The organism is Stenotrophomonas sp. YJH_SMC_8 (assembly GCF_059371315.1).
On the sequence record NZ_JCAFUL010000004.1, the window covers coordinates 1 to 57,671 of the forward strand.

The following is a 57,671-nucleotide window of genomic DNA, read 5'->3' on the forward strand; positions in this document are numbered from 1 at the left end:
CGGTTCAGGGAGAATCCGGCGTGGGGACCCAAGCTACTTCTCGGTCGCAAGACCTGGATCCACACGGTCGCCCACGCCGGGCTCTCGGCACCCAAGGTGCCAGATCGGCAAGAGATAAGATCCACGCCATGCGTGGATGCGATCCACCACGATTCACTCGCGCAGCATGTCCACGAACGCGCGCAGCGCACCGGGCATCTGCCGCTGCTTCGGGTAATACAGCGCGAAGCCGGCGAACGGTTCGCTCCAGTCTTCCAGCACCGCCACCATCTGCCCCGATTCGATGTAGGGCCGTGCGGTGTCTTCCAGCACATAGGCCAGGCCGATGCCATCGAGCACTGCGCCGACCACGGTGCCCTGCTCGCCCAGTGTCAGCCGCCCCGGCACGTCGATTTCCAGCGCCTGCCCAGCGCGCTCGAACTGCCACTTGTACAGATGGCCACTGGCGAAGCGGAAACGGATGCACTCGTGTGCAGCCAGGTCACGCGGATGCTGCGGTGCCGGGTGCCGGCGCAGGTAGTCCGGCGCACCGACAATCAGCCCGCGCAGCGGCGGCCCCATCGGCACCGCCACCATGTCCTCGGGCACGAACTCATGCAGGCGCACGCCGGCGTCGTAACCCTCGGCGACGATGTCGACCAGGCCATCGTTCTCGGTCAGCTCCACCCGCACGTCCGGATGGGCGTGCAGGAAGCGCGCCAACCGCGGCCCCAGCTGGGTCGCCACCGCCGCGCGGGTAGCGTTGATGCGCAACAGGCCGACCGGCGCGGCGCGGAACTGGTTCATCTCCTCCAGCGCGTCATGCACCTGCCCCAGGGCCGGCTGCAGGCGTTCCAGCAGGCGCTGCCCTGCCTCGGTCAGGGCCACGCTGCGGGTCGTGCGATGGAACAGGCCTACGCCCAACCGCTCTTCCAGCGCCCGGATCGCGTAGCTCACTGCCGAGGTCGACAGGGCCAGCTCGGCCCCGGCACGGCGGAAACTGCGATGGCGGGCCACCGCCGCGAAGGCGGCCAGGTGCGTCAGGTTGTCAGTGGCCATGATTGTGCAGTTCCACTTGATGAATCATGCCGATATCCGCGCTTCTTGCCGCTGGGAACGGGGCGTATTGTAAAACGCCTTTCGACAAACCCTGCCAAGGATTCCCCATGTCCCTCGCCCGTGGTTACGCCGCCCATTCACATACCGACCCGCTGATTCCGTACGAGTTCGAACGCCGCGCGGTCGGCCCGGACGACGTGCGCATCGAGATCCTCTACAGCGGTATCTGCCACTCCGATCTGCACCAGGCCCGCGACGACTGGGGTGGCTCGATCTACCCGATGGTGCCGGGCCACGAGATCATCGGCCGCGTGACCGAGGTCGGCAGCAACGTCACCCGCTTCAAGGTCGGCGACCACGCCGGCGTCGGGTGCATGGTCGATTCCTGCCGTCACTGCGATGCCTGCGAGCACGACCTGGAGCAGTACTGCGCCGAAGGCGCGACCTGGACCTACAACGGCCGTGAACGCGAAAGCGGCGCACCGACCTACGGTGGCTATTCGGACCACGTGGTGGTCGAGCAGCGCTTCGTGGTGAAGGTGTCCGACACCCTCGACCTGAAGGCGGCCGCGCCGCTGCTGTGCGCCGGCATCACCACCTGGTCGCCGCTGCGCCACTGGAAGGTCGGCCCGGGCCAGAAGGTCGGCGTGATCGGCCTCGGTGGCCTCGGCCACATGGGCGTGAAGTTCGCCAAGGCGCTCGGCGCGCACGTGGTGATGATCACCACTACCCCGGAAAAGGGCGCCGATGCCAAGCGCCTGGGCGCCGACGAAGTGCTGGTGTCGCGCGACGCCGCGCAGATGAAGGCGCATGCCGGCAGCTTCGACTTCCTGCTCAACACCATCCCGGTCGGCCATGACACCAACCCCTACATGGGCCTGCTCAAGCGCGAGGCCACCATGTGCCTGGTCGGCGTGCTGACCGAGCTGGACCCGCCGCTGACCGGTGGCAGCGTGATCTTCGGCCGCAAGCACCTGACCGGCTCAGCGATCGGCGGCATGGCCGAAACCCAGGAAATGATGGACTTCTGTGCCGAGCACGGCATCGTCAGCGATGTGGAGATGATCGACATCAAGAACGTCAACGAAGCCTGGGAACGCATGGCGAAGAACGATGTGCGCTACCGCTTCGTGATCGACATGGCAACGATGAAGAACGCAGCCTGATCCAAGGCAGGTGTGAAAATGAAAAACCCCGGCAATGCCGGGGTTTTTTTCATCGCGTGCCGACCAAGGTCGGCACCCACCCAACATCATCAATACGCGAACTCGCGGAACACCGGATCGACATCGCCGTGCCAGCGGCCATGGAACAGCGCCAGCTTGCGCTCGGCCGGGGTCAGCCCGGATTCGACGATCTCCTGAAGCACGTCCAGGAACTTGCTCTCGTCCTGGCCATCGGCATTGCGCGCAGCACGGCGCTTGAGGCCTTCCACCGAAATCTTCACCGCCTCGCGGGCCAGGTCGCGCACCGTGCCGTTGCGGAACGGCAGATTCATCGCATGCTTCGGTACACCATCGCGCAGCGCATGGCGCTCGGCCAGGGTGAAGTCGCGCACCAGGTCCCAGGCGGCATCCAGTGCGGTGTCGTCGTACAGCAGGCCCACCCAGAACGCCGGCAGCGCACACAGGCGGCTCCACGGGCCACCGTCGGCACCACGCATTTCCAGGTACTTCTTCAGGCGCACTTCCGGGAACGCAGTGGTCATGTGGTCCGACCAGTCGCGCAGCGTCGGCAGCGCGCCCGGCAGCACCGGCAGCCTGGCCTGCATGAAATCACGGAAGCTCTGCCCGCTGGCATCGTGGTAGATGCCATCGCGGTAGGAGAAATACATCGGCACGTCGAGCAGGTAATCGACATAGCGCTCGTAACCGAAGCCGTCCTCGAACACGAAGTCGAGCATGCCGGTGCGATCGGCGTCGGTGTCGGTCCAGATGTGCGAGCGATAGCTCAGGTAGCCGTTCGGCTTGCCTTCGGTGAACGGCGAATCGGCAAACAGCGCAGTGGCAATCGGCTGCAGCGCCAGCGACACGCGGAACTTCTTCACCATGTCCGCTTCGGTCGCGTAGTCCAGGTTCACCTGCACCGTGCAGGTGCGGGTCATCATGTCCAGGCCCAGCGAACCGACCTTGGGCATGTACGAACGCATGATCTTGTAGCGGCCCTTGGGCATCCACGGCATCTCGTCGCGCTTCCACTTGGGCTGGAAGCCCATGCCGAGGAAGCCCAGCTGCAATTCGCCAGCCACCTGCGCGACTTCGTTGAGGTGGGTGCCGGTCTCCACGCAGGTCTGGTGGATGGTCTCCAGCGCCGCGCCGGACAGTTCCAGCTGACCGGCCGGCTCCAGCGTCACCGAGGCCCCATCGCGCAGCAGGGCGATGGTGTTGCCGTTCTCCTGCACCGGCTCCCAGCCGAAGCGGACCAGGCCGTTGAGCAGCGCTTCGATGCCACGCTCGCCCTCGAAGGTCGGTGGCCGCAGGTCATCCAGGCGGAATCCGAACTTCTCGTGCTCGGTACCAATGCGCCACTGCGCGCGGGGTTTCTCGCCGGAGGCGATCACCTCCACCAGCTGCGAGCGGTCGGTAATGGGGGTATCGGCGACGTGGCTGGGGCTCGACAAGGGGAAGGCTCGCTGGACAGTGGCAGGGGATGTGGGGCCCGGGGCCTTCCATCGCAAGGGCGCACTATAGCGTGGCACCCCGTTGCGTCATGCGACGGTGACGGGTTTCAGCATCCTACCGACGCCCTCTTGACCCTCGTACACTCAAGGTCATGAGCCGCCATTCACGACACCCCGAACTGCACCGCTCCGAGCGCGTCGGCTGGCTGCGTGCCGCCGTGCTGGGGGCCAACGATGGCATTGTCTCGGTGGCTGGCCTGGTGGTTGGCGTGGCCGCCAGCGGCGCTTCGGCCAGCACCATCCTGGCCACCGGTGTGGCCGGCACCGTGGCCGGCGCGATGTCGATGGCCGCCGGCGAGTATGTCTCGGTGCAGACCCAGGCCGACACCGAAGACGCCGACCTGGCGATGGAAAAGCGCGAGCTGCGCGAAGACCCGCACAGCGAGCTGGAAGAGCTGGCCGCGATCTACCGCCACCGCGGCCTAGACCCGGCGCTGGCACGGCAGGTGGCTGAGCAGCTCACCGCACACGATGCACTGGGGGCCCACGCCCGCGACGAACTGGGCATCACCGATACCCTGCGCGCGCGCCCGTTGCAGGCGGCGTTGGCTTCGGCTGGAGCCTTCACCTGCGGCGCCGCGCTGCCGGTGCTGACCTCCCTGCTCGCCCCGGTGGACAAGGTTGCGATGATCACCACCGGCAGCACCTTGCTGGGCCTGTGCCTGACCGGTGCGATGGCGGCCCGCGCCGGCGGCGCACCACCTGTCCGCGGGGCGATCCGGGTGATGTTCTGGGGTGCACTGGCAATGGCCGCCGCTGCAGGCGTCGGACGCCTGTTCGGCGCCCACGTGGCATGACCGGCATGCTGCCGCCAGTTACCGCGCTGCTGGCCGAGATGGCCAGCCTGGCCGGCTGCGAACGCGCCGAAGGCTATGCCTGCATCACCGCACGTCGCGAGCACGGCGCCAGTTCGGTGGAGATTCCGCAACCCCAGTTCGCGATCCTGCTGGAAGGCCGCAAGCAGGTACGCACCGCGCACCAGTCACTGGAGTTCCTGCCTGGCGACATCCTGCTGCTGACCCAGCGTTGCCGCATCGATGTGGTCAACACCCCCGACCCGCGCAGCGGCCGCTACCTCAGTGCCATCGTGCCGCTGTGTGCTGAAGTGCTGGCGGCGGCGCGCACGCTGTGGAGCGAAGCACTGCCCAGCGCTGGCACGGCGATGGCGCGCCTGCCGCTGATCGAACATGGCGTGGTGCTGCGGCAGTGGCGGCAATCGCTGCAGGACGGCCGTTACAGCGAAGCACGGCTGGCGCTGGCGTCCTTGGTACTGACGCTGTGCCGGCAGGGGCATGGCAACCTGCTGCTGCCACAGGCCCCGAGCCTGGGCGAACAGATCCGCGACCGCATCGCCGCCGAACCGGCGCGCGACTGGCAGTCGCGCGATGTGGAAGAACAGTTCGCACTGAGCGGTGCAACCCTGCGCCGCCGTCTTGCCGCCGAGGACACCAGCCTGCGCCAGCTGCTCACCGAGGCGCGGCTGGCGCATGGCATGCAGCTGCTCTACACCACCGACCTGCCGCTGAAGACCGTTGCAGCGCGCGCGGGCTACCGGTCCGCGGCGAGTTTCAGCAGGCGCTTCGCCGAGCAGTACGGGCTGGCTCCGACAGACATTTGAGGGTGTTCGGCAGGGCTGCGCCCTGCACCCGCCGAAGCGAGTGCAAGAGCCGAAGCAACAGCAACAGCGGGTTTCTGGGGGATGGCGGGGCGGTGTGGGTTGTCAGGACACGCCGTAAACCCGTCCTTGGGGGCTCGATGGCGCCATCCATGGCGCCAACGGTCCTGCCCACCCACACCGCCCCGCCTTCGACAGATTCCGGCGGCTGTTGGTAGGTGTCGACCTTGGTCGACACATCTGTCAGATATCGAATGAAATTCCGGGGTCAGATCCGTTTTCCTACGGAAAACGGATCTGACCCCAAGAGTATTTCCGACAGATCGCGGCCACCTGTCGAAGGCGGGGTGGGTCCGGTTGCGGGGGCGTGAGCCGCATGGATGCGGCGACCGAGCTTACATGGACGTACTTGCAGCGTCCCCCGCAACCGGACCCACCCCGCCATCCCACAGGAAACCAGCTTTTGACGTTGCTTTGGCTGCGGCCGTTGCCTCTGCGGGTGCAGGGCGCAGCCCTGCAGACAACACCCCCTCTCTGATCATTCCACGCAGTGGTTTGAGCGCCGTGCGCACGCCGGCCACGGCACGCTAGGCCAACGGAACCACCCGTCATCCACCGAGAACCGCCATGACCCTGCGCCACCTGCCGCTGCGCACCGCCCTGCTGCTGGCACTGTCCTCCCTGCCGCTGACCGCGCTGGCCGAAGCCACGTCGCCCGCCCCCACCCAGCAGGTGCCCGGCGTCTACCACCAGCGCGTCGGCGCGCTGCAGGTCACCGCCCTGTTCGATGGCGTGGTCGCGTTGGGCCGGCAGGAAGTGGTGGACGTGCCGCCCACCCTGGTCAGCCGCCTGCTGGAAGGCCGCTACGTACCGGAAGACAAGAAGGGCCTGCAGACCGCGATCAACGCCTTCCTGGTGCGCCAGGGCAACCATCTGACCCTGGTCGATACCGGCACCGCGCAGTGCTTCGGCCCCGGCCTGGGCCAGGTGCTGGACAACCTGCGTGCCTCTGGCGTCGATCCGGCCGAGGTGGACGACGTGCTGCTCACCCATGCCCATCCGGACCACCTGTGCGGCGTGCTCGACGGGCAAGGCAGGCCGGCCTACCCGAATGCCACGGTATGGCTGTCCAAGGCCGATGCCGATTACTGGCTCGACCCGGCCAGCGAGGCCAGCGCGCCGAAGGGCGTGCGCTTCGCCTTCCCGCTGGCACGCAACGCGGTGGCGCCGTACCAGGCCAGTGGCCATCTGCGCACCTTCAAACCCGGCGATGCCCTGCCCGGTGGCGCGGTGGCGATGGATACCCACGGCCACACCCCGGGCCACGTCTCCTACCGGTTCGACAGCCAGGGCCAGTCACTACTCGTCTGGGGTGATGTGCTGCACTTCCACGCGGTGCAGTTCGCTCATCCGGAAGCGGCGTTCGAGGCGGATTCGGACCGCACGGCTGCCGTCGCCAGCCGTCGCGGCCTGCTGCAGCAGGCCACTGCCAACGGTTGGTGGGTGGCCGGCGCGCACCTGCCGTTCCCCGGCCTGGGCCACGTGCGCAGCGAAGGCCAGGCCTATGCCTGGGTGCCGGCGGAGTATTCGCCGTTGTGAGGGTGTGCCGACCAAGGTCGGCACCCACCCGATCGGACCGGGTAGCGCCGGGCCATGCCCGGCGAGCGCGGCAGAGCGCCTTACGCCAGCCCCAGCCAGCCGCCGATCACGCCGCGGGCTTCGTCCACGCCGGTGCGGTCCTCGCCGGAGAACACCTGCACGCTGACGCTGTCGCCGTAGGCCGAGTGCAGTTCCTTGCGCACCTTCTGCAGGGTCTGCATCTGCTGGCTGCGGCTGAGCTTGTCGGCCTTGGTCAGCAGGGCGTGCGCCGGCATGCCGCGCTGTACGGCATAGGACAGCATCTGCCGGTCGTAGTCCTTCAGCGGGTGGCGGATGTCCATCACCACCACCAGCCCCTTCAGGGCCTCGCGGGTGCGGAAATACCGGTCGATGAAGGCCTGCCAGTGCGCCTGCAGGTCCAGCGGCACCTTGGCGTAGCCGTAACCGGGCAGGTCGACCAGATGGGCTTCCGGGGTGATCTGGAAGAACACCAGCTGCTGGGTACGGCCGGGCGTCTTGGAGACACGGGCCAGCGCGTTCTGGCGGGTCAGCGCGTTGAGCGCACTGGACTTGCCGGCGTTGGAGCGGCCGGCAAAGGCCACTTCGGCCCCTTCATCGGGCGGCAGCTGCCGCACGTTGTGGGCCGAAAGGTGGTAACGGGCGCGTTCGATGAGCAATGACATGTGCCTAGGATCGCATGTTGCGGCGCCGCGCGCCCGTGCCGGCGGCCGTTGCGGGCATTTTGCTGCACTGCTGCGTTGACCGTGCGCGGAAACGCCGTTGATAATCCGGGCGATGCCGGCGGCCACCGCCCGGCCCGGTCCATACGGAGCTTTAGCATGCGCCACGCTCGCGTTCTTGCCGTATCCGCCCTTGCCACTGCCGTAGTCGTTGCCGCTGCTGCGTTCGCGCAGACCACGTTGACCCCGCTGCCCGACAACGGGCCGATCAACACCGCCTCGCTGGAGGTGGACTTCAGCAAGACCCATTGGGGCGATGCCAAGGCTGGCCAGACCAAGGCTTCCGCCTGTGCGGCCTGCCATGGCGCCGACGGCAATTCCACGGTCGAGATGTATCCGTCCATCGCCGGCCAGAGCGAACGCTACGTCGCCCAGCAGATGGCCCTGATCGCCAACGGCCAGCGCAGTTCCGGCGCGGCGGTGGCGATGGTGCCGTTCGTGCAGAACCTCACGCCGCAGGACATGCGAGATATCGGCGCGTTCTTCGCCACGCAGAAGGCCACCGCCGGTATCGCCGATGACACGGCGGTCACTGACGGCCCGTACAAGGGCATGAAGTTCTACGAGATCGGCCAGCAGCTGTACCGCGGCGGCGACGCCAAGCGTGGCCTGCCGGCCTGCATGGCCTGCCACGGCCCCAGCGGCGCCGGCAATCCGGGACCGGCCTATCCGCACATCGGTGGCCAGCACGCGAGCTATGTCGCGCGCCGCCTGCAGGAATACCAGGCCGGCCAGACCAACGAGACCGACAAGGCCCACTTCCAGATCATGGCGACGGTCGCGCAGAAGCTGAGCGAGCAGGAGGTGCAGGCGCTGTCGAGCTACCTGCAGGGCCTGCACAACAAGGCCGACGATGTGCCCACTGCCACCCCGTCGGCGCAACCGGCTGCCGCCCCCTGACCGCCACTGGTCGGCCCGGGCCGCCACCACGGCCCGCGCCTGCGGTATGTTTCCTTCACGCCGGCGACCGCGCCGGCGTTGCTTTTTTCAACGGAGATGCGTGTCGATGAGGTTGATTTCCCGCCTGCTGTTGTCCGTGCTGGTGCTGCTGCCGCTGGCAGCCTGCGCCGCTACCCCCGCCAATGCCCCGCTGGTCGAGGGCAAAGACTACGAGCGCATCGCCCAACCGGGCCCGTTCCAGCCGCTGGCCGGCAAGATCGAGGTGGTCGAGGTCTTCGGCTACACCTGCCCGCACTGCGCCCACTTCGAGCCACAGCTGGCAGCGTGGGCGGCCAAGCTGCCGGCCGACGTGCGCTTCACCCCGGTCCCGGCCGCCTTCGGTGGTGCATGGGATGCCTGGGCACTGGCGTACTACGCCGCCGACGAGGTCGGCGTGGCCAAGCGCAGCCACGCGGCGGTCTTCAAGGCACTGCACCAGGATGGTTCGCTGCCCATGCAGAACGTCTCGGCCGATGAGCTCGCCACGTTCTACAAAGCCTACGGCGTGACCCCGGACCGTTACCTGCAGGCCCTGCGCGGCGATGCCGTGCAGAAGAAGGTCGACGCCGCCCGCGCCTTCGCCCAGCGCACCAAGGTGCCGGGTACCCCGGCCATCATCATCAATGGCCAGTACCTGGTGCGCGGCAACAGCTTCGACGACCAGCTGCGCATCGCCTCGGCGCTGATCGCCCAGGCCCGCGCAGCGCGCGGCCGCTGAACCAACACCCACCACCGACACGGCGCTGTCGCCGCCGCGTGTCATCATTTCCCCTTGGCCGGCGCCTGACGCCGGCCCCACCTTTCCAGATGCTGGAGACGTTTCCATGAAGATCCGTTACGCCCTCGCCCTCGCAGCGCTGCTGCCGATCCTGGCGGCCTGCAAGGCCGACGACGGCAGCACCAACACCACCGCGGCCCCGGCTGAACCGGCTGCAGCTCCGGCGACCACCGAGCCGGCCGCTCCGGCCGCGGGTACCGAAGGCACCGCTCCGGCGGCTGCCGAAGGCGAAAAGGCCCCGGCCGACGCTGCACCGGCTGCCGCCGCACCGGCTCCGACCACCGCCGCGCTGACCGGCCCGGCCCCGGTGGAAGGTGCCGACTACCAGGTGATTCCCAACGGCCAGCCGTTCCAGCCGGCCGCCGGCAAGATCGAAGTGACCGAGATCTTCGGCTACGTCTGCCCGGCCTGCGCCGCGTTCCAGCCGCTGGTTGGCCCGTGGAAGGCCGGCCTGCCGAGCGATGTGAACTTCGTCTACGTGCCGGCCATGTTCGGCGGCACCTGGGATGACTACGCCCGTGCCTTCTACGCCGCACAGACGCTCGGCGTGCAGGAGAAGACCCACGAAGCGCTGTACGCCGCCATCCACTCGCAGAAGACCCTGAAGGGCGAGCGTGGCCGTGACTCGGTGGACGACATCGCCAAGTTCTACGGTGCCTACGGCGTGGATCCGAAGCAGTTCGCCGCCACCATGGGCAGCTTCGCGGTGAATGCCAAGACCAACTCGGCCAAGCAGTTCGCGCAGCGCAGCCAGATCAGCGGCACCCCGTCGATCATCGTCAACGGCAAGTACCTGGTGAAGGGCAAGAGCTTCCCGGACATGCTGCGCATCGCCGACCACCTGATCGCCCGCGAACGCGGTGCGGCCCAGGCTCACTGATCCAAGAGAAGCGTTTCCCGGCCGTGAATTCCCCCCGTACACGGACCCTGCGCTTGCTGACGGCCAACATCCAGGCCGGCTCAAGTACCCGCCGCTACAGCGACTATGTGACCCGCAGCTGGTCACATGCGCTGCCGGCGGGTCGCAAGCGCAGCAGCCTTGACGCGATCGCCACCCTGGCGCGCGAACACGACATCGTCGGCCTGCAGGAGGCCGATCCGGGCAGCCTGCGTTCGGGCTTCACCAACCAGACCCACTACCTGGCCCAGCGCGCCGGCTTCAATTACTGGAGCCACCAGCCGAACCGGCGCATGGGCGGGGTCGCCTCCAGCGCCAACGGCCTGTTGAGCAAGCTGGAACCGGTTGAAGTGCAGGATCACGCCCTGCCCGGCCGCATCGGCGGGCGCGGCGTGCTGCTGGCCAAGTTCGGCGACGGCGCCGACGGCCTGGCAGTCGCAGTGGCGCATCTGTCGCTCGGCGCGGGCTCGCGGATGTCGCAGCTGGGCTTCATCGCCGAGCTGTTGTCCGACCACCCGAACGCGGTGCTGATGGGCGACTTCAACTGCTTGGCCGAGCGCCCGGAAATGCAGGTGCTGTACCAGAAGACCCGGCTGCAGCCGCCCGGTTGCATCGTGCCGACCTTCCCCAGCTGGCGCCCGGACCGCGCCATCGACCACATCCTGGTCAGCAGCGGGCTGCAGACCCGCACCGTGGAAGCCGTACCGGCCGCGTTCTCCGATCACCTCGCGCTGGCGATGGCGATCGACGTCCCGGCCGACGCACTGCGCTGACCGCACCTGGTAGGTGCCAACCTTGGTTGGCATGTTGCCCAAGGGCTGCGGACAGCTGCTCTTGTGGGTGCGGGCCGTTGGTCCGCACGCTCTCCGCCGGGCATGGCCCGGCGCTACCCGGCCTGCGCGATCGGCCCCTTCAACCGCCTTGCCGTCATCGTGCTGCCCACCGAGGCAAGCACCGTGCAGCCGATCGCCAGCCACTGCAGCCCGTGCAGGTGCTCGTGCAGCAGCAGCATCGCCCACAGCGCGGCCACCGCCGGCTCCATGCTGATCAGGATGCCGAAAGTCTCCTTCGGCAGGCGCTTGAGCGCCATCATCTCCAGCGACATCGGGATCGCACTGGACACCAGTGCCACCAGCAGGCCCGCCACGAGGATCTTCGGATCGAGCAGCGCGGCACCGGCATGCACCACGCCCACCGGCACCACCACCAGCGATGCGGCCAGCAGGCCCAGCGACACCGAATGCCCCGCGTGCAGGTGGCCGGCGCGTTTGCCGAACACGATGTACAGGCCCCAGCACGCCGCTGCGCCCATCGCGTACAGCACACCGGCCGGGTCCAGCGCCGGGCCACCACCGATCGGCAGCAGCAACAGCAGCCCCACCGCCGCGCAGCCCACCCAGAGGAAATCGATCGGACGTCGTGATGACAGCATCGCCACCGCCAGCGGCCCGGTGAACTCGATGGCCACCGCGATGCCGAAGGGAATGGTGCGCAGGGCCATGTAGAACAGCAGGTTCATCAGTCCCAGGGTGAGCCCGTAGCGCAGGATGGTGATGGCATCCGGGCGGCTGGTCTTCCAGCGCCATGGCCGCCAGAACAGCAGCAGCAACAGCGCTGAAAAGCCCACGCGCAGCGCGCTCGTGCCCTGCGCACCGATCAGCGGGAACAGGTGTTTTGCGTAGGAGGTGCCGATGGCCAGCGAGGTGACCGAGCCGAGCACCGCCAGCGCCGGCAACATCGGCGCGAGTCGTGAGGTCTGCATGCGCAAAGTCTATTGCGCCGGCGCCGAGCACTTGGCTCAATTGACAGCCTGTTCGTGCAACTTCTGCTCGCCATGGCCATCGCTCCCGTGCTCGACAGCTTCGACCGCGCCATCCTCGACCTCCTGCAGCGGAACAACACCCTGCCGCAGCGCGAAATCGCCGAGGCCGCGCACCTGTCCACCCCGGCCGTGCAACGCCGCATCAAGCGCCTGCAGGACAGTGGCGTGATCGCCGCCAACGTGGCGGTGGTCGCCGCGGCCAAGGTCGGGCGGCCACTGACCATCATCGTCGAGGTGCGCGTGGTCAGCGAGCAACGTGAACGCGTGGCGCCGTTCAAGCGCCGTGTGCAGGACGACCCGGCGGTGCAGCAGTGCTATTCGATCACCGGCGACGGCGATTTCCTGCTGCTGCTTTCGGCCGCCTCGATGGAAGAGTACGAGGCGATCACCGAGCGGTTGTTCGGCGGCGATGACAACATCGAGCGCTTCCGCACATCCGTGGCACTGGGCACACTGAAGCGGAGTTTCGAGGTACCGCTGCTGCCGGTGCCGTAGCGTCGGGCCATGCTCGACGGCTTTGGGACCGCAGGGCAACAGCAGTCGAGCATGGCTCGACGCTACAATCGAAAGCCATGAGCACAACGCTGTCCCCCGCCCGTCGCCCGCGCCGCTGGTTGCTGCGCGGCCTGTGGCCGGCCATTGCCCTCGTTGCCGCGTTGATGCTGTGGAACAGCCCATGGGCGGCCGCGCCGAAGATGCTGTGGGCACTCTCGCGGATGCCGCCGGCCACCGAGCTGCCGGTGCCGGTGGAAGGCATCAGACCCAGGCAGATCGCCGATACCTTCGGCGCACCACGCGGCCGTGACCGCTCGCACGCCGGCATCGACATCTTCGCCAGGCGTGGCACACCGGTGCGCAGCGCCACGGCCGGTGTCGTCGCGGATGTCAGCGAACGCGGGCTCGGCGGGCGCCAGGTCTGGGTGATCGGGCCGGCGCGCGAACGCTACTACTACGCCCACCTGGACGACTGGGCCGAAGGCCTGGCACGCGGCCAGGTGGTGCAGCCCGGCGATCTGCTCGGGCATGTCGGCGACAGCGGCAACGCCAAGGGCACTCCGCCGCACCTGCACTGGGGCATCTACGGCACCGACGGCGCGCGCGATCCACTCCCGCTGCTGCGCTGACCCAGCCCGCCCCCGGATCACCGGATCGATTCGTTCATGATTTGTAAATAGGAATAGTTCGTATTACCATTTCTTTCGTTTCCGGTAGCGCCAGGACGGCCTGCCCGCCCTCTCCCTACCCGTAGCGCCTCGCCTCCTGGATGCCGGCCGATCGCGCGTGCTCGCCCAGGACCCCCATGACCCGTTCCGCCTTCCGTACCCCGCAGCCGCAACGGCTGTCCGTTGCCGTGCTCGCCGTTCTCTGCGCCGTGGCCCCGGCCGCCTTCGCCGAAACCGCCGCCGATCCGACCACCCTCGACAAGGTGGTGGTGAAGGGTGAACGCGCCGAAGGCTATTCGGTGCGCCGCACCTCGGCCGGTACCCGCTTCGACCTGGCCCCGCGCGAGATCCCGCAGTCGATCAGCATCATCAGCCACCAGCGCATCGAAGATCAGAACCTGGACGACATCATCGACGTGCTGGCCAATACCACCGGCGTGACCAGCACCCAGTCCGACAGCGAGCGCACCGAGTTCTACGCGCGCGGTTTCTACATCGATGCCTACCAGTTCGATGGCCTGCCCACGCAGATGGTGCAGAACTGGAGCTACGGTGATTCCGGCCTGGACCTGGCGCTGTACGACCGCGTTGAAGTGGTGCGTGGTGCCACCGGCCTGCTCAGTGGTGCCGGCAATCCGTCCGCATCGGTGAACCTGATCCGCAAGCACGCCGACAGTGCCGAACTGGCTGGCAGCGTGTCGGTGAACGTCGGCAGCTGGGGCCGTACCCGCACCACCGTTGACGTGGGCAGCGCGCTGAACGCCAGCGGCACCGTGCGCGGCCGCGTGATCGGCAGCTATCTGGACACCGACGGCCAGATGGACCGCTACAACCAGCGCAAGACGCTGGGCTATGCGGTCATCGACGCCGACCTGACCCCCGACACGCAGCTGAGCGTGGGCTACGACTACCAGCAGAAGCGCGCCAATGGCGCCACCTGGGGTGGCTTCCCGATGCTGTACTCCGATGGCTCGCGCACCGGCTACGACGAATCGTTCAATGCCAGCCCGAACTGGACCTACTGGGACACCACCAGCAAACGCGCCTTCGCCACCCTGCAGCACGCCTTCAGCAATGGCTGGAAGTTCAAGGTCGGTGCCACGCACGATGAGACCAAGGCTGACGACAAGCTGTTCTACCCGGCCTACAACGACTGGACCACGGGCGCATCGAACTTCGACAAGACCACCGGCGCGGGCATCTCGCCGTCCGCGGGCTTCTACAACACCGAGCGCAAGGTCACCGGCGTCGATGGCTACGTTGATGGTCCGTTCCAGCTGTTCGGCCGCGAGCACCAGTTCATGGCAGGCCTGAGCTACAACAAGCGCGAGTACGCCAACTACGGCGACTACCAGGTCGGCGGTGCCGGCCAGACCTGGGATCCGTTCGCAAGCTATCTGAACTGGACCGGCAACATCAGCGAGCCGAACTGGAACCCGCTGGCACTGGCCAGCGAGGGCACCATCACCCAGAAGGCCGGCTACGCGGCCGCGCGCCTGTCGCTGGCCGATCCGCTGAAGCTGATCATCGGCGCCCGCTACACCGACTGGAAGAGCGAGGGCGAAGGCGCCGACCGCGCGCACAAGGTCACCACGCCGTACGCCGGGCTGGTGTTCGACATCAACGGCACGTACTCGACCTACGCCAGCTACACCGAAATCTTCCAGCCGCAGACGCTGAAGGACCGCAACGGCAGCTACCTCGATCCGGTCGATGGCAAGAGCTACGAAGTGGGCGTCAAGGGCGCATGGTTCGACAACCGCCTGAACGCCTCGCTGGCGGTGTTCCGCATCGAACAGGACAACGTCGGCCAGGCCACCGGCGAGCCGGTGCAGGGCAGCCAGAACGAGTTCGCCTATCGCGCCGCGCGTGGCACAGTCAGCCGTGGCTTCGAGTTCGAGGTGAACGGCGAACTGGCACCGGGATGGAATGCCACCTTCGGCGCATCGCGCTACGTGGCCAAGGACATCAACGGCGCCGACATCAATACCAACCTGCCTCAGACCGCACTGAAGCTGTTCACCAGCTACACCCCGCAGTCGCTGCAGGAGCTGACCATCGGTGGCGGTGCCAACTGGCAGAACCGCATCTACTACCCCGTGCCGGCCTACGGCCGCATCGAGCAGAGTGGCTATGCACTGGTCAGTGCCTTCGTGCGCTACCGCATCTCGCCGGAGTTCAGCGTGCAGGCCAACCTCAACAACCTGCTGGACAAGAAGTACCTGTCGCAGATCAACGGCTACGGCGCGTTCGGTGATGGCCGCAACGGCTCGCTGACGTTCACCTGGTCGTTCTGATGCAAACAGCGCCGGGTTGATCCCGGCGCTCACAGCACGTGGAAAGCTAGGCCCGGACCAATGCCTCAGTCAAATATCATTTCACTGAAGAATAGGTCACCGTAATCAAGGCGCGAATGATTGCCTTCAGTGACGATGGAAATTGCCTGCTCACCTGGAGCCACTTGTTCCAGCACACTTCGGACATCCCTTTTGTCCTGAGAAAACTCAAGAACTGCAGGAGCGCTGATACCTCTGCGTATTGTTAGGCGACGGGCAATTTCCCCTGAGTCCAACTTAATCGCAGGGATCTCAACCTGCACGGTCTTCACTGAGAACGCCCCCTGATCTTCCTGCCTGAGCCCCTCCAACTCCAGATCCAATTCTGCCTGAACCGCCCGCCAACGATCATCTGGATCAGACATGGCACTACGCCGCTCCATTGGCGTAAGTAATTTCATCTCAGTGTCACCCATACCTTGCGAATCCGGCCAAGCTACTTCGAACGCAAGACGCGAGAATCCGGACAAATTAATCGCCTTAGCAAAGCTAAGTCGCTTCATGACCTCCTGAGCCCTGCCCTTATTTCTTGCGTTAACAACAGTGAGTGCCGGCGGCTCTGGATCAACCACAACTATCCTCGAGGAGGATCGACTTCTTTCATCACTGAGCAGTACACCGATGACAAGGCTTTCCCCACGCAGCCCTCCCTCAATGCGGATCCCCTTCTTCTGCTCCTTACCCGTAGCCATAGCCCGATCAAGATAGGCTCTTCCGCTCTGCGTACCTTTGCACTCGAGTACATGCATGAGCCCGTTCTTATCTTCAATGACAAAATCCGGACACTTCCCAGGACCAACCTTAGGGATTTTCTTCTTACTCTTCCTCACCCCCATGTTGCCTATGAACTGACGGCCATCAACAATATTCTTCGCCCCACCGAGTTGTTCGACCAGCCAATTTACAGACAGGGCAACTCCAAAGTCATCGCTGAGAATCCCTCGCTGGTGCGGATCCAAATTTGTGAACGGAAGACTTATTCGAAGATCGTCGGTAGCAGCGCACGCAGAAAAATATCTGACGCATGCCCAGTACCTCTCTGGCGACCCTGCAGACAGCCCATTTGGCGAAGTTAGCGCACCAAGGAGAAGCAGGGACTGACCAATGTCGACTATTTGCTTTGGCTGCGCCTTCACCCCCCATGGCGGCACAGGCTTCTTCTTCCAACTCTTCTCGTTGACCTCGACCAAGATCTCTTTGGAGAACATGTCGTTCCTTGACTGGAAGGTTCGACGACAATTTAGCGCTATCGAGATGACCCTGCCAACTTCATGATTCTCATCATCGTCAAAAAAATACCGGCACCGGAATTACCCCGGCACCGGCACTTCATACTAGAACCGCAGATCCGCGCGCAGGTACCAGTAACGACCACGCGGGATGTCGTAGGTCGAGGCGTCATAGCCGTTCAGCGAGCACGACAGGCAGATCGGCGGATCCTTGTCGAACACGTTGTTCAGGCCGGCGGTCAGCTGCAGCCCCTTCATCCAGTCGATCTTGTAGCCCACCTGCATGTCATGGAAGGTGGTGGCCGACAGCGTGTTGGTGCCCGCAGCCTGGTTGCTGCACACCGGGAAGGCCGCGGCATCGCCGCAGTTCTCGGTCAGCTCGGAGATGTGCCGCACCGTCCAGTTGGCGCTCCAGCGGTCCATCGTCCAGCCGATGCTGGCGTTGCTGGTCCACTCCGGAATCGAGCTGTCGGCCACTTCCACGCCCGGCTTCTGCGGCTGCTTCTGCCCGGCCGCACCGGTGGCCTCGTAACGGCCGACGAAGGTGTTCTTCCACGCCAGCTTGAACTGGCCGATGGAGGTCTGCGGCAGTGTCCAGAACAGATCCACGTCCCAGCCGTCGGTCTTGATCGACCCCAGGTTGGTCAGGCGGTTGTTGAAGCTGCTGACCGCACCGGTGCTGGCACGGGTGATGCCGTTGCAGTAGACCGGGTCCAGCGTATCCACGCACAGGTCCAGCTGGGTCTGCGCGTTGATCGCCTGGATCGCACCGTCGATGGCGTGGCGATAGAACGTCACTTCAACGTCGAAGCGTTCCGACCACGAAGCATTGTTGCCGAACCACGGGCTCCACACGAAGCCGGCGCTGAAGCTGCGCGAGCGTTCCGGGTCCAGCTCGCGGTTGCCGCCGGTGGTCACCGAGATCTGCGAGTTGGCCTGCTGGAAGCCGGCCGGCACGCCCAGCGCGGCACAGTTGGCCGCGCTGCCACGCGGCGGCGTACCGCCCAAGCCCACCGAGCACGGATCGAACAGCTGCAGGTCGGCACGTGCAGCCGAACCGTACAGTTCACCGATCGACGGTGCACGGAAGCCCTCGGCGTAGGTGGTGCGCAGCACGAAGTCATCGGTCACCTGCCAGCGCAGGCCGTACTTGGGCGTGAACTCGCCACCGAAGGTGGAGTAATCCGAATAACGACCGGCCAGGCTCAGGTCCATTTTCTTGCCGAACGAGGAGTCGGCGAAGATCGGCACGCTCAACTCCAGGTAGGCCTCGTTGACGTCGTAGGAACCGGAGGTCGGCTGTGACGGCACGCCGTTGTAGTGGCCGATCACCGTCAACGGATCGGGCTGGTAGGAGCCCTTGTACTTGCGGTACTCGAAGCCGGTGGCGAAGGACACCGGACCGGCCGGCAGCGAGAACAGCTCGCTGGACAGGTTGGCGGTGAACAGGCTCAGCTCGTTCTGGCTGCGGTCGCGCACCACCGGCTGGATCCACTTCAGCATGTCCGGGGTGATCGAACCGACGCCACCGAAGATGTTCAACGGTACGCAGCCGGCAGTGGCGGCGCACACCGCCGGATCGCCCAGCGCCATGTTCACCTTGTAGATGTCATAGCTGCCGTAGTTGGTCTGTTCGGCCTTGTTCTTGCTGTACATGCCGTTGACGTCCCAGTACCAGCTGCGGTCGGCGGCATGGAAGTCACCGACCAGGCCGGTGGCGAAGTAGGTGGTGTCCACCTTCTGCTTGAACACGCGCGCACCGCCTTCCACCGGGCGACGACCGATCAGGCTCATGTTGTCGCCGGAAACCAGATCGAAGCCGAACGGGTTGTACGGGTTGAGTGCGGAGACGGTGATGTTGTCGGCCAGCGGATTGCCGGTGGCGCCATCGGGGCCGAAGAACAGCGGCTCGGGACCGGCCTGGTTGGTCGACTCGCGGCGGTTGCCCAGCGCCTTGATGTACCACTGCACATTGTCGGTGATGTCGAAGCGGAACTGGCCGAACAGGCCTTTGCGCTCCGACGGCGTCAGCACCATGTTGTATTCGGCGAAGTTGAAGCGGTCGGCAGTGGTGAAGCAATGGTAGTCGTCGCTGCGGTTACAGCCGGCACTGCCGTCGTACCGCGGGTTGCTCACGCCGGTGTTGGGCACGATGTTCTGCGACGCGCCGGTATTCGGATCGACGAAGGCAAAGCGGCCCTGCGGGATGCCACCGCTGCCGAACGCCAGGCCGGTACCGGGAATCGGGAAGCGCGACTGCTCGCGGTCCTTGGCGAACACCGGGTCCTGCTTGGTCCAGCTGGCGCCCAGGAACAGGCTGAAGCGATCGCCACTCTTGCCCCAGGCCAGGTCCACGCCCTTCTGCGTGCCGTCGCCCTTGCTGTACTCGCCGTAGTTCAGCGTCACCTGGCCGCCATCGAAATCGCGGCGGGTGATGATGTTGACCACGCCGGCGATGGCATCGGAGCCGTACAGCGACGACGCACCGTCCTCCAGTACCTCGATGCGCTCGACGATCGCCAGCGGAATGGTGTTGAGGTCGGTGGCCGAGCCCACACCGGACGCCGACGATTCATTGACCCAGCGGATGCCATCGACCAGCACCAGCACGCGCTTGGCACCCAGGTGGCGCAGATCGACCTGCGCTGAGCCGGCACCCACGCCGCTGCCATCGGGCGGGAAACCAAAGTTGCCGGACGAGTTGAACTTGGCGTTGAGCGCGGAGCCGGAACCGGTGAGCTGCTGCAGCACCTCGCCGATCGAAGTCAGGCCGGTGCGTTCGATGTCGCCACGGGTCAGTGTCTGGATCGGCACCTGGCCTTCGACTTCAGCGCGCTTGATGCGGGTACCGGTGACCTCCACCGCATCGAGGTTGGTGGTGGATTGCGCAGCGGCACCCAACGGTGCCAGGGCCGTCACGCACAGCGCGACGGCAACCGCCAACGGGCGGTGATGCAGGTGAATCATTCGCTCTCTCTCCAAAGGAATGTCGGGACATGGACTGCCGCGCTCCCCCCTGCATGGCGGCAGCGTCTCCTTTGTAAACAAACAGTAAAAACCACGGCGTGATGATCGACACTCTTTCACGCGGATTTGACGCAGTTGAAGGCTGATTGCGTCAAATGACGGAATATCCAGACCGGACGGTACTGTTCGTCACAGCGCGCACCACGGTGGCTACGACAGCGCGAGCCGAATGCCAGGGGGTCCTGTTACCGCGACGGGTCGTTCAGCGCGACCACACGCAGGCCGTGCTGATTGACAACCCGCAGCACCCGGATCAGGTCGCCGTAATCGGTGCCATCGGCGGTAACCAGGCGCACCGACGGTTGCCGCGCCTCGGGCAGCTGCCGGGCCTGGGCAAGCACCCGCAGCAGCGCTGCATCATCCAGTGGCCGATCGTTCCAGAACAGGCCACCGACGGCGTCGATACGCAGATCAATCGGGACGGGCGTCGACTGTCCCAGGCCGGGTGGGCAGGCGGTACGTTGCTGGAACGGCTGGATGACAGCCGTGCTGGCCATCGGCAGCGTGGTGATCACCAGCGCCAGCAGCACCAGCAGTACATCCACCAACGGTGCCAGGTTGATGTTGGCGATCAGCACATTCGCCGGACTGGCTTCGTATCGCATACCGCGCTCCATCGCAGGAAGAGCGGCCCGTCAGTGGCAGACCGCGCGTTGCGGGGATCATCGCACGAACGCCGTGCGGGCCCGGTATCGCCACCCCGCCCGGACCGCGACGATCAGGCACGCCAACGCCCCCCGGAGCGTGCACACAATGCGAAACTGAATTCAGCCAGCCCCCGCTATGCTGATCGCCATGACCCGACGCACTCCCACTGCCCTGTCCTTGCTGCCCTTGGCCACCACGCTGCTGATCGGCTGCGCCAACGCCCAGTCCCTCGACGCCCAGAACGCGCAGCTGAAAGCCGCGATCGCTGCTGCCGAACGCGGCCAGTTCGATCCCGGCCAGGCCGGTGCGCTCAGTCGCCACCCGGCCTATGGCTGGCTGGAGTACGCCAACCTGCGCCGCAACATCGACACGGTCGATACCGCGCAGGCCCAGGCCTTCCTCAAGCGCTACGACGGCCAGGCCGTGGCCACCACCTTCCGCAGCGTGTGGCTGCCTTCGGTTGCGCGCCGCCAGGACTGGCCGACCCTGCTGGCCAACTGGGCACCCACCGACAATGTCGGGCTGCGCTGTGCGCAGCTGACCGCACGCCAGGTCACCGGCAAGGTCGACCCGCAGTGGATCAGCGAAGCACAGGACCTGTGGCGCAGGAACGGCAAGTCGCTGCCGGACGGCTGCGACGCGGTATTCGCCGTGCTGCAGGCACAGGGCGGCCTGAGCGACGCCCTGCGCTGGGAGCGCATCGATGCCGCCGCCGACGCACAGCAGCCGGCAGTGATGCGCAGCGCCGCACGCGGCCTGCCCGCGGCGGACCTGGCGCAGGCCAACAGCTACGCCGCCTTCGTCGACAAGCCCAACGCCAGCGCATTGAACTGGCCGCGCAACGAGCGCAGCCGGCGCATCGCCACCGATGGCCTGGAAAAGCTGGCCAAGGCCGACCCGGGTGCCACCGAACAACAGCTGCCGCAGTACGCACAGGCCCTCGGCCTGAGCGCCGCCCAGCAGGGCCAGGTGCTGTACCAGATTGCCCTGTGGACCGTGGCCTCCTACCTGCCGGATTCGGCGCGCCGTCTCAATGCGGTGCCCGAATCGGCCTATGACGAACGCCTGCACGAATGGCGTGTTCGCGAAGCAATGTCGCGCGGTGACTGGCCGGCGGCACTGGCCGCGATCCGCAAGATGGGCAGCAAGCAGCGCAGCGATTCGCGCTGGGCCTATTTCGAAGGCCGCATGCTGGAGAAGACCGGCCAGGCATCGCAGGCACAGCCGTTGTTCCGCGACGCCGCGCGTGCACCCACCTTCCACGGCTTCCTGGCTGCCGACAAACTACAGCAGGGCTACACGCTGTGTCCGTGGAAGCCGAACGACAGTGCGCAGGCACAGGCGGTGATCGCGCGTGACCCGGCCATCCAGCGCGCGATGGCGCTTTACCAGATCGACCGCACCGGCTGGGCCGTGGCTGAGTGGAACAGCGCGCTGTCGCGCTTCGATGACACCCAGCGCCGCCTCGCCGTGCGCGTGGCGCAGGACAACGGCTGGTTTGATCGCGCCGTGTTCGCACTGGGCAAGCAACCGCAGGAGCAGCGCCTGTACGACCTGCGCTTCCCGCTGCACCACGACGCCACCATCCGCCGTGAATCAGCACGCAATGCGATCGACCCGGCCTGGGTGGCCGCGGAGATCCGCGCTGAAAGTACCTTTACCCCGCGCGCGCGCTCGCCCGCCAATGCCATGGGCCTGATGCAGGTGCTGCCGGCCACCGGCGCCGGCGTGGCCAAGTCGATCGGCCTGACCGGCTACGGCGGCGCCGACAGCCTGTACGACCCGGACACCAACATCGCCATCGGCACCGCCTACCTGCGCCAGCTGATGAACAAGTACGACGGCCTGCCGTACGTGACCATCGCCGCCTACAACGCCGGCCCGACCCCGACCGCGCGTTGGCAGGGCCAGCGCCCGGGCTTTGATCCGGACCTGTGGATCGAAACCATCAGCTACAAGGAAACCCGCGAGTACGTGGCCCGCGTGCTGGCCTTCAGCGTGATCTACGACTGGCGCCTCAATGGTGATGCCCTGCCGCTGAGCGACCGCCTGATGGGCCGCCTGGTGGACAAGCGCAAGAGCTTCAGCTGCGCCGCCAACGCCGACCAGGGCGGGGATTGATCGCCCGATGACGGTAGCGCCGGGCCATGCCCGGCGGACGCCACTATGTATCCCGCCGGGCATGGCCCGGCGCTACCGTGCCATCATCCCCCCATGAAGATCTATCTTGTCGGCGGCGCCGTGCGCGACCGCCTGCTGCAGCGCCCCGCCGGTGACCGCGACTGGGTCGTGGTCGGCGCCACGCCCGCGCAGATGGAAGCGCTGGGCTACACCGCCGTGGGTCGTGATTTCCCGGTGTTCCTGCACCCGGAAACCGGTGAGGAATACGCGCTGGCGCGCACCGAGCGCAAGTCCGGCCGTGGCTATCGCGGCTTCGTGGTCGATGCCGATCCGGCAGTAACGCTGGAAGACGACCTGCAGCGCCGCGACTTCACCATCAACGCCATTGCCTGCGACGAAGACACCGGCCATCTGGTGGACCCCTACGGCGGCGTGCGTGATCTTGAACAGCGTGTGCTGCGCCACGTCGGCCCCGCCTTCGTCGAAGACCCGCTGCGCGTGCTGCGCGCGGCCCGCTTCATGGCGCGCTTTGCGCCGCTGGGCTTCACCGTCGCGCCGGAAACCATGCACCTGATGCGCGAGATCGCCGCCAGTGGCGAACTGGATGCACTGGTGCCGGAGCGGGTGTGGCAGGAACTGCGCAAGGTGCTGGTCAGTGCGCAGCCTTCGGCGTTCCTGCGCACACTGCATGATGCACAGGCACTGGGCGCGATCCTGCCCGAGCTGGAAGCGCTGTACGGCGTGCCGCAGCGTGCCGAATTCCACCCGGAAGTCGACACCGGCATCCACCAGGAAATGGTCAGCGACATGGCTGCTAGGCTGGCGCCGGGCGATGACCTGGTCGGCTTCGCTGCCCTCACCCACGACCTCGGCAAGGGCCTGACACCGCCGGAAGAATGGCCGCGCCACATCATGCACGAGCAGCGTGGCATCAAGCCCTTGAAGGCATTGTGCGCGCGGTTGAAGATTCCCACCGAGCACCAGCAGCTGGCCGAAGCGGTCTGCCGCGAGCACTTGAACGTGCACCGCATCGACGAACTGCGCGATGCCACGGTGCTGGAACTGCTTGGCCGCTGCGATGCGTTGCGCCGCCCCGAACGCGTGGCGCGTATCGCGCTGTGCTGCGAGGCCGACAAGCGTGGCCGCCTCGGTTTCGAGAACGCCGACTACCCGCAGGGCGAGACGCTCAAGCGACTGCACCAGGCGGCACTGTCAGTACAGGCGCGGGATCTGGATACCACCCATCTGAAGGGCCCGGCCATCGGTGAAGCGCTGGCCAAGGCACGGGTGAAGGCGATTGCCGCCGCACGCTGATTCTCAACGGCCGTACCGGCCGTGCGTGGAGCGATACAGGTAGTGCCGGCCGCTGGCCGGCAACCACCGGCATCCACCCAGGTTGCCGCCACAGGAGTCAGTTCCCACCCAGCTCCTGGACTTCAATTGCCACGACATTGCATCCACCCAGCAGCACGGTCCCTCGGGATCGCAGGTCCCCGATCAGTTTCCCCCTGATGGTCGCGTAGGCACCAGAGCGTCGTTCAACCTGGTCAATCATGCGCTTGGGGATCAAAAGCGACACACAGCTTGCTTCACTGTTGTACCGGCGGTACTCCGCTTTGCTGTCCCAGATGCCACGATCCTCGAACTGTGCCACCAGGTAGCCGCGAAGCTCCACCTGGGACCCATCCAGCTCCGCGCTTCCCTTGATGGCCTTGCTTGGCAGCAGCGCCGCCGGGTTGGAGGACGGTGCTTGCCCGGAAGTGGCACACCCGGCCACGGTTGCGGACAACAGGAAAACGCCAGGCAGGAACCACTTCATCGCCCACTTCCTGGCAGGTAGAACAGCTCCTGCTGCTTGGTGATGTTCTGCTGGATGAGCCGCTGCTCGGTCGGCGTCATGCGGCCCTGAATCATCCGGAATTGCACCTTGCCGTCGACCAGCTCACGCACGCCGACCCGCGAACCCGTGCTGTCCACCGTGATGTTGGGAACCCCCGGGCTCACGAGGGGACCGGAATCACCTGGCGTCAGCCGATCCACCAGGCCACTCTCCTCGAGATGGCCGTGCATCACAGCCACGGTATCGGCGGTCGGCGTCAGTTCCGCATAGAACCCGGAAGCGTCCGACGAGGTCGCCATTGATGGATCCACCCGGATCGACTCGGTTCCGTTACTGCTTGCCTCGATGGTGACGGCCTTCTCCCGGTTGCCACTACCGACTCTCACCGAGTCGGTGTTGGCCAGAGCGGTCTTCTCCGTCTGCGCGGAAAGCTGGATGTCCAGGCCACTTGATCGGCTCTGGTCGAAACGCCTGGCATCGATGCACGTGGACCGGCCGGCCCCTTCCGGGCATCGCCCATCCGGATCCGTGAACCGGTAGGGATTTCCGTTGGCGTAGCGGTAGCGGTTGAACTGCCCGGCCGGCTGTCCATATGCCGTCACCGGGTCCACCGACAGGAATACTCCCAGCTGTGGGTCCATGTACCGCTGCTGCATGTAGCTCAACCCTGTGGCCGCGTCGCTTACATGCCCTGTATAGCCGGGGCCATCGGCCACCCTTTCACCGATCGCGGCTCCGTAGGGCTCGTAGTCATAACGCGTGATGATGACGCCCGCCCCGTTGGTTTCAGCGACAACCGACCCGAGGGCGTCGGTATGGACGTAGGTGACGACCTGTGCGCCGGCAGTGGCGCTGTACATCAATGAAGTCGATGCGAACAACGCCAGCCGCAGCTTCGAAGCCACCATTCCGTTCTCCAGCAAGTCCATCCTGAACTGCCTCCCCCATGAGCGGGGGATGCCCCCCTGGGTCCGCACGTGCCCACTTTCCCTGTCGCTCGCCTGCCCCGCCCGTTTCGTGCAGAGCATCGCAGTGGCATGCACCCCTTGCCGAACGTGGTTCCTGGCTCAGTGCGCCATGCCGCGGGTGATCGCCGCCGCACGCTGCTTCAGCTGGGCCACGGCATCGGGAATCATCTCCATGCCCACGTCCAGGCCCGGGTTCAGCACCAGGCCGACGCCGTCGCCGATCCCGGCCAGCAGCGCGTGCACCGCGATCGGCATGGCGTGGGCGAACTGCGGCAGCTGCTCATGCCACAGGCCGGCGCGCTCGGGCGCGGTGAACACCGCGAACATCGGCTCTCCGCTTTCGCTGGTCAGCACCAGCGGCGAGATGCTCTCGTCCCAGGCACCGTCTTCGCCGATGGCCTTGTCCAGCAATACGAACGCCGTCGAGGTCAGCAGGCCGTCGAGGAACTGCGACGCGGTCAGCGTACCGTCCTGTGCCTGCAGCAGGCGCACCTCGAGGTCGTTGAGGGGGTCGAACGGGGTGTCGTGGTCCATGGTCGGTTCCGGTACGTGATTGCAGGGCAGACTTTAACAGGCCCAGTCCTCAACCGATGTATCCGTGCCGCCACATCCACCCGGCGGACGCCAGCCCGGCCATCCCCACCAGCATCAGCGGCAGGCCGAAGCGGTGCCGCCATGGAATCGGCACCCCACCCAGCTGCTGGTCCATGGACTCGGTGTCCAGCACCCAGCCGTGTTCGCAGCGGGTGCAGGCCAGCTCGTAGCGGCGCTGGTATGTGAAGCCGAACAGCAGGTCGATGCGCGCCATCTTGTAGCGCAGCTGGGGGGCAAACTCGGTTTCCGTCCCACAGCGCAGGCAGTGGTGGGCTTCGGTGGGGCCGACGATCAGCACCCGTTCCTGTTGGCCGATCAGGATCATGGATCAGCGGCCCTGGCAGGCGGGCTGGGCCAGCAGCCATTGCTGGGCGGCGGCAAGAGTGGCCGGCCCGCTGGCCGTAGCCTGATCCGGCTGCATTCTGCCACCGTCGCCCTGCCCGTTACGATCGGTCATCACGTTGTGGGTCAACAACAAGGTGGTACCGTCCACCAGCGTCGTCGGTCGATTGCCGGTAGAAAAGCCCGCGCTCGGCTGACCGAAACTACGACTCCCCGGTTGCCCTCGAAACGCGAGTGCCACTGCTTCGCCCGAGCTTGCAGTGCCTGCCCCCATCACCACCGCCACCGGTGCCGTGCCCGCACGCAACCGATACGCGCCCTGTCGTGAACGCAGCATCGAGGTATTGCCTTGCACGACTTCACCTTCCGCCTGCCGCCACCACAGCAATCCATCGGCACTGCGGAAGGCGCCGATCAACGCCCCCTGTGTATCCTGCGTTCCATACAGCAATGGCAGCAAACCAAACAACATCGGCCACATGTTGCCACCACCATTGCTGCTTACATCCACTACCCAGCCGCACCGCGTGCCGTCATCCAGGCCAGCGATACGCCCCTGCAACGCCAGCGCGTAGACCTTGCGTGCTTCATAACGTTCCGATTCGCTGCGTTGCAGGTCTTCCACGAAGGGGCTCACCCGAAGCACGCCGATGCGGGGATTGGCATGACTGGGGGCAGCGAGGTCCGTCGCCTGACCGGCATTCAAGCGCTGAGCACGTTCGGAGCGCTGACGCTGCTCGCTTGGTGAAAACCAACGGCCATGGCCTCCGCTGCTGCGTGCGGCGGCCTCGTCCAGAACACGTCGCTGTTGGGCGCGGTCATCGCCTGCCGCGTTCAGGCGCGCGCGCACGTCGTTCCAATCGACGCGACCACGGTACAAGGACTGGGTTTCCAACAATTGCAGCATCTGCTCACGCGCTTCGGGCGACGGCAGCTCCACTGTCTCCTCTCCAACTGCGGCCGAAGATGAAAGCAGCAGCATGGTGAGCATGGTGGCACGAACATTCCTTAGGTCCAGCATCGACGACTCCTTGTCATGTATCGAAGCCGTAGGATAGCCGTGCTGGGATCGAACTCGCCACGCGCCAGTGTTCTGTAGAGCCGAGCCTATGCTCGGCTTGGGGAAACTGTGACTGAAGCAGCCGAGCATGGCTCGGCTCTACAGAGTCATGACGGCGGTAGGGTTCGTGTCGACCAAGGTCGACGCCTACAAGAGCGGGTCAATGGCGTCGGTTGGGGATGTGTGCCGACCAAGGTCGGCACCTACCAGAGCAAGGTCATGGCGCCGGTGGAATCTGTGTCGACCAAGGTCGACACCCACCAGAGCGGGTCATGCCGCCGGGCATGGCCCGGCGCTACCAGTCCGCGCGCAGGCCGATGTTGCCTTCGACGATACGTCGCTTCTCGTTGCGGTCGCCGCCCAGTTCGCGGGTGTAGTCGGCCACCGCGTACGCACTGATGGTGCGGTTGAAGCGCCCGACCACGCCCACACCGGCTTCGAGCGCGCGTGAGCGCTGCGAATTAATGATCGTGTCGCCGTCGAAGCGGATGCGGTCTTCGCCGGAACGACCATGCCAGTAGTTGAGCTTGAAGTAAGGCTGCCAGCCGTTGTCGGCCAGCTGGTAGTCGCCGGCAAGGCGCAGGCCGATGCGACCGGTCCAGGCGTTGTCGTTGTCGAAGCGCACGCTCGACACCTCATCGCGGCGGTCGTCCAGCGAGGTGCGTTGCCAGATTACCTGCACCTGCGGTTCCAGCCACCATGCGGACTGACCGAAGCGCAGCAGCGGCTTGCCGGCCTCCACCGACACGCTGGTGCCGTCGCCGCTCACGCCGAAGCCAAGCCCGCGCGAGGAACGCACGCGGCCGTCATAGCGGCTCTGCATCGCGACGGCGTCGACGTAGCCACCGCTTCTGTCGGTGAACGTCCAATACAGGCCCACGTGCTTGTCATCCAGCCGGTTCTGGCCCACCTGCACGTTCTCCCAGCCCAGCGCCAGGCCGGTGGTCCTGCCCTGCGCGCGGGTGCGGCCGACGAACACGCCGATCTGGTTGCGGTGGTTGTCGTTGGCCGCCGCCCACACATCAAGGCCAGCCTGCAGGCCCATCACATCGCCATCGAAGCCGGGCTGTGCATCGCCCTTCCAGTGGATCTCGCTGCTCTGCCCCACCAAGCGCCCCCAGGCGGTACGGAATGCACCCTGGTTGTACAGCAGGCGCTGCTCACCCTGGCGTTCGTGGAACGTGCCGAGGCTGGCCAGCGAGGTCTCGCGCAGCAACGGAGGCACCACGGCATAGGTAGCGGTTTCCACGCGGTACAGCGGCACCACCGCGCCTTCGGCCGGACGCGCACCGGGCGTCGGCGGCGTGCCGGTGCCGGGCAGCGCACCACCGGCCACCGGTACATCCGGAACCGCAGGATCGCTCGGCGGAGCCACGGGGGCCGGGTCCGGTGGCGGTGGCGGCGGTGCGGTCTCGCCAGCGGTCAGGTCCGGGTCGATGGCACCCTCCGGCGGCGGCGGGGGTGCCGGGGCGATCGGTGGCGGCGGTGCGACCGGTGGTGTCAGCGGCGGTGGCGTGCTGGTGATGCCGTTGCCGTTGGGCGCCGGCGTCGGCCCGGCCACCAGGGTCGAACGCAGGTACCAGTTCTCGCCGGTGCCGGCACTGACACCGCCCTTGAACAGGAAGTACTCGTAGGCACCCGCCGCTACCGGTGCGAACAACGAGAACGCGCCAGGAGCGGTACTCGCGCCGTTCAACGCCTGCACCACCAGGATGCCATCGGCCAGCGTGGCTGCACCGCTGCCGCCGGCGTTGAGGATGCCGATGCCGGTGCTGCCGGTCGCGGCGCCGCCATCGATCACCAAGCGGTCGCTGCTGGAATTGTCCGCGCCCAGCACGGTACGCAGGTACAGGCCACCGCCGTCACCACGATAGTTGCCACGCACGGTGAACACATCGCCCGCGCCGGTGCCGGTCAGATCGATGCGCCCGGCGTTGACCATCTCCACCAGTGCGGCGCTGTTGAACGGACGGATGGCATGCCCACCGCTGCCTGCATAGACGGTACTGGTGTCATCCACGGTAAGCAGGCCGGTGCCGGATGCGCTGTCGCCCAGCACCAGATCGCCATCGAAGGTCAGTTCGGTGCTGTTGGCCAGGTTGATCGTTTCCCAGTTCTGGAAGCGGCCGACGCCAGCGGTTTTGACGTTGTTGAGATTGAGCTGGTCCACGCCGCTGCCACCATCGAACAGCGGCACCGCGCCGAGGTTGCCCTGGTTGAGGTTGCCGAGATTGGCGACGTCATTGTCCGGGCCCATGTCGATCGCGCCGTAGACAATGCCACCACCATTCCAGTTGAAGGTGTCGTTGCCGGTGCTGAGCAGCACCTGCCCGCGCACGGTCCCATCGGTGATGGTCACACTGTCACTACCACCGCTGACGCTGATGTTGCCGCCGATGTAGGCCGTGCCCGAGATGATGATGGTGTCGGTATCGAAAGCCGTTACCACGTTGCCCTCAACCGTACCGCCTGACTGGTCCCACAGGTTCTTGTCCAGCTTCATGTTGACGCGGCCGATGCGGCCACCGGTCATCCAGGCCTGGTCGCCATCCTCGAACGCGCCGATGATGCGACCTCCGCTCATGCGGAAGGTATCGATGTTGTCGCCCTGCTGCAGCGCGCCGAGGGTACCGCCGGTCATGATGAAATCATCGCGGCCGCTACCCTGCGCCACCACGCCGGTGACGGTGCCGCCGCTGACCGTCATCTGGTCATCGCCCGTGCCCTGGTCAACGCTGTCGATCGTGCCATCGACCAGCAGCAGCACATCGTTGCCATCGCCCTGCAGAACACCGCCGGTGATGCTGCCGGCCCGCATCTCGAGGCGATCATTGCCGGTATCGAACTGCACGCCGGTGCGCCCGCTGACCGTGCCGCGGTTGACCAGCACGCTGTCACCGGCACCGACGAACTGCAGGGCCGTGTTGTTGCCGGTACTGATGCTGCCCGAATTCTCGACGCGGCTGCCGCCACCGAGCTGGACCGCCACACCACCCACCGAACTGATCGTGCCCAGGTTGGACAACAGGTGCCCACCGGCGCCGACAAGCGAAATCGCGCTGCTGCCACCGCTCTGCTGCAATTGTGCCGTGCCGGCGACATTGACGGTGATGCCGGCCGCGCCATTGGCGGTGATGGGAATGGTCTGCGGGTTCGGCGCGTTGGCATCGCAGGTGACCGTCTGGCCGGCGACGGGGGCGGCGCTGTCGCATCCGGCCCAAGCGGCGCTGGCGGTCAACAGCATGACGGACGGAACAGCCAGGGCCTGCAGTACGGAAACGGTGAGGCGGCGCAGACGCACTGCGCGCGGGACGGCACGGGACATACAGCACTCCTGGACAGGGGGAACAGGAACTGCGGTGGCAGTCTGCCGTGCGGTGGATGGTTTCGATAGATGAATTTATGCGCTGAGCATCACATTTTTGATGTGAAATCAGGCGGTCATCACGTGGGCGCTACCTGGCTGAAATTATTCAGGATTGCCGCGGAGAGCATCCACGCATGGCATGGATCTACGGGGTGCCGTACGCGAATCGATCGGCGATGCAGGGTCGGTAGATCCACGCCATGCGTGGATGAGGTGCCCTCCCGGGAGGGCTCAACGCCCTTTCCTGCGGAAAGGGATCCGACCCCGCGCCGTCAGATCTTCAGATAGATCTTCCGCTTGTCCAGCCACCACGCAACGCCCCACCACAATGCAACGAACGCCAGCGCCTGCAACATCGACGCCAGCTCCAATGCCTGCGGCATCGCGATCGCCAACTGCTGCCAGATCCAGCCCCAGGCACCGGTGGCCATCAGCACCACCGACATCACCGACGCGCCCAGGTAAGCGGTGATTGCATTGACGCCAAAGCGCCGGCCCAGCGCCGGCCAACCCTTCTGGTCGATCAGCACGTGGCCCAGCCACAGCGCCAGCGCCGCCAGACCGCCCGTCCACAGCACGTAGCTGGGCGTCCACAGCTGCTTGTTCAGCGGCAGCACGATGGCCAGCAGCAGGCCGAGCCCGGCGGTCGCCACGCCCAGCCCGGCCAGCGCGGCAGCACGCCCGTTGCGCAACAGGCCCCCGGCCAGCAGGCCAAGCACGGTGCTGGCCAACGCGCCCAGTGTGCTCAGCAATCCTTCGGGATCATGGCCGAGTCCGGTATCGGCATGCCATTGATAGATCCACGGGGCGAACAGCGTGGTATCCAGACGGCTGGCCGGGTTTGTCCACGGCGCCAGGTCACCGATGCCCAGCAGCAACACGGTGTACCCCACCAGCAGCGCGATCAGAGCGCCCACCTGCACGCGCGGTCGTGCATACACCGCCAGCACACCGACCAGCGCCGCACACACCGCGATGCGTTGCAGCACGCCCCAGATGCGGAAGTGGTGCGTATGCAACGCCCACCAGATCAGCAGATGCAGCAGCGCACCGGCCACCAGGATGCGCAGCGCGCGCTCCAGCACGCCGCGCGCCAGCGCCGGCCGTGCAGCGGCATCCTGCGCGCGCGGTGCCACGCTGAAGGCCATCGACACACCCACCAGGAACAGGAAGAACGGGAACACCAGATCGGTGGGCGTGCAGCCGTGCCAGTCCGAATGACGCAGCGGTGCGAACACCGCGCTCCAGTCACCCGGGTTGTTGACCAGCAGCATCGCCGCCACGGTGATGCCGCGCAGGGCGTCGATCGAGCCCAGCCGGCGTGGCGGCGAACTGTTCATCAGGCGGCCTCGTATTGTCCGGCAATCCAGGTGCCGCGCACCTGCAGTGCGTCATCCAGCAGCACCAGGTCGGCCTGGTAGCCCTCGGCGATGTGGCCCAGGCGGTCATCGACGTTGAGGAACTGCGCCGGGTACGTCGATGCCATGCGCGCGGCTTCGGCCAGCGGCTGGCCCAGCAGCTGCACGGTGTTGCGCACTGCGGTGGCCATGTCCAGCGCCGAACCCGCCAGCGAACCGGCGGCATTGCGCACCACGCCGTCGATGGCGGTGATGGTTTCGCCGTACAGCACGTAGCTGGGATCATCGGCACCAACCGGCGGCATTGCATCGGTCACCAGCAGCAGGCGGCCGCGCGGCTTGGCCGCCAGTGCCACGCGCAGGCTGGCCGGATGCACGTGCACGCCATCGACGATGATGCCGATCCAGCTGTCGCGGTCTTCCAGCGCAGCGCCAACCGCGCCGGGTTCGCGGCCCTGCAGCGGCGACATCGCGTTGTACAGGTGGGTGAAGCCACGCACACCGGCATCCAGACCGGCACGGATCTCTTCGTAGGTACCTGCGGTATGCCCGGCAGCGACGATCACGCCACGCTCGACCAGCGCACGGATGGTCTCCAGCGGCACGCGTTCCGGCGCCAGCGTCAGCACGGTCACACCGTTGTCCAGCGATGCCGCCAGCGCGATTTCTTCTTCGTCCGGCACGCGGAACTTGCTGGCATCGTGCGTGCCCTTGCGCGCCGGCGCGATGTACGGGCCTTCCAGGTGGATGCCGATCACGCCCGGCACACCCTGCGTGATCGCCTCGCGCATCGCCGCGATCGCTTCGCGCATCACTGCCACGTCATCACTGATCAGGGTCGGCAGCATCGCGGTGGTGCCGAAACGGCGGTGCGCCTGCGCGATGGTGCGCAGTGCCGCTACGTCCGGCGTGTTGTTGAACAGCGCGCCGCCGCCACCATTGACCTGCACGTCGATGAAACCGGGCAGCAGCCAGCCGCCACCCAGATCCACCTGCTCATCGGCCTGGCCAAGCTGCGGCGCGGCGTCGGGCAACAGGGCGCTGATCTGCCCGTTCTCGATCACCAGCGCCAGATCATCGCGGAAGTCATCGCCCGCCAGGATGCGGGCATTGCGCAGCACGGTCGCCATTACACGGTCTCCGTCACCTTGTTCAGGTGCGGCGGCAGATCCGGGTTGAAACCACGACGCAGCGCCAGCGCGTTGATCGCGCGATAGAAACTCTGCACGGTCAGCAGCGGTGCGCACAACGGGTGCGGCGCAGCAGCCACCGGCAGGTTGCCACCGGCACCGGCCAGCCAAACCTGCGCGCCACGCGAGGTGAATTCCTCCACCACCGCACGGGTGCCGGCGCCGGTCTCATCGGGCTGGGCAAAGGCCAGCACCGGGAACCCACGGTCAACCAGCGCCATCGGGCCGTGCTTCACCTCGGCCGAACTGTAGGCCTCTGCATGCAGGCTGCAGGTTTCCTTGAACTTCAGCGCCGCTTCCTGCGCCGCACCCAGGCCCAGGCCACGGCCGAGCACGAACAGGTTGGTAGCCTCGACCAGGCCCTCGGTCACCGCGCTCCAGTCGCACTGCCAGGCCTCACGCATCGCGTCCGGCAGCAGGTCCAGCGCCGCACGCAGGCTGCTGTCCTGCTTCCAGTACGCGGCCAGCTGCAGCAGCGCAGCCAGCGAGGCCAGGTAGCTCTTGGTCGCTGCAACGCTCTTCTCGGCACCGGCATGCAGCGGGATGACCGTGTCGGCCAGCTGCGCCAGCGGCGAATCCTCGACATTCACCAGTGCGATCACGCGCGCACCGGCGGCCTTGGCGGCCTCGGCATTGCGCAGCAGGTCCGGGCTCTTGCCCGACTGCGAGATGACGATGAACAGTGCGCCACGCAGCTGCAGTGGTGCGGCATAGACCGACCCTACCGACGGCGAGGCCGACGCGACCACCAGGCCCAGCTGGGTTTCCAGCAGGTACTTGCCGTAGGTGGCAGCGTGGTCGGAACTGCCGCGTGCGCAGGTGACCACGAACGGCGGCGGTGCAGCACGCAGGCTGGCGGCCAGGGTTTCCATGGTGGCGTGGTTGCGCGAGAACTGGCGGGCAACCACGTCGGCCGCTTCAGCGGCCTCGGCGAACATCAGGGTGGCGGTGGGGTCTGACAGCGACATGGCAGGCTCAGGCAGGATCGGAAGGAAGGGGGCGTGCGCCGGCCGGGCGCATCGGCGCGGTCGAACCACGCACCACCAGCTGCGGCACGAAGCCCTGGTTGTGCAGCGGTGCCGGCGCGTCGTCGTAGGCGTCGCTGCGCAGCTGCGCGATCAGCAGGCGCGCGGCGTGGCGGGCGATGTCTTCGGTGGCCTGCTTGGCGGTGGTCAGCGGCGGCCACGACTGGCGCGAGAACGGGCTGTCCTCGAAACCAGCGATGGACAGGTCGTAAGGCACGTTCATGCCTGCCGACTTGGCGGCTGCCAGTACGCCGGCAGCGATTTCGTCGTTGGAACCGAAGATGGCGGTGGGCGGTTCGCGCAGCGCCAGCAGTCGGCGCGCGCCGCGGAAACCATCGTCGAAGGTGTAATCGCCCTGCACCACCAGGTGCTTGTCCACGGTCATGCCGTAGTCCTTCAGCGCGGCCTCGTAACCGGCGTAGCGTTCGCCCGAGGAGCGATGCGAGATGCCGCCCCAGAGGAAGCCGATGCGCTGGTGGCCCAGCTGGATCAGGTGCTCGGTGATCTCGTAGGCGGCCTCGCGGTCGTCGACGAACACGCAGGCACCATCGGCCGGGTCTTCGGTGGCGGCGATGATGCGTACCAGCTTGATGCCGCGCGCGGTCAGCGCCTGGATCAGGTCGCGGCGCTCGGACATCGGCGCGGTCAGCACCAGCCCGGCCAGGCGCGAGCGCTGCACCCAGTCGGCCAGCTCATCGGCCAGCAGCGGCGAGCTGGAATCGCAGGGATGGATCTGCAGCCCGAACCCGGTCTCGCGGCAGGCGGCGAGCACGCCGTTCTGCACGCCGATGATGTGATACGGGTTCGGGTTGTCGTAGACCAGCCCGATCACGAAGGTGGTACCGCTGCGCAGGTTGCGCGCGGACGGATCGGGTTCGTAGTCGAGCTCGGCGATGGCACGCAGCACCCGCGCACGGGTGGCCTGCATCACCGAAGGCTCGTTGTTGATCACCCGCGAGACCGTCTTCAGCGAGACCTTGGCCTTCTCCGCAACGTCCTTGATGGTCGCTCTGCGCATGGGTTTTCCCTGGGGTTGGCTGCCGTCCATCATCGCCGATCAGGCCTTGTCCTGCGGCAGGCCGGCGCGATGGCCGATCACCGAGTAGAACAGGATGTACAGGTAGCACGGCACCATCAGCAGCACGAACACCAGCTGGAAGTCGATGTGCTGCTTGAGCACGGCGAACAGCTGGGGAATGATCGCGCCACCGGCGATGCCCATGACCAGCAGGGCCGAGCCGGTTTCGGTGAATCGGCCGAGGCCACGGATCGCCAGCGGGAAGATCGCCGGCCACATCATGGCGTTGGCAAAGCCCAGCAGGGCCACGAAGGCCACCGACACGTAGCCGTGGGTGGCCCAGGCGCCGAGGCAGAACACCACGCCCAGCACCGCCGAGATGGTCAGGTAGCGCGACTGCGAGACCACCCGCGGAATCAGCAGCAGGCCGACCACGTAACCGACCAGCATCGCGCCCAGGGTGAGCGAGGTGAACATCTTGGTCTGGTCCAGCGGCAGGTCGAAGCCGTGGCCGTAGGTACCGATGGCATCACCGGCCATCACCTCCACGCCGACGTAGACGAACAGGCACAGCACGCCCAGCCACAGGTGCGGGAACTGGAAGATGCTGCGGCGCTCGGCGGCACCGGGCGCAGCCGGGGTAGCGTTGGCTTCGGACGACTTGATTTCCGGCAGCGGCGAGAACAGCACGGCCACCGCCAACAGCACCAGCAGGCCGGCCATGGCCAGGTAGGGTGCGTGGATCTTGGCGGCGAATTCGTTCAGAAGCTGTGCCTTGGTTGCTTCATCGGCCGCGGCCACGCTGGCCGAAAGATCGCCGATGCCGTGCAGCACCACGGTACCGATCAGCACCGGCGCCAGCATGCCGGCGATCTTGTTGCAGATGCCCATCAGCGCGATGCGGCGTGCCGCAGTCTCGATCGGGCCGAGGATGGAGATATAGGGGTTGATCGCAGTCTGCAGCAGGGCCAGGCCGCTGCCGATCACGAACAGGCCGCCGAGCGCCCCCGGGTACCAGCGCTGCGTGGCGAATTCACCAAACAGCGCAGCGCCACCGGCCATCACCAGCAGGCTCAGGCTCAGGCCCTTCTTCATGCCGGTGCGGCGCAGGATCCACGACGACGGCAGCGCCAGAAAGAAGTAGGACAGGTAGAACACCATCAGCACCAGGAAGGCGCCGACCTCGCTGAGTTCGAAGGCGAGCTTGACGAAGGTGATCAGCGGGCCGTTGAGCCAGGTGAAGAAGCCGATCAGGAAGAACAGCACGCCGACGATGGCGATGGAGGTGGCCACGTTCGGGCGCACGCTTGCAGCGGAGACGGCGGACATCGGGAGGGGCTCCTGCGGCGACGGCCGCAGAACGCGGCGTCGGAGAGTGGCTGGGAACAACGTTGTCACATTCTTTCGATGGACAGCCGCGGTTTGTCAACTTCCCTGCGTGGTCACGTGAACCTCGTGCTGCACTGCGCAACCCGATCGCAACGGATCCTGCTGAATGCGCTGCAGCCCTTGAGCCCCGTGCAGCAACGGTTCCAGCGTGAAACCCATGCTCACGCCATGTAAACGTTTACTGCACGCCGCATTCGTTGCGACGCAGCAACGAAAGTGTCACGAACTCGTTGACATCGTTGTCAGCAGGGTTACAGACTCCGCCCCAATCGCCGGTCCCGAACATGGGGCCGGCCCCACCTGCAGCAGGAGCCCGCGTGACCGCCAGCCACCCCGCCCCGGCCCATGTCCTGTCCCGAGTCGCGCCCTCGTTCCTGGCCGCCGACGTCGGTGGCACCCATGTGCGCGTGGCCCGGGTCCAGGCCAGCGGCGATGCCGCCCATCCGGTGCAGGTGCTGGAATACCGCAAGTACCGAAACGCCGACCACGGCGGCCTCAGCGCGATCCTGTCCGACTTCCTGGGTGAAGGCCCGCGGCCCACGCATTGCGTGGTCGCAAGCGCCGGTTACGCCCGCGAAGACGGTACGGTGATCACCGCCAACCTGCCGTGGCCGCTGTCCGCGCGCCAGGTGGAAGCCGATCTCGGCCTGCAGCGGGTGTACATCGTCAACGATTTCGAGGCAGTGGCCTACGCCGCCGCACAGGTGGACGCCAGTGGCGTGCTGCACCTGTGCGGGCCGGAGACCGCTGCGCGCGGCCCGACCCTGGTGGTCGGCCCCGGCACCGGCCTCGGCGCCGCGCTGTGGATCCCCACCGCACACGGCCCGGTGGTGCTGCCCACGGAAGCGGGCCAGCCGACCCTGGCAGCGAGCACCGAGCTGGAAATGGCCATCGTCCGCCACATGCAGCGCGACCGCGCCCATGTGTCGATCGAGCATGCGATCTCCGGCCCCGGCCTGATGAACCTGTACCGCGCGGTGTGTGCGCTGCAGGAACAGGTGCCGACGCTTGCCAGCCCCGATGCGGTTACCGCCGCGGCCATGGCCGATACCGATGCGCATGCGCGCCAGGCGCTGGATGTGTTCTGCGGCCTGCTGGGCAGCACCATCGGCGACATGGCCCTGTTCTATGGCGCCCACGGTGGCGTCTACCTGGCCGGCGGCATCCTGCCGCAGATCCGCGAATACCTGCACGCCAGCACCTTCGTCGAACGCTACCTGCAGAAGGGACCGATGGGCGAAGCACTGGCACGCATCCCGGTGAAGGTCGTCGAACACGGCCAGCTGGGCGTGGTCGGCGCTGCCAGCTGGTACCTGCAGCAGCAGTCGGCTGCCTGACACCGTAACAGGCTTCAACGAAATCGCAGCACGCAGTACGTGGCACGCCAACGCACGGGACTTCGCCGCCGCCCCGCGCATGTCTTCGCAACCGTAACCGAACACCGCCGCCGGCACCCAATCGAGTGATGAGGAGAGACATCATGAACACCCGCAAGACCCTGCTTTCGGCCGCCATCGTCAGCTGCATCGCCTTCAGTGCGCATGCGCAGCAGGCCGCCCAGACCGCCACCGACCTGGATACCGTGCAGGTCACCGGCATCCGTGGGTCGATGGAAAAATCGCTGGACACCAAGCGCGAAGCCAATGCACGCGTGGAAGTGGTCACCGCCGAAGACGTGGGCAAGCTGCCCGCGCACAATGTCGCCGACACCCTGCAGCGCCTGCCGGGCGTGAACATCAGCTCGTCCAGCGCCGACGAAGGCGGCTTCGACGAAGCCGACCGTGTCAGCCTGCGCGGTACCAGCCCGAGCCTGACCCAGACCCTGATCAACGGCCACACCGTCGGCACCGCCGACTGGTTCGTGCTCAGCCAGGGCAACAACGTGGGCCGCAGCGTCAGCTACTCGTTGCTGCCGTCGGAACTGGTGCGCTCGGTGGAAGTGAACAAGTCCTCGCAGGCCAAGCTGCAGGACGGCGGCACCACCGGTACCGTCAACATCCTCACCCGCAAGCCACTGGAATTCTCCAAGCAGCTCACGGCGGAAGGCTCCATCGGCATGGTGCGTTCGGACCAGGCCAAGTCCAACGACCCGCAGCTGTCGGCACTGTTCAACTACAAGAACGACGAAGGCACCTTCGGCGTGATGGTGCAGGCCTTCAGCCAGAAGCGCGAGCTGCGCCGCGAAGCGCAGGAAATCCCGGGCGGCTTCTTCCAGATCGATCCGAATGGCACCGTGGCCAAGTCCAACCCGGACCTGGCCGGCGTGTACGCGCCGGGCCTGCTCGGCTCGACCCTGTTCGAACAGACCCGCGAGCGCAAGGGCGGCCTGGTGTCGCTGCAGTTCAAGCCGATGGACAACCTGACCCTGGGCCTGGAAGGCTTCAGCTCGGAACTGAAGGCGAACAACTACAACCGCAACTTCATGCTGTGGGGCGGCCGCATCCTCAACGACCGTACCGTTGAAGATGCCAATGGCAACAAGATCCTGATTCCGGGCCAGGCCCCGAATCCGGGTTACGTCGTCAAGGATGGCGTGCTGTCCAACGCCACCTTCGCCGGCCAGGCCGACCGCGACTACGCGGTGTACGACATGATCTACCGCGAGTCGAAGGCCAAGACCAACTACATCACCTTCGATGCCGACTGGCAGATCAGCGACAACCTGGGCATGAAGTTCCAGGCTGGCAGCACCAAGGGCACCGGCGAAACGCCGCGCCAGTACATCGCCGAAGTCAACCTGGCCCGTGGTGGCGGCGCCACCTGGGCAACCCACGGCAACGGCTCGCCGATCGACTGGAACGTCGGTGGCAACATCGGCCCGAGCGGCGTGACCGACTTCGGCACCTGGGGCAACCAGCAGGTCACCGCGATCGACAAGGAAAAGTGGGCCACGCTCGATTTCAACCAGTACTTCGCCGACGCTGGCGTACTGAACTCGATCGATTTCGGCGCCCGCTTCGGCGACCACAAGCGCGAGGCCAAGTCGCCGGAAGGCGCAACCCCGGGCGCGATCTGGAATGCGCTGAAGAACGGCGCTACCGCCAACTTCCCCGGCGGTTTTGCCAACGGCATCGGTGGCAGCTTCCCGCGTGACCTGTGGTACTTCACCCCGGGTGCGCTGAAGGAAGCGGTGACCAACAACTCCACCTGGCTGTCCGGCAATGACGGCCCGACCGGCCGCCACAACTACGGCGCCGAGTGGAAGGTGTCCGAGAAGAACTTCGCCGCGTACGTACAGGGCAACTTCAGCGGCGACCGCTGGAGCGGCAACGTCGGCCTGCGCTACGTCAACATCAAGCAGGATATCGATACGTACGCCGCCGCCACCGGCTCGACCGTGCCGGACGTGAGCAGCCTGTTCGGCGCGTGGACCCGCGAAGCTTTCGAGAACAAGCACAACCGCGTGCTGCCGAGCGCCAACTTCAAGTACGACCTTCGCGACGACCTGGTGCTGCGCGTGGCCGCCTCGCAGACCCAGACCCTGCCGGACTTCTCGGCACTGGGTGCCTCGTCCTACGGTTCGGACCTGAACCGGACCGGCGGTGGCGGCAATCCGAAGCTGAAGCCGGTGGTGTCGACCAACTTCGATGCCAACCTGGAGTGGTACTTCATGCCGCGCGGCATGTTGTCGATCGGTGCCTACTCGATGCGCCTGAAGGACTACGTGGCCTTCAGCACCGAGAAGGAGATGCTGTTCAGCGAGCTGACCAACCGTCTCGAGGAATACAACATCTCCCGCCCGCGCAATGCCGACGGCAAGGTCCGCGGTATCGAAGTGGCCTATGAGCAGCCGATCGGCGAGTACTTCGGTGTCAATGCCAACTACACCTACGCCGATGGCAGCACCGATCACACCTGGGCCGACGGCAGCGACAACCTGCTGGGCACTTCGAAGAACACCTACAACGTCGGTGCCTACTTCGAGAACGATACCTTCGGTGCACGCGTCAGCTACACCCGCCGTTCGTCGTTCCTGATCGGCCTGTCCGGCGCCAACCCGTACTACCAGGATGACTTCGGCACCCTGTCGGCGTCGCTGAGCTACAAGGCCACCGACTGGCTGAGCATCAGCTTCGATGCGCTCAACCTCAACAACCCGACCTACAAGTACTACCAGACCGCGGCCATCCCGACCTCGTTCTACAGCAACGGTCGCCAGTACTACCTCAACTTCCGCTTCAAGTACTGATCCAGCGGCGGCAACATCGCCGAGTCGTGTACGCACGCCGGGCCTGGGTCATTCCGGGCCCGGCGTTTTTCATGTATAGCGTTCATCGCACCGTTCCAAGGAGTCGTACCGATGGTCAAGCCTTCCCGCGCCCGGATGCGCAGCGCAGTGCTGCTGGGCAGCCTGCTCGTCCTGTTGCCAGCACTGCCGGCACTCGCCGCCGATCCCACGCCTGCCGCTGAAGCACCCGGCCCGCTGCTGCGCGCCGGCAGCCTGATGCTGATTCCGGCCCCGGCCACCGTGCAGCGCGGCCAGGGCAGCGGCATCACCGTCCGCGCCGACACCGTGCTGCTGGCCGAAGGCGAAGCCGCGCAGCGCGTCGCCAACCAGTTCGCCGACCTGCTGGCCCGCAGCGGCGGCCCGCGCCTTGCACCAGCCAAGGGCAAGGCGGCAGGCAAGTCGGGCAGCATCCGCTTCCAGATCGTGCCCACCTTCCGCGACAGCGGCGAAAGCTACACGTTGGAAAGCAGCGCGCAGGGCGTGCTGATCCAGGCCGGCAACGAAACCGGCCTGTTCTACGGCGCGACCACCCTCGCCCAGCTCGCCACCGGCGGCAGCAACGGCGTGCTGCCGGCAGTGCAGATCCAGGACGCGCCGCGCTTCAGCTGGCGCGGTTTCATGCTCGATTCCGCCCGTCACTTCCAGAGCCTGGACGAGATCAAGCGCGTGCTCGACGCGATGGCCGCGCACAAGCTCAACACCTTCCACTGGCACCTGACCGACGACCAGGGCTGGCGCATGGAGATCAAGCGCTACCCCAAGCTGACCGAAGTGGGCAGCTGCCGCCTGCCGGCCGGTGACGGCGGCATCGACCCGGTCAGCGGCCAGGAGCATCCGTACTGCGGCTTCTACACCCAGGACCAGATCCGCGAAGTGATCGCCTATGCCGTGAAGCTGCACATCCAGGTGATTCCGGAAATCGATGTGCCGGGCCACGCGACTGCTGCGATCGCTGCGTATCCGGAGCTGGGCACCATCGATACGCCGTTGAAGCCGATCAGCGAATGGGGCGTGTTCCCCAACCTGTTCAACACCGAAGACAGCACCGTCACCTTCCTGGAGAACGTGCTGGAAGAAGTGATCGACCTGTTCCCGGCCAAGTACGTGCACGTCGGTGGCGACGAGGCGGTGAAGGACCAGTGGGAAGCGTCGAAGCAGGTGCAGCAGCGCATGCGTGCGCTCGGCATCAAGAACGAGATGGCCATGCAGAGCCACATCATCAAGCGCCTGGAAACCTTCCTGGAGGAGCACGACCGGCGCCTGATCGGCTGGGATGAAATCCTCGAAGGCGGCCTGCCGCCGCAGGCCACGGTGATGTCGTGGCAGGGCACCGAAGGCGGCCTGGCGGCGGCCAGCGCCGGCCATGACGTGATCATGTCGCCGGTCGGCTACCTGTACCTGGATTACCTGCAGACCGCCTCGCCGAACGAGCCGCCCGGCCGCCCGACCCAGGTCAACCTCGGCAAGCTGTACAACTTCGAACCCGTGCCGGCCGAACTGGCCGCCGACAAGCGTGGGCACATCCTCGGCCTGCAGGCCAACATGTTCACCGAGCACACGCGCAGCTACGCACGCCTGCAGCACAACCTGTTCCCACGCCTGGCCGCCGTGGCCGAGACCGGCTGGAGCACGCCGGAACATCGCGACTTCCGCGATTTCCTCGCGCGCCTGCCCTCCCAGCTGCAGCGCTACCGTGCCTGGGGCCTGGCCTATGCACAGACGCCGTTTGAAGTGGGCGTGGACTACACCGACAACCGCGCGGCCGACACGGTGACGGTGTCGCTGGCCAATCCGCTGGGTTACGAAGTGCGCTACAGCACCGATGGCCAACCGGTGAGCGCGCAGTCGCCGCTGTACCAGCAGCCGCTGACCGCGACGCTGCCCGCCAACGTGCAGGCGGCGGCGTTCTACCAGGGGCAGATGCTGGCGGCGAAGCCGACGGTAGCGGCATTCACCGCGCAGTCGCTGCTCAGCCGCCGCAGCGATGAGCTGCTCAGCTGCGTGGGCACGAAGGGGCTGGTACTGCGCCTGGAAGACGATGGCCCTCGCGAAGGCAACCGTGCGGTGTTCAACGTGGACATCTTCCAGCCGTGCTGGCGCTGGCCGCAGGCGCAGCTGGACGGCATCGGCAGCGTGGAAGTGCGTGCCGGCCGCATTCCGTACTACTTCCAGCTGGCCCACGACGAGCCCAAGCGTCGCTTCGAGAAAGCAAAGCGCGCGCATGGCGAGATGCTGGTGCGTCGTGGCGACTGCAGCGGCAAGGTGCTGGCGGAAGTGCCGTTGCCGGCCAAGCCGGATGCCGATGGCTTCGTAACGCTGAAGGCCACGCTGCCGAAGGGCACGCAAGGCACCGGTGACCTGTGCATCAACTTCACCGGCGACACGCGTCCGGCGATGTGGGTGCTGGATGAGGTGACGCTGGGGAAGTGACGGCAGGTCTGTCCTGGTGGGTGCCGACCTTGGTCGGCACCCCGGGCAGTTCATCCACGCATGGCGTGGATCTACTGATTCCATCCACGCATGGCGTGGATCTACCGGTGGGTGCCAACCTTGGTTGGCACGCCGTTACCCGCGCCAGCGCAGCAGCAGGTCGCGCAGCGGGCTCAGGGCCGTGGCCATGCCGGCCAGCACGCCGATCGTGTTGGCGACGGCATCCATCGGGTCGGCGGTGCGGTTGCTGGTCAGCGCGCCCTGCGCGAATTCGATGCCAATGCCCATCAACACCAGTCCCACGCCCACCCACAGCAGCGGACGCCCGCGGCGGAACAGCTGCACCGCGCTGCCGGCCAGGATGAAGTAGGCGAGGAAGTGCTCGCCCTTGTCGCTGTTTTCCGGCAGCGGAATCGGCGGCGGCGGGATCAGGCAGACCACGATCACCAGCAGCACCGCGATGACCCACAGTGCGGTCCACAACCGCGGCCGCCGCAGCGGCTTGATCACCGGCAACACCTCGCTCACAGGCGCCAGCTCAGGTCACCCAGCTCGAAGGCCGGCTCGAAGTCGACCCCACGCTGCAGCCCGATGGCCTGGAAGCGCTCGCCCATCTCGGTCGGCAGGGTCAGCTTCTTCACCTGGTCGCGCAGCTGGATACGCCCCACTTCATCGGTGCGTTCCTCGGCCAGCAGCAGCACCTGGTCCAGGCCGTTGCCGAGCAGGAAACTGGCCTGGCTGCAGTAACCGGCCAGCTCGAAACCACCGTGCATGCCCGCCTCGGCCATCGCGGTGAAATCCACCGATGCGGTGATGTCCTGCAGGCCCGGCCAGCGATGCACGTCGTTGTGCACGTGGTGGCGGTAGAAGGCACGCACGGTGCCGTCGTCACGATCGTGCTGGTAGAACTCGCCGCGGTTGTAGCCGTAGTCGACGAACAGCATCGCACCACGCTGCAGGCCACCGGCCACCGCCTGCAGCCAGTACGGCAGCTGCGGCAGCACCTCGGAGCGGTAGCCCTCGGCGAAGGGCTTTTCCAGGTAGCGCTCGATGTGGCGCACCGCGCCGTTGAGCAGGATGTCGGCCGGCTGCGCTCCGCGGATGAAATTGCCGTCGCCATCCAGTTCAACGGTTTCCTCATAGACCTCGCCATCGCGGATCAGGAAGCGGGGGGTCGGCAGCGCGTCGATCACCTCGTTGGCGAACACCACGCCTTCCCAGTCCTCCTCGAACGGGCGGTCGACCCAGTCCACGCGCGCAGCCAGCTCGGCCGGCAGGTTCTGCTGCAGGCGCTGCTGCTGGCGCTCGCGCAGGTCGGCACTGGGTTCGAGGATGGCATAGCGCGACGGCAGCGCGTCCAGTTCGGCCAGGCGCAGCAGCACGGCCTCGGCGAAGGCACCGGTGCCGCCGCCCAGCTCCAGCATCCGCGCCTGCGCATCCAGCTGGGCGAACACCGGTGCCAGCGCATTGGCCACGCTGCCGGCGAACAGGCTGCCGAGCTCGGGCGCGGTGGTGAAGTCGCCACTGCCACCGAACTTGCTGGCGCCGGCGCTGTAATAACCCCAGCCAGGGGTATACAGGCACAGCTCCATGAAGCGCGAGAAGGGCATCGCCCCGCCCTGCGCAAGGATCTCGGCGCGCAGGGCGGCGGCCAGCTGGTCGCTGTGGGCCAGGGCATCGGCTTCGGGCAGGGGGAAGGTGGGCTGCATGGCGTCTTCGAATGCGGTGACAATGGTGCACAGGATAGCCGAGCCTTGGAGGACCCTCGATGAGCGATACCCACCCCGTGGTCCTGATCACCGGCAGCGCGCGCCGGATCGGTGCGGCCATTGCCCGCCAGTTCCACGCCTGTGGCTGGTCGGTGGTGCTGCATGCCAACACCTCCAGCGCCGAGCTGCAGCAGGCCGCGTTCGATTTCGACAACGTGCGCCCGGGCAGCGTGCTGGCGCTGCAGGCCGACCTGCGTGACGCCGACGCCCTGCCCGACCTGGTGGAACAGGCCGTCACCCACTTCGGCCGCCTGGACGCGCTGGTCAACAACGCGTCCAACTTCTTCCCCACCCCGCTCGGCCAGGTCACCGCCGAGGCGATGGACGAGCTGTATGCGGTCAATGCGCGCGCGCCATTGCTGCTGTCACAGGCGGCGGCGCCCTACCTGCGCCGCCAGCAGGGCTGCATCGTCAACCTGACCGACCTGCACGGCACCGACCCGATGCGCGACCATATCGCCTACACCATGGCCAAGGCCGCGCTGGAAATGGCCACCCGTTCGCTGGCGCTGGAACTGGCGCCGAAGGTGCGGGTCAATGCGGTGGCGCCCGGCGCGATCCTGTGGCCGGAACAGGGCAAGGACGATTTCGCCCGCGAGGCGCTGCTGGCGCGCACGCCTTTGGCGCGGATCGGTACGGTCGAGGAGATTGCCGAAGCGGTTTACTGGCTGGTGGCCGAAGCCAGCTTCGTCACCGGCCACACATTGCGCGTGGATGGCGGGCGCACGGTCAGCTGAAATGCTGCCGGCCAGCGGCCGGCACTACCGGTAGTGCCGGCCGCTGGCCGGCAACCTCCATCAATCCAGGTCAACCACCTCGAACGCCTCGCCAAACTGGGCGTGCGCGCGCCACAGCGTGGCCAGGTCCAACCCGCTGACCGGGTCGATGAAGCCCGGTGCGATGTCCGCCAGCGGCTTCAGCACGAAGGCATGCTTCAGTTCCGGGCGCGGGATGCGCAGGTGGCCGGGGCCTTCCACCACCAGGTCGCCGTAGAACACCACGTCGATGTCCAGGGTCCGGTCGGAGAAGCGCGGCCCGCTGCGATCGCGGCCGTGCGCGTCTTCCAGCGCATGCAGCCAGTCGTCCAGTTCCTGCAGTGGCAGATCGGTCTCGATCGCCACCGCATTGTTGAGGAAGGCCGGGCCATCGAAGCCGACCGCGGCAGTACGGTAGGCGGGTGACACCTGCAGTGCGCCAAAGCGCTCGCGCAGGGCCGTCACCGCGGCGTGGAGGTAGCGGCGGGGCTGGACGTTGCTGCCCAGGCTCAGGAGCACGGTGGTCATGCGGTTCAGGTGACGGCAATTGGGGGGCGTGGACATGCCGTCGTCACGGCGGCCTGCCTACAATCCGGGACGCACATGATAGGGCACCGACATGACCTATTGCGTTGGAATCGAGGTGGACCAGGGCTTGGTCTTCGCTGCCGACACCCGGACCAATGCCTCGCTGGACGATGTGCGCGTGCACCGCAAGCTGCACGTGTTCGAGTACCCCGGCCAGGCAGCCTACGTGCTGATGGCGGCTGGCAACCTGGCCACCACCCAGCTGCTGGTGTCGCGCCTGGGGCGCGACGCCGACGAGCGGCGCACGCCCAACCTGCGCGACATGACCCACCTGTTCGAGGCTGCCGAGTATGTCGGCCAGCTGCTGGTGGACAGCCAGGTGCACAGCAGCCACAGCGAGCACGGCCATGATGGGGTCAACACCCAGGCTACGCTGATCTTCGGTGGCCAGATCGCTGGCGAACGGCCGGGTCTGTACATGATCTATCCACTCGGCAACGCCATCGCTGCTTCGCCGGAGACGCCCTATCTGCAGATCGGTGAGTCCAAGTACGGCAAGCCCATCCTCGACCGCATCCTCAGCCCGGCAACTCGCCTGGAGGACGCGGCGCGCACGGCAATCGTGTCGCTGGATTCGACCATTCGCTCCAATCTGTCGGTAGGCCTGCCGATCGACCTGGCGCTGCTGCGTGATGGTGACCTGCGCATCGGGCAGCAGCTGCGGCTCGGCGCGGATTCAACGTTGTATGCGGACATCCACCAGAACTGGTCGCGGCGGCTGGAACAGGCGGTGGACAGCCTGCCGCGGTTCCCGTGGGAAACCGTGGATCGACCGACCTGACCTGCCGCCGGGCACGGCCCGGCGCTACCGAAGGCGGTGGGTAGCGCCGGGCCATGCCCGGCGACGCTGACTCAGCCCAGCGCTTCGGCCACCGCGCGGAACACCTGCTGCATCTGCAGCGGCTTGTGCAGCACATGCACCTCCACGCCATCCGGGAATGCATCGGCCGCGACCGGCACTGCAGGATCCTCCAGTACCAGAGCCGGGCCGCGATAGCCCAGCGTGGCCATCTCGCCCAGCAGCTGGCTGGCCGGCAGCAGCTTGGAGCCGGCATCGGCGATCACCAGCGCAGGCATCGCCTCCTGCTGCATCCAGCGCAGCGCGGCCGGGCCGTCGGACGCCAGCTGCAGCTGGTAGCCCTGGCTGGACAGCGCATTGCCCAACAGCGAAAGACGGGTGGCCTCGCCATCGACCACCAGGATCGACTGGCCACTGCCCAGTGCCACCAGCTGCTCGATGGGCTCGCTGCCGTCGACGGCTTCGTGCATCGGCAGGCGCAGTTCGAAGCAGGTGCCCTGCCCCGGCTGGCTGCTGACATGAATGCTGCCGCCGGCACCTTCGACGATGCGCTTGCAGGAAATCAGCCCCAGCCCGGTGCCGTCGGCCTTGGTGGTGAAGAACGGATTGAACAGGTGCGACAGCGTGTCCGCATCCATGCCGATGCCTTCGTCGGCCACGCGGATATGCATCCAGTCCACGCCATCGCGCTGGCCTGCATGGCTGGCGGTCAGGCTCAGGCGGCCGCCATTGGGCATCGCCTGGATCGCATTGAGCGCCAGGTTCAGCATCACCTGCTGGAGTTCGGTGTAGTTGGCATCGACCACCAGGCCTTCGTCCTGCACCTGCAGTTCCAGGCGCACGGCGTCGGGCACGTTGCTGCGCAACAGCAGTGCCACCGCATCGAACAGGCCATCGATCTCGATGCGCTCGCTCGGCTTGCGCGAGCCGCGCACGAACGACAGCATCGATTCGGCCATCTCATGGCCACGGCGGCCGCACTCGGCGATGACCTCGGCCAGGTGGTGCAGCTGCGGATCGTCGGTACGCGCCTTCAGCAGGTCCGGCATGATCAGCAACGGCTGCAGGATGTTGCGCAGGTCGTGGCTGAGGCCAGCCGCGAGCAGCGACAGGCTTTCCAGGCGCTGTGCGCGCATCAGTTCGGTTTCCACCCGTGCACGCTCGATCGCGCTGCGTGCATCGCGGATCGCACGCGCCACTGCCGACGGCAGGCGCGCCGGCAGATGCTTGATGATGTAGTCATTGGCCCCCTTCTGCAGCGCCGCCACCGCGTTCTCCTCACCCATGGTGCCGGAGACGAAGATGAAGGGCACTTCCGGCGAGGTCTCACGCACGATGCGCAGCGCATCGTCACCGGAGAACCCCGGCATGCTCAGGTCGGACAGCACGATATCCGGCTGGAACGCGGCCAGTGCCTGGCGCAGTTCCGCCTCGCTCTCGACACGCTCGAAGCGGGCCTCCAGGCCCGCATCGAGCATCTGTTCGGACATCAGCTCGGCATCTTCCGGTGAGTCCTCCACCAGCAGGATGCGCAGCGCCCCCAGGGCGGGACCGGTCAGGGGCATGGGCTCACTCGAGTTCCGGTGCCTGGTTGATCAACGCCCAGAACTTGCCCAGGGTCTGCACCGCGCCGAAGAACTGGTCCACGTCCACCGGCTTGACCACGTAGGCGTTCACGCCCATGTCCCAGCTCCGGGCCAGATCGCTTTCCTCGCGTGAGGACGACAGGATCACCACCGGCAGGCGCTTGAGCTCTTCGTGCTCGCGGATCTGCCGCAGCACTTCCAGGCCATCCATGCGCGGCATCTTGATGTCCAGCAGCAGCACCGCCGGCAGGCCTTCCTCACGGTTGGCGAAGGCGCCGCGGCGCAGCAGGTAGTCCATCACTTCCACGCCATCCTCGACGTGCACGATGGGGTTGGCCAGACGCGCCTCTTCCAGGGCATCGATCGCCATCTCGGCATCGGCCGGGCTGTCTTCGGCAAGAAGAATGGTGCGCAGAGTCGTCATGCAGAGGGACCTTGTTTGTCCGCGTCGATCGCGGGAGGCAGGTAGAAGTGGAAGGTGGCGCCGACGTCCGGTTCGGCCTCCGCCCAGATACGGCCACCATGGCGGGTCAGCACGCGGCGCACGCTGGCCAGACCAATGCCGGTGCCCGGGTAGTCGCTGGCCTTGTGCAGGCGCTGGAACACGCCGAACAGTTTCCCGGCGTAGGCCATGTCAAAGCCTGCGCCATTGTCGCTGACCGTGAACTGATGACCGCCATCGGGCTGCGCCTGGTAGTCCACGCGGATCTTCGCCGGCTCGCGGTTGCCCGAGTACTTCACGGCGTTGCCGAGCAGGTTCAGCCAGACTTGGCGGATCATGTTCTCGTCGGCCACCACGATCGGCAACGGCGCGATGCTCCACTCCACCTGGTGCGCATGGCCGCTGCTCTCGGCCTCGGCCTGCAGGTTGGAATCGAGCATGGCGCGGGTATCGGCCACCAGCGACTGCATGTCCACTGCCTGCTGGCGCATCGCCACGCGGCCCAGCCGCGAGTAGACCAGCAGGTCGTCGATCAGGGCCGCCATGCGCCGCGCTGAACTGGAGATCACCTCCAGGTAATGACGGCTCTTGTCGTCGGCGCTGTCACCGAGGTGACGTGACAGCTTGTCGGAGAAACCAGCAACGTGGCGCAACGGTGCGCGCAGATCGTGCGAAACCGAGTAGCTGAAGGCTTCCAGCTCGCGGTTGACTTCGGATACCTGGGCAACCTTGCCCTCCAACTGGCGGTTCAGCTCTTCCACGCGCACCTGCACAGCGCGCTGCACCGTGACATCGCTGATGGTAAGAAGCACGACTTCGTCATCGGTATCCGGCAACGGCATGCGCCGCGCATTGAGCAGCATGTAACGCGCCATGCCATCGGCGGTGCGCTGTTCGTGCTCGAAATCCCACAGCTCGCGGCCGCGCAGCAGCACGTCGGACAGGCGCTGGCGCACCACGTTGTCCTTCCAGGCGCCGTCGCCGACCGTTTCCAGCAGCAGGCCATCGGCACGTTCGTCCTGCAGCCCGTACAGCTCGGCGAAGGCCGGATTGTGCAACTGCACGCGCAGATCGCGGTCGAGCAGCACGATGGGCTCGCGCACGGTCTGCAGCACCGAGGCCGCACGTGCGGCGGAGCGCAGCGATTGCCGCTCGGCATGCAGGCGGCGGCCGATCTGCCGCTGCAGCAGCCACAGCACGAGGCCAAGCAGTGCCAGCTGCACCACCAGCGAACTCCATGACACCAGCTCGGTCTGCCTGCGCTGGCGCGCGGCCTGCTCGGCACGCAATGTCAGCAGTTTCTGCTCGCTGGCCTGCAGTTCTTCAACCAGTCCACGGATCGGGTAGCGCGTGCTGAGGTCCTGGACCAGCTCGCGCTGATCGCTGTTGGGCTCGGATTTGGCGAGCTCACGGGCAAGTGCCATGCGCCCTTCCAGCATCGATTCGATACGGCCGATCCGGATCAGCTGGTCGGGATTGTCGCGGGTCATCCGGCCCAGCTCGGCCAGGCGCCCGGGGATGTCGTTGGCCTTGGCCATGCGCTCGCGCAGGCCCGGTGCGTCCACGCCCTTTGACAGGGTCAGCGCCGCCGATTCGACATCACGCACATCGGCCTGCAGCTGTTGGAGGGCCACACCGACGGCCTGGGTATGGTTGACCCAGGCCATCGCCTGTTCGTTGTCCTGCTGCAGTTTGCGCAGGGTCAACCACGGCACCACGATGATCGCGGCGGCCGCCAGCGCCAGGGCCGGCAACCGCCAGCGATCCCAGATGTCGTCACTGAAAACCAGCGCCATAGTTCCTCTTCAGCACGGCCGCGGAGCGTTGGCCGGGAGCTGCCCGGCTGCGGCGGAACCGGCAATATAGCGCAGGCGGTCATACTGGCGGGCGTTCCGGCCCGGCTGGCTGAACGGGTTGGCAATCACACCTGTAGAGCCGAGCCCACGCTCGGCTGGAACCCAAAGGCAGCCGAGCATGGGCTTCGGCTCTACATAGCAGCGGGCGCCCCGCTTGGGGCGCCCACCGGGGTCAGCGCTTGGCGGCAGCGCTGACCTTCAATGCGGCGGCATCGACGCGGGTCACGCCCTTGATGCCCTTGGCGGTGGTGACCGCCTTGTCCTTCTCGGCCTGGGTGGCCACGGCACCGCTCAGGCTGACCACGCCGTTCACGGTTTCCACCTTGATCTCGGTACCCGGAACGTTGCTGCTGGCGAGCAGGTCGGCCTTCACCTTGGTGGTGATCCAGGTATCGGTCACCGGCTCGTTGGAATCGTGGCGATCAGCATGGGTCGCCGGATGCGCGCTGGTCGGCGGGCTCTTTGCGGCCGGATCCTTGGCGAATGCGGCCGAGGAGGACAGCGCCAGGCCCAGCGTCAGGGCGGAGGCAATCAGCGTGCGGGTCGTATTGCTCATCGTGTCGTACTCCTTCGGAATGTGCTGCCAGTCTGGACAAACCGACGTAGAGCAGGCGTGGCGTTGCGGTCATGCCGCCGTGAATCGGGGCATCTGCAACGACAACCGTTCAGCTTTGGCGCGTGACCCCGCGTCGTTTACCCTGCCCTTCCCACTGCCGGAGCTCTGTCATGCGCCCCGACCTGCAACTGGCCCTGATCGGCTACGGCCTCGCCGGCCGTGTCTTCCACGCACCACTGATCCAGCACACACCCGGCCTGGCGCTGCACAGCATCGTCAGTTCGCAGCGCGACACGTTGCTGCGCGCGTTCAGCGACGTGCACGTGCGTGCCACGCCGCAGGAGGTGTTCGACGATCCGGCCGTGGATGCCGTAGTGATCGCCACGCCGAATGAACAGCATGCGCCGCTGGCGATCGCAGCACTGGCTGCGGGCAAGCATGTGCTGGTCGACAAGCCGTTCGCGCTGGACGTGGCCGAAGCGGAAACGGTACTGGCTGCGGCACGCGATGCCGGACGCACCGCCACCGTGTTCCAGAACCGGCGCTTCGATGCCGACTTCCTCACGCTGCAGGCGCTGCTTGCGGACGGGACGCTCGGCGACATTGCCGAGTGCCATGCGCACTTCGATCGCTACCGTCCACAGGTGCGCGACCGCTGGCGCGAACAGGACGGTCCCGGCAGTGGCCTGTGGTACGACCTGGGCCCGCACCTGCTGGACCAGATGCTGGTGCTGTTCGGCTGGCCCGAAGCGATCGATGCGGATCTGGCCGTGCAGCGCGATGGCGGCAGCGGCATCGACTACTTCCACGCCGTGCTGCACTACCCACGGCATCGCGCGATCGTGCATTCCGGTTCTCTGGTGGCGGCGCCCACACCACGCTTCAGCGTGCATGGCAGCAAGGCCAGTTGGATCAAACATGGCCTGGATGTGCAGGAAGCGCAGCTGCGCCGTGGTGTAGCACCCGGTGCGCCCGGCTGGGGCATCGACCCGCGGCATGGCGAGCTGGTGCGCTGTGATGCCGAGGACAACGTGCAGCGCAGCACCGTCGACAATCTGCCCGGTGACTACCGGCGGTTGTATGCGCAGTTCGCGGCGGCCATGCATGGCGATGGAGACGCCACGGTCAGTCCGGTGCAGGCATTGCAGCTGATGCGGTTGCTGCAGGCGGGGATTGAGAGTTCGCGCGAGGGGCGGCGGGTGCGGTTGGGGTGACCGGCAGGGCTGCGCCCTGCACCTGCCGAGGCCGAAGCAACAGCAAAAACCGGGCTGCTGAAGGATGGCGGGGTGGGTCCGGTTGCGGGGGACGCCGTAAACCCATCCATGGGGGCTTGGCCGCGGCATCCATGCCGCGGACACCCCCGCAACCGGACCCACCCCGCCTTCGACAGATTCCTGCGGCTGTTGGTGGGTGTCGACCTTGGTCGACACGTAGATCCACGCCATGCGTGGATCTACGCCAATCGGTGATTACGACTTCTTGATGGCGTGCCCGCCGAACTCGTTGCGCATCGCCGACAACAGGCGGTCGGTGAACGAATTGGATTCACGCGAGCGCAGGCGTTCCAGCAGCGACAGGGTGATCACCGGCGCCGGTACATCCAGTGCGATCGCTTCGGCCACGGTCCAGCGGCCTTCGCCGGAATCCTCGACATACGGTGCGATGCCATCCAGCGAAGGATTCCGCTTGAGTGCTTCGGTGCTCAGGTCCAGCAGCCAGGAACGCACCACGCTGCCGTGGCGCCACACCTCGGCCACCTGGGCCAGGTCCAGCTCCATCTCCTGCTTGCGCTCCATCAGCGCGAAACCTTCGGCGTAGGCCTGCATCATTCCGTACTCGATGCCGTTGTGGACCATCTTGGTGAAGTGGCCGGCGCCAGACGGACCGACACGTGCCCAGCCGCGATCTTCGGCCGGTGCCAGCGTGCGCAGCAGCGGTGCGATCTGCTCCACCACCGACGCTTCGCCACCGACCATCAGGCTGTAGCCTTCCTGCAGGCCCCACACGCCACCGCTGGTGCCGCAGTCCACGTAGCCCAGGTCATCCTCGGCCAGCGCCTTGGCGCGGCGGATCGAGTCCTGGTAGTTGGAGTTGCCGCCGTCGATGACGATGTCACCTTCGGCCAGGTGCGGGGTCAGCTGGCCCAGGGTCTGGTCGACGGTTTCGCCGGCCGGCACCATCAGCCACACCACGCGCGGCACCGGCAGCGCGGCAACCGCGGCGGCCAGCGAATCAACCACCTCCAGGCCGGCCTCAGCGGCGCGCTGGCGGGCGCCTTCGCCCGGGTCGTAGCCGACCACGCGGTGGCCGCCGCGATGCAGGCGCTGGGCCATGTTGGCGCCCATGCGGCCGAGGCCGATCATTGCAATATCCATTGTTTCACCTTCAGTTGGGGTCTAGGGTCAGGCTGCCTGGCCTGCCGGTAGCCGCGCAGTGGCGCAGCTGCGCCTCGCGCCAACGCCGGTAGAGCGTGGTATGCAGATTGTGCACTGCCAGGTCGATCGAAAACGGGGTTCGCGGGTTGCGGTCGAGCAGGCGGGCGATGTGGTAGCCGATGGGACGTATACCGCGCGGGTGCACATAGATCACGAACTGCTGGTAGAACGGATCGTCCAGCAGCTGGTCCATGCGTGCCAGCGTGTCGCGGTAACGCGGTGCCAGTGCCGCGCGCAGCTGCGCATCGCGCTCGAACAGCAAGCGCTCGAAATAGCGCAGGCCAACACGCGGAATGCCCTGCGCCAGCCGCCACAGTTCGGCATTGCGCTGGTCGTACCAGGCCAGGCCGCCGTGCGCGGCCAACGCCTGCGCGGCCTCCTCGCCCACCGACACCACCACGAAGTTCTCGGCCTGGTTGCTCAGGTCATCCAGCGTGCCCGCGTCGTACACATGCTCGATGAAACCAGGCACGCCGACGAAGGCCTGCCGGCCCATCGCCGATGTGCGCACCGCCTTGCCATCGGCGAAGAAGTCTCCTGCAGCCGCACCCAGCAGGATGCTGTCGGTGTCATGCAGCGCCAGGAACGTGCCGATCGACAGTTCGGCGGGATTGAATTCCGCATCGAACGCAGCATCGCCATACAGTTCGCGCTGGGTCGCCAGCTGCGCGACCTGGCGGCCCACTCCACATTCGGCGCGCACGCGGCCGCTGTAGAACGTCTGCAACGCGCGACTGTTGCCTGCGCTGGGCACATAGCCGCGGCCGAAACTGCGTGTGCGCTGCCAGCCTTGCGCCTGTGCGCCGTGCAGGCCGAAGCCGATCCAGCCCAGCTGCAGGCCAGAGAAACGGAATCCTGGATTGCCCTGCAGTGCAGTCGCGGCACGTTGCGTGGCTGCACCCAGCTCGAAGGCGTAGGCGCAGATCGTGGCCGGATCGTCCAGCAGTTGTTGCAGCAGTGCTTGGCGCGAGGCAGCCGGCAGATCCACGGGCCAGCGCACGTGCAGGTCACCAGCTGCCTGCGCCGCCGCCAGCGAGGCACGCGTGCACACCGGGCCGCCCTGCACCTCGGGCAAGGCAACCGCCGCGTCTTCGAAGCGCCAGCCCAATCGCTGCAACAGGCCCTGCACGCAGTCGACAGACGTGGACGCGGCGCCCAGCGCGGGCACCAGCAGCAGCGCCACGCCCATCAGCCTGCCACGCACACTCACCCCTGGTCCGTGGGGGCCGCTGCGGGTTCGGGCGTTGTCGCCGCCGGGGGCGCGGCAGCGTCCGCAGGCAGGTACTGCTGCAGGCGCTGGAAGAAGCGCCGATAGAACTCGGCATCGGTGACCGTGCTGCTGGCCACCTTCACCAGCGAGTCGTCATTGCTGCCGAAGGGCAGCGACACCGAACCCAACGCGCCGACACCGACACTGGCCGAAGTCGGGCTCTTCTTCAGCGCATAGCGATCCTGCACGGCACTGACGAACACCAGTGTCTGATTCCCCCGCGGTGCGCAGGAAATACGCAGCACCAGCTGCTCGTGATCGTCCTCGCGCGGCTGGAAATTCTTGTTGCCTTCCACCTGCGCCGCGTCGGAACGGGCGATGGCATAGCCCTGGCTGAGCAGGGTCCGCCGCGCGGCCTCGCACGCATCCCCCGGGCGACCATCGACGGTGCGCGAGAAGGTATCGCCGGAATCGAAGGATTCGCGCAGCAGGGTGCTGTCGGCGGCACGGCCACCACAGGCCGACAGGATCAGCGCGCTGCTGAGGATCACGGCAACGCTGGAAAGACGGGAGGCCCGCATGGGTACTCCTGCGAGGACGGTACCGCCAAGGGTAGTCCGGCCACCGTGTGCGGCAGGTCGACAACGCCGCCCACGTTGGTCCCGGTTCATGCGCCGGTAGCGCCGGGCCATGCCTGGCGGAAGCGCGCCATGCACACAGCTCGCCGGGCATGGCCCGACGCTACCGGGATGAGGTCCCCAGACGAAGAGGGGCCGGCAATGCCGGCCCCTCGGGTATCACGTGCCGTCGCCGGCTCAGTCGGCCCAGCGGCCGGCACCGGTGGACTGCGGCAGCACCTGCGCCGACAGCGGGCGGTCGTTGGCCAGCAGGTTCACCGCGTCGGCCAGGATCGAGGCCGACTCGCGCAGCAGCGGGTCCGGGCGCTTCTCGGCAGCCTTCTCGCGCGCTGCATCCTTGACGATGTCGCGCTCGTTGCCGGTCAGCCCGTCATCGCTGCTGTCATCTGCCAGCGGGTCCAGGGCCAGGCCCAGCTCTTTGCGCTGCACCTGGCGCTCCTTGCGCTGGGTATCCTGGCGCTCGCGTTCCGCGCGACGGGTCGCCTCGTTGAGCGAGATGTACTTCTTCGCCGCTTCGGTGCGGAACTGCTGCACGTCCTCATTCCACCACTGGAACTCCTTGTCGGTGGCGATACGGGTGTCGTGGCGGGTTTCCAGCTTCGGCAGCAGCGGCGCGAAGTTGCCGTACTGGGTGTGCGGCACGGCAGCAATGCGGGTCCACGGCAGTGCGTTGTCGTAGGTGCTTTCGCCGAACTCGGTGGCATCGACGCTGGCCGGGAAGGCCAGGTCCGGCACCACACCCTTGTGCTGGGTGCTGCTGCCGCTGATGCGGAAGAACTGGGCGATGGTCAGCTTGACCTGGCCGAAGCGCTGGGTCTCGCCGCTCGGCCAGCGGTCGAGGTCGACGATGTTCTGCACGGTGCCCTTGCCGAAGCTGGTTTCACCGATCACCAGGCCACGACCGTAGTCCTGGATGGCGCCGGCGAAGATTTCCGAGGCCGAGGCCGAACCACGATTGATCAGCACCGCCAGCGGGCCATCCCACGCCACGCCCTGGTTGCGGTCGCTGTTGACGGTGACGCGGCCACCGGACTCGCGCACCTGCACCACCGGGCCCTGTTCGATGAACAGGCCGGTCAGTTCGATCGCTTCATCCAGCGAACCACCGCCGTTGTTGCGCAGGTCCAGCACCACGCCGTCCAGCTTGTCGTTCTTGAAGCCGGCCAGCAGCTTGGCCACGTCGCGGGTGGCCGAGGCGTAGTCGGCGGCATTGCGGCGACGGCCTTCGAAGTCCTGGTAGAAGGTCGGCAGCTTGATCACGCCGATCTTGCGCGCCGGCTCACCATTGGCGGCCGGAATGGTCATGGTCTCGCCCTTGGCGGCCTGTTCGGCCAGGCGCACCTTCTGCCGGGTCAGCACCAGGGTGTGGTGCTTGCCGTCGGCGCCCTCGGCGGCCGGAATGAATTCCAGCTTCACCTGGGTGTCCTTGGCGCCGCGGATCTTGGCCACGACATCGTCGATGCGCCAGCCGATCACGTCCTCGACCAGGCCGGACTTGCCCTGGCCAACGCCGACGATGCGGTCACCCGGCTTCAGCGTGCCGTCCACCGCCGCCGGGCCACCGGCGATGATCTCGCGGATCACCACCACGTCGT

General features: G+C 66.6%; 48 protein-coding genes (1 of these 48 running past the window's edge). 19 read left to right on the forward strand and 29 right to left on the reverse strand.

The genetic code is table 11. From position 1 onward, the window contains the following. Positions 1-153 precede the first annotated feature (153 nt). Entirely contained in the window at positions 154-1,038 is an 885-nt protein-coding gene (locus AC5P88_RS05675; protein WP_495224545.1) for a LysR family transcriptional regulator, read from the reverse strand. A 107-nt stretch (positions 1,039-1,145) separates the two neighbouring features. Here AC5P88_RS05675 and AC5P88_RS05680 point away from each other — a divergent pair, with 107 nt between their 5' ends. Then, positions 1,146-2,204: an NAD(P)-dependent alcohol dehydrogenase gene (locus AC5P88_RS05680; protein WP_005419275.1), complete on the forward strand. Its 1,059-nt coding sequence runs from the start codon at positions 1,146-1,148 to the stop codon at positions 2,202-2,204. A gap of 89 nt (positions 2,205-2,293) precedes the next feature. On the opposite strand, the gene AC5P88_RS05685 is transcribed toward AC5P88_RS05680, so the two are convergent. Further along, complete coding sequence (locus AC5P88_RS05685) at positions 2,294-3,658, reverse strand: glutamate--cysteine ligase (protein WP_106550748.1); 1,365 nt, start codon at positions 3,656-3,658, stop codon at positions 2,294-2,296. Positions 3,659-3,810: 152 nt separating this feature from the next. Here AC5P88_RS05685 and AC5P88_RS05690 point away from each other — a divergent pair, with 152 nt between their 5' ends. The 3 genes from AC5P88_RS05690 (at position 3,811) to AC5P88_RS05700 (ending at position 6,932) form a co-directional block, all read left to right on the forward strand. Next, complete coding sequence (locus AC5P88_RS05690; protein WP_049452781.1) at positions 3,811-4,515, forward strand: VIT1/CCC1 transporter family protein; 705 nt, start codon at positions 3,811-3,813, stop codon at positions 4,513-4,515. Continuing rightward, positions 4,512-5,336, forward strand: a complete 825-nt coding sequence (locus AC5P88_RS05695) for a helix-turn-helix transcriptional regulator (protein ID WP_495224547.1) — start codon at positions 4,512-4,514, stop codon at positions 5,334-5,336. The genes AC5P88_RS05690 and AC5P88_RS05695 overlap by 4 nt, the downstream gene beginning before the upstream one ends. 624 nt (positions 5,337-5,960) lie before the next feature. Beyond that, complete coding sequence (locus tag AC5P88_RS05700; protein WP_495224549.1) at positions 5,961-6,932, forward strand: MBL fold metallo-hydrolase; 972 nt, start codon at positions 5,961-5,963, stop codon at positions 6,930-6,932. 80 nt (positions 6,933-7,012) lie between these two features. Here AC5P88_RS05700 and yihA read toward each other — a convergent pair whose 3' ends face one another. Continuing rightward, positions 7,013-7,615 carry a ribosome biogenesis GTP-binding protein YihA/YsxC gene (gene yihA / locus AC5P88_RS05705; protein ID WP_099551130.1) on the reverse strand — a complete coding sequence of 201 codons (603 nt, stop codon included), beginning with the start codon at positions 7,613-7,615 and terminating at the stop codon, positions 7,013-7,015. A gap of 156 nt (positions 7,616-7,771) precedes the next feature. On the opposite strand from yihA, the gene AC5P88_RS05710 reads away from it, so the two are divergent. The 4 genes from AC5P88_RS05710 to AC5P88_RS05725 all read left to right on the forward strand — a co-directional run bounded on the left by AC5P88_RS05710 (position 7,772) and on the right by AC5P88_RS05725 (position 11,060). Continuing rightward, complete coding sequence (locus AC5P88_RS05710; RefSeq protein ID WP_111204376.1) at positions 7,772-8,572, forward strand: c-type cytochrome; 801 nt, start codon at positions 7,772-7,774, stop codon at positions 8,570-8,572. 106 nt (positions 8,573-8,678) lie between these two features. Further along, on the forward strand, positions 8,679-9,329 hold the full coding sequence (locus AC5P88_RS05715) for a thiol:disulfide interchange protein DsbA/DsbL (RefSeq protein ID WP_099551128.1): 651 nt from the start codon (positions 8,679-8,681) through the stop codon (positions 9,327-9,329). A 106-nt stretch (positions 9,330-9,435) separates the two neighbouring features. Continuing rightward, positions 9,436-10,269 (forward strand): thiol:disulfide interchange protein DsbA/DsbL, encoded by an 834-nt coding sequence (locus AC5P88_RS05720; protein ID WP_495224551.1) that lies wholly within the window; start codon positions 9,436-9,438, stop codon positions 10,267-10,269. A gap of 53 nt (positions 10,270-10,322) precedes the next feature. Next, complete coding sequence (locus AC5P88_RS05725) at positions 10,323-11,060, forward strand: endonuclease/exonuclease/phosphatase family protein (protein ID WP_008267450.1); 738 nt, start codon at positions 10,323-10,325, stop codon at positions 11,058-11,060. Positions 11,061-11,173: 113 nt separating this feature from the next. On the opposite strand, the gene AC5P88_RS05730 is transcribed toward AC5P88_RS05725, so the two are convergent. Next, positions 11,174-12,049 carry an EamA family transporter gene (locus AC5P88_RS05730; protein WP_495224552.1) on the reverse strand — a complete coding sequence of 292 codons (876 nt, stop codon included), beginning with the start codon at positions 12,047-12,049 and terminating at the stop codon, positions 11,174-11,176. Between the two features lie 72 nt (positions 12,050-12,121). Here AC5P88_RS05730 and AC5P88_RS05735 point away from each other — a divergent pair, with 72 nt between their 5' ends. The 3 genes from AC5P88_RS05735 (at position 12,122) to fhuE (ending at position 15,569) form a co-directional block, all read left to right on the forward strand. Then, entirely contained in the window at positions 12,122-12,604 is a 483-nt protein-coding gene (locus AC5P88_RS05735; protein WP_495224553.1) for an Lrp/AsnC family transcriptional regulator, read from the forward strand. Positions 12,605-12,681: 77 nt separating this feature from the next. Further along, the gene (locus AC5P88_RS05740; protein WP_495224554.1) at positions 12,682-13,233 is read left to right on the forward strand and encodes a M23 family metallopeptidase; all 552 of its coding nucleotides are present in this window, start codon (positions 12,682-12,684) and stop codon (positions 13,231-13,233) included. Between the two features lie 176 nt (positions 13,234-13,409). Next, positions 13,410-15,569, forward strand: a complete 2,160-nt coding sequence (gene fhuE / locus AC5P88_RS05745) for a ferric-rhodotorulic acid/ferric-coprogen receptor FhuE (RefSeq protein WP_495224555.1) — start codon at positions 13,410-13,412, stop codon at positions 15,567-15,569. A gap of 65 nt (positions 15,570-15,634) precedes the next feature. On the opposite strand, the gene AC5P88_RS05750 is transcribed toward fhuE, so the two are convergent. From AC5P88_RS05750 to AC5P88_RS05760, 3 genes are all read right to left on the reverse strand, one after another. Beyond that, positions 15,635-16,816 carry a hypothetical protein gene (locus AC5P88_RS05750; RefSeq protein ID WP_495224556.1) on the reverse strand — a complete coding sequence of 394 codons (1,182 nt, stop codon included), beginning with the start codon at positions 16,814-16,816 and terminating at the stop codon, positions 15,635-15,637. 126 nt (positions 16,817-16,942) lie between these two features. Then, positions 16,943-19,804, reverse strand: a complete 2,862-nt coding sequence (locus tag AC5P88_RS05755) for a TonB-dependent receptor plug domain-containing protein (protein ID WP_495224557.1) — start codon at positions 19,802-19,804, stop codon at positions 16,943-16,945. A 245-nt stretch (positions 19,805-20,049) separates the two neighbouring features. Further along, positions 20,050-20,469 (reverse strand): ExbD/TolR family protein, encoded by a 420-nt coding sequence (locus AC5P88_RS05760; RefSeq protein WP_106550152.1) that lies wholly within the window; start codon positions 20,467-20,469, stop codon positions 20,050-20,052. A 178-nt stretch (positions 20,470-20,647) separates the two neighbouring features. Here AC5P88_RS05760 and AC5P88_RS05765 point away from each other — a divergent pair, with 178 nt between their 5' ends. After that, a complete protein-coding gene (locus AC5P88_RS05765) occupies positions 20,648-22,633 on the forward strand; it encodes a transglycosylase SLT domain-containing protein (RefSeq protein WP_495224558.1) in 1,986 nt (661 codons plus the stop codon). Positions 22,634-22,726: 93 nt separating this feature from the next. After that, positions 22,727-23,947 (forward strand): multifunctional CCA addition/repair protein, encoded by a 1,221-nt coding sequence (locus tag AC5P88_RS05770; RefSeq protein WP_495224559.1) that lies wholly within the window; start codon positions 22,727-22,729, stop codon positions 23,945-23,947. 97 nt (positions 23,948-24,044) lie between these two features. Here the strand turns inward: AC5P88_RS05770 and AC5P88_RS05775 are convergent, their stop codons facing one another. From AC5P88_RS05775 to AC5P88_RS05825, 11 genes are all read right to left on the reverse strand, one after another. Further along, on the reverse strand, positions 24,045-24,452 hold the full coding sequence (locus AC5P88_RS05775; protein ID WP_106550155.1) for a hypothetical protein: 408 nt from the start codon (positions 24,450-24,452) through the stop codon (positions 24,045-24,047). After that, positions 24,449-25,402, reverse strand: a complete 954-nt coding sequence (locus AC5P88_RS05780; protein WP_258179528.1) for an RHS repeat-associated core domain-containing protein — start codon at positions 25,400-25,402, stop codon at positions 24,449-24,451. Before AC5P88_RS05780 ends, AC5P88_RS05775 begins: the two co-directional genes overlap by 4 nt. A gap of 138 nt (positions 25,403-25,540) precedes the next feature. Beyond that, positions 25,541-25,975, reverse strand: coding sequence for an SseB family protein (locus AC5P88_RS05785; RefSeq protein WP_049429399.1), 435 nt, complete (start codon positions 25,973-25,975; stop codon positions 25,541-25,543). 49 nt (positions 25,976-26,024) lie between these two features. Beyond that, positions 26,025-26,360, reverse strand: coding sequence for a hypothetical protein (locus AC5P88_RS05790; RefSeq protein ID WP_106550156.1), 336 nt, complete (start codon positions 26,358-26,360; stop codon positions 26,025-26,027). Positions 26,361-26,363: 3 nt separating this feature from the next. After that, on the reverse strand, positions 26,364-27,368 hold the full coding sequence (locus AC5P88_RS05795) for a S41 family peptidase (protein WP_181358216.1): 1,005 nt from the start codon (positions 27,366-27,368) through the stop codon (positions 26,364-26,366). 364 nt (positions 27,369-27,732) lie between these two features. Next, the gene (locus tag AC5P88_RS05800; RefSeq protein WP_495224561.1) at positions 27,733-30,762 is read right to left on the reverse strand and encodes an autotransporter family protein; all 3,030 of its coding nucleotides are present in this window, start codon (positions 30,760-30,762) and stop codon (positions 27,733-27,735) included. Positions 30,763-31,076: 314 nt separating this feature from the next. After that, positions 31,077-32,144, reverse strand: a complete 1,068-nt coding sequence (locus tag AC5P88_RS05805; protein ID WP_495224562.1) for an acyltransferase family protein — start codon at positions 32,142-32,144, stop codon at positions 31,077-31,079. Continuing rightward, the gene (gene nagA, locus AC5P88_RS05810) at positions 32,144-33,292 is read right to left on the reverse strand and encodes an N-acetylglucosamine-6-phosphate deacetylase (protein ID WP_106550160.1); all 1,149 of its coding nucleotides are present in this window, start codon (positions 33,290-33,292) and stop codon (positions 32,144-32,146) included. Before nagA ends, AC5P88_RS05805 begins: the two co-directional genes overlap by 1 nt. Next, complete coding sequence (locus AC5P88_RS05815) at positions 33,292-34,320, reverse strand: SIS domain-containing protein (RefSeq protein ID WP_106550161.1); 1,029 nt, start codon at positions 34,318-34,320, stop codon at positions 33,292-33,294. Before AC5P88_RS05815 ends, nagA begins: the two co-directional genes overlap by 1 nt. A gap of 7 nt (positions 34,321-34,327) precedes the next feature. Beyond that, positions 34,328-35,395, reverse strand: coding sequence for a LacI family DNA-binding transcriptional regulator (locus AC5P88_RS05820; RefSeq protein WP_006391719.1), 1,068 nt, complete (start codon positions 35,393-35,395; stop codon positions 34,328-34,330). Positions 35,396-35,434: 39 nt separating this feature from the next. Then, complete coding sequence (locus tag AC5P88_RS05825) at positions 35,435-36,724, reverse strand: sugar MFS transporter (protein WP_111204389.1); 1,290 nt, start codon at positions 36,722-36,724, stop codon at positions 35,435-35,437. 377 nt (positions 36,725-37,101) lie between these two features. On the opposite strand from AC5P88_RS05825, the gene AC5P88_RS05830 reads away from it, so the two are divergent. The 3 genes from AC5P88_RS05830 to AC5P88_RS05840 all read left to right on the forward strand — a co-directional run bounded on the left by AC5P88_RS05830 (position 37,102) and on the right by AC5P88_RS05840 (position 43,442). Continuing rightward, complete coding sequence (locus AC5P88_RS05830; protein WP_111204390.1) at positions 37,102-38,121, forward strand: glucokinase family protein; 1,020 nt, start codon at positions 37,102-37,104, stop codon at positions 38,119-38,121. Between the two features lie 143 nt (positions 38,122-38,264). Further along, complete coding sequence (locus tag AC5P88_RS05835; protein ID WP_111204391.1) at positions 38,265-40,973, forward strand: TonB-dependent receptor; 2,709 nt, start codon at positions 38,265-38,267, stop codon at positions 40,971-40,973. Positions 40,974-41,084: 111 nt separating this feature from the next. Continuing rightward, the gene (locus tag AC5P88_RS05840) at positions 41,085-43,442 is read left to right on the forward strand and encodes a beta-N-acetylhexosaminidase (RefSeq protein ID WP_495224564.1); all 2,358 of its coding nucleotides are present in this window, start codon (positions 41,085-41,087) and stop codon (positions 43,440-43,442) included. A 135-nt stretch (positions 43,443-43,577) separates the two neighbouring features. Here the strand turns inward: AC5P88_RS05840 and AC5P88_RS05845 are convergent, their stop codons facing one another. Together AC5P88_RS05845 and AC5P88_RS05850 are read right to left on the reverse strand one after the other, a co-directional pair. Next, entirely contained in the window at positions 43,578-43,970 is a 393-nt protein-coding gene (locus AC5P88_RS05845; protein ID WP_495224565.1) for a VanZ family protein, read from the reverse strand. Beyond that, positions 43,967-45,151, reverse strand: coding sequence for a class I SAM-dependent methyltransferase (locus tag AC5P88_RS05850; RefSeq protein WP_106550166.1), 1,185 nt, complete (start codon positions 45,149-45,151; stop codon positions 43,967-43,969). The genes AC5P88_RS05845 and AC5P88_RS05850 overlap by 4 nt, the downstream gene beginning before the upstream one ends. A 59-nt stretch (positions 45,152-45,210) precedes the next feature. Between AC5P88_RS05850 and AC5P88_RS05855 the strand changes: the two genes are divergently transcribed. Beyond that, positions 45,211-45,948, forward strand: coding sequence for a pteridine reductase (locus AC5P88_RS05855; protein ID WP_008265570.1), 738 nt, complete (start codon positions 45,211-45,213; stop codon positions 45,946-45,948). A 60-nt stretch (positions 45,949-46,008) separates the two neighbouring features. On the opposite strand, the gene folK is transcribed toward AC5P88_RS05855, so the two are convergent. Beyond that, the gene (folK, locus tag AC5P88_RS05860) at positions 46,009-46,494 is read right to left on the reverse strand and encodes a 2-amino-4-hydroxy-6-hydroxymethyldihydropteridine diphosphokinase (protein WP_495224566.1); all 486 of its coding nucleotides are present in this window, start codon (positions 46,492-46,494) and stop codon (positions 46,009-46,011) included. 91 nt (positions 46,495-46,585) lie between these two features. Here folK and AC5P88_RS05865 point away from each other — a divergent pair, with 91 nt between their 5' ends. Beyond that, a complete protein-coding gene (locus AC5P88_RS05865) occupies positions 46,586-47,335 on the forward strand; it encodes a proteasome-type protease (protein ID WP_495224567.1) in 750 nt (249 codons plus the stop codon). Between the two features lie 71 nt (positions 47,336-47,406). On the opposite strand, the gene AC5P88_RS05870 is transcribed toward AC5P88_RS05865, so the two are convergent. The 4 genes from AC5P88_RS05870 to AC5P88_RS05885 all read right to left on the reverse strand — a co-directional run bounded on the left by AC5P88_RS05870 (position 47,407) and on the right by AC5P88_RS05885 (position 51,793). Further along, positions 47,407-48,918: a two-component system sensor histidine kinase NtrB gene (locus AC5P88_RS05870; protein ID WP_495224569.1), complete on the reverse strand. Its 1,512-nt coding sequence runs from the start codon at positions 48,916-48,918 to the stop codon at positions 47,407-47,409. Between the two features lie 4 nt (positions 48,919-48,922). Further along, the gene (locus tag AC5P88_RS05875) at positions 48,923-49,363 is read right to left on the reverse strand and encodes a response regulator (RefSeq protein ID WP_005411057.1); all 441 of its coding nucleotides are present in this window, start codon (positions 49,361-49,363) and stop codon (positions 48,923-48,925) included. After that, positions 49,360-51,177, reverse strand: a complete 1,818-nt coding sequence (locus tag AC5P88_RS05880) for a sensor histidine kinase (RefSeq protein WP_495224570.1) — start codon at positions 51,175-51,177, stop codon at positions 49,360-49,362. The genes AC5P88_RS05875 and AC5P88_RS05880 overlap by 4 nt, the downstream gene beginning before the upstream one ends. 232 nt (positions 51,178-51,409) lie before the next feature. After that, positions 51,410-51,793, reverse strand: a complete 384-nt coding sequence (locus AC5P88_RS05885) for a BON domain-containing protein (RefSeq protein ID WP_049429380.1) — start codon at positions 51,791-51,793, stop codon at positions 51,410-51,412. 170 nt (positions 51,794-51,963) lie between these two features. On the opposite strand from AC5P88_RS05885, the gene AC5P88_RS05890 reads away from it, so the two are divergent. Next, positions 51,964-53,007, forward strand: a complete 1,044-nt coding sequence (locus tag AC5P88_RS05890) for an oxidoreductase (protein ID WP_495224571.1) — start codon at positions 51,964-51,966, stop codon at positions 53,005-53,007. A gap of 255 nt (positions 53,008-53,262) precedes the next feature. Here the strand turns inward: AC5P88_RS05890 and gnd are convergent, their stop codons facing one another. From gnd to AC5P88_RS05910, 4 genes are all read right to left on the reverse strand, one after another. Next, positions 53,263-54,168, reverse strand: coding sequence for a phosphogluconate dehydrogenase (NAD(+)-dependent, decarboxylating) (gene gnd / locus AC5P88_RS05895; protein WP_006470430.1), 906 nt, complete (start codon positions 54,166-54,168; stop codon positions 53,263-53,265). 10 nt (positions 54,169-54,178) lie between these two features. Beyond that, positions 54,179-55,417, reverse strand: a complete 1,239-nt coding sequence (locus AC5P88_RS05900; RefSeq protein ID WP_495224699.1) for a hypothetical protein — start codon at positions 55,415-55,417, stop codon at positions 54,179-54,181. Between the two features lie 17 nt (positions 55,418-55,434). Beyond that, complete coding sequence (locus AC5P88_RS05905) at positions 55,435-56,019, reverse strand: DUF2242 domain-containing protein (protein WP_495224572.1); 585 nt, start codon at positions 56,017-56,019, stop codon at positions 55,435-55,437. A gap of 234 nt (positions 56,020-56,253) precedes the next feature. Then, a protein-coding gene (locus tag AC5P88_RS05910; RefSeq protein ID WP_495224573.1) for a carboxy terminal-processing peptidase crosses the window boundary here: on the reverse strand, positions 56,254-57,671 show its 3' portion. The gene runs 760 nt beyond the window's last position; the window shows 1,418 of its 2,178 coding nt (coding positions 761-2,178); its start codon lies off the right edge, out of view; the stop codon is at positions 56,254-56,256.

Coding starts and splice junctions, on each gene's coding strand:
- AC5P88_RS05675 (WP_495224545.1), bottom strand. CDS start 1,038: ATGGCCACTGACAACCTGACGCACCTGGCCGCCTTCGCGGCGGTGGCC.
- AC5P88_RS05680 (WP_005419275.1), top strand. CDS start 1,146: ATGTCCCTCGCCCGTGGTTACGCCGCCCATTCACATACCGACCCGCTG.
- AC5P88_RS05690 (WP_049452781.1), top strand. CDS start 3,811: ATGAGCCGCCATTCACGACACCCCGAACTGCACCGCTCCGAGCGCGTC.
- AC5P88_RS05695 (WP_495224547.1), top strand. CDS start 4,512: ATGACCGGCATGCTGCCGCCAGTTACCGCGCTGCTGGCCGAGATGGCC.
- AC5P88_RS05700 (WP_495224549.1), top strand. CDS start 5,961: ATGACCCTGCGCCACCTGCCGCTGCGCACCGCCCTGCTGCTGGCACTG.
- yihA (WP_099551130.1), bottom strand. CDS start 7,615: ATGTCATTGCTCATCGAACGCGCCCGTTACCACCTTTCGGCCCACAAC.
- AC5P88_RS05710 (WP_111204376.1), top strand. CDS start 7,772: ATGCGCCACGCTCGCGTTCTTGCCGTATCCGCCCTTGCCACTGCCGTA.
- AC5P88_RS05715 (WP_099551128.1), top strand. CDS start 8,679: ATGAGGTTGATTTCCCGCCTGCTGTTGTCCGTGCTGGTGCTGCTGCCG.
- AC5P88_RS05720 (WP_495224551.1), top strand. CDS start 9,436: ATGAAGATCCGTTACGCCCTCGCCCTCGCAGCGCTGCTGCCGATCCTG.
- AC5P88_RS05730 (WP_495224552.1), bottom strand. CDS start 12,049: ATGCAGACCTCACGACTCGCGCCGATGTTGCCGGCGCTGGCGGTGCTC.
- AC5P88_RS05735 (WP_495224553.1), top strand. CDS start 12,122: ATGGCCATCGCTCCCGTGCTCGACAGCTTCGACCGCGCCATCCTCGAC.
- AC5P88_RS05740 (WP_495224554.1), top strand. CDS start 12,682: ATGAGCACAACGCTGTCCCCCGCCCGTCGCCCGCGCCGCTGGTTGCTG.
- fhuE (WP_495224555.1), top strand. CDS start 13,410: ATGACCCGTTCCGCCTTCCGTACCCCGCAGCCGCAACGGCTGTCCGTT.
- AC5P88_RS05750 (WP_495224556.1), bottom strand. CDS start 16,816: ATGTTCTCCAAAGAGATCTTGGTCGAGGTCAACGAGAAGAGTTGGAAG.
- AC5P88_RS05755 (WP_495224557.1), bottom strand. CDS start 19,804: ATGATTCACCTGCATCACCGCCCGTTGGCGGTTGCCGTCGCGCTGTGC.
- AC5P88_RS05760 (WP_106550152.1), bottom strand. CDS start 20,469: ATGCGATACGAAGCCAGTCCGGCGAATGTGCTGATCGCCAACATCAAC.
- AC5P88_RS05765 (WP_495224558.1), top strand. CDS start 20,648: ATGCTGATCGCCATGACCCGACGCACTCCCACTGCCCTGTCCTTGCTG.
- AC5P88_RS05770 (WP_495224559.1), top strand. CDS start 22,727: ATGAAGATCTATCTTGTCGGCGGCGCCGTGCGCGACCGCCTGCTGCAG.
- AC5P88_RS05775 (WP_106550155.1), bottom strand. CDS start 24,452: ATGAAGTGGTTCCTGCCTGGCGTTTTCCTGTTGTCCGCAACCGTGGCC.
- AC5P88_RS05780 (WP_258179528.1), bottom strand. CDS start 25,402: ATGGACTTGCTGGAGAACGGAATGGTGGCTTCGAAGCTGCGGCTGGCG.
- AC5P88_RS05785 (WP_049429399.1), bottom strand. CDS start 25,975: ATGGACCACGACACCCCGTTCGACCCCCTCAACGACCTCGAGGTGCGC.
- AC5P88_RS05790 (WP_106550156.1), bottom strand. CDS start 26,360: ATGATCCTGATCGGCCAACAGGAACGGGTGCTGATCGTCGGCCCCACC.
- AC5P88_RS05795 (WP_181358216.1), bottom strand. CDS start 27,368: ATGCTCACCATGCTGCTGCTTTCATCTTCGGCCGCAGTTGGAGAGGAG.
- AC5P88_RS05800 (WP_495224561.1), bottom strand. CDS start 30,762: ATGTCCCGTGCCGTCCCGCGCGCAGTGCGTCTGCGCCGCCTCACCGTT.
- AC5P88_RS05805 (WP_495224562.1), bottom strand. CDS start 32,144: ATGAACAGTTCGCCGCCACGCCGGCTGGGCTCGATCGACGCCCTGCGC.
- nagA (WP_106550160.1), bottom strand. CDS start 33,292: ATGGCGACCGTGCTGCGCAATGCCCGCATCCTGGCGGGCGATGACTTC.
- AC5P88_RS05815 (WP_106550161.1), bottom strand. CDS start 34,320: ATGTCGCTGTCAGACCCCACCGCCACCCTGATGTTCGCCGAGGCCGCT.
- AC5P88_RS05820 (WP_006391719.1), bottom strand. CDS start 35,395: ATGCGCAGAGCGACCATCAAGGACGTTGCGGAGAAGGCCAAGGTCTCG.
- AC5P88_RS05825 (WP_111204389.1), bottom strand. CDS start 36,724: ATGTCCGCCGTCTCCGCTGCAAGCGTGCGCCCGAACGTGGCCACCTCC.
- AC5P88_RS05835 (WP_111204391.1), top strand. CDS start 38,265: ATGAACACCCGCAAGACCCTGCTTTCGGCCGCCATCGTCAGCTGCATC.
- AC5P88_RS05840 (WP_495224564.1), top strand. CDS start 41,085: ATGGTCAAGCCTTCCCGCGCCCGGATGCGCAGCGCAGTGCTGCTGGGC.
- AC5P88_RS05850 (WP_106550166.1), bottom strand. CDS start 45,151: ATGCAGCCCACCTTCCCCCTGCCCGAAGCCGATGCCCTGGCCCACAGC.
- AC5P88_RS05855 (WP_008265570.1), top strand. CDS start 45,211: ATGAGCGATACCCACCCCGTGGTCCTGATCACCGGCAGCGCGCGCCGG.
- folK (WP_495224566.1), bottom strand. CDS start 46,494: ATGACCACCGTGCTCCTGAGCCTGGGCAGCAACGTCCAGCCCCGCCGC.
- AC5P88_RS05865 (WP_495224567.1), top strand. CDS start 46,586: ATGACCTATTGCGTTGGAATCGAGGTGGACCAGGGCTTGGTCTTCGCT.
- AC5P88_RS05870 (WP_495224569.1), bottom strand. CDS start 48,918: ATGCCCCTGACCGGTCCCGCCCTGGGGGCGCTGCGCATCCTGCTGGTG.
- AC5P88_RS05875 (WP_005411057.1), bottom strand. CDS start 49,363: ATGACGACTCTGCGCACCATTCTTCTTGCCGAAGACAGCCCGGCCGAT.
- AC5P88_RS05880 (WP_495224570.1), bottom strand. CDS start 51,177: ATGGCGCTGGTTTTCAGTGACGACATCTGGGATCGCTGGCGGTTGCCG.
- AC5P88_RS05885 (WP_049429380.1), bottom strand. CDS start 51,793: ATGAGCAATACGACCCGCACGCTGATTGCCTCCGCCCTGACGCTGGGC.
- AC5P88_RS05890 (WP_495224571.1), top strand. CDS start 51,964: ATGCGCCCCGACCTGCAACTGGCCCTGATCGGCTACGGCCTCGCCGGC.
- gnd (WP_006470430.1), bottom strand. CDS start 54,168: ATGGATATTGCAATGATCGGCCTCGGCCGCATGGGCGCCAACATGGCC.
- AC5P88_RS05900 (WP_495224699.1), bottom strand. CDS start 55,417: ATGGGCGTGGCGCTGCTGCTGGTGCCCGCGCTGGGCGCCGCGTCCACG.
- AC5P88_RS05905 (WP_495224572.1), bottom strand. CDS start 56,019: ATGCGGGCCTCCCGTCTTTCCAGCGTTGCCGTGATCCTCAGCAGCGCG.